Raw genomic sequence first — 56,197 nt, forward strand, 5'->3', positions numbered from 1 at the left:
TCAGCACGTCCGGCCGGGCCCGCACCACCCGCACGGATTCGGTGAGGATCAGCTCGACGAGGCGCGGGTCCTTGCGCACCTCGCCGGCCAGCGCCACCGCCCGCTCGGACGGCACCACGTCGGCGAGGCGGACCAGCCGCCCCTCGGCCTTCGACACCACCTTCTGCGCCAGCACCACCACGTCGTGCGGCGCCAGCGCCAGCCCCAGCCGCGCCACTCCGTCGAGCACCAGCCCGGCGAGGTCGTCGCCGGCCTCCACCATCGGGAAGTCCGGCAGCGCGCGAATGTCGAGGTACGGGGCCGTCGAGGTCATGGTTCAGCCGAAGCGGGCGCGCAGGCGCGGCAGCACCTGCTCGGCATAGAGTTCGAGGAAGCGCTTCTGATCCTCGCCCGGCGCGTGGAACACCAGATGGTCGAAGCCGAGAGCCACATAGCCGGCGATCTTCTCGACATGCTCGTCCGGATCGGTGGAGACGATCCAGCGCGACGCCGCTCGCTCGATCGGCAGCGCGTCGGCGAGCTTCTCCATCTCCAGCGGATCCTCCACCGAGTGCTTCTCCTCCGGGGAGAGCGCCAGCGCCGCCCAGTGCCGCGTATCGGCCATGGCCCGCGCCCGGTCGGTGTCGAACGAGACCTTCATCTCGATCAGCCGCTCATAGGGCCGGCCCGGCGCGTCGGAGGCCTCCAGCCCGGCCGCGACGTTGGGCAGCAGCGTCTCGGTGTAGAGTTCCCACTTCTTGCCGGAGGTGCAGATGAAGCCGTCGCCCACCCGGCCGGCGAACTTCGCCACCTGCGGCCCGGCACCGGCGATGTAGATCGGCACCGGCTCGGCCGGCTTGTCGTAGATCGTCGCGTTCTCGGTGCGGTAGAACTCGCCCTCGAAGCTCACCCGGTCCTCGGTCCACAGCGTGCGGATGAGGCGCACCGCCTCGCGCAGCCGGGCGAAGCGCTCCTTCAGCTCCGGCCAGGGCGCGCCGGTGGCCGGCACCTCGTTGAGCCCCTCGCCGGAGCCGACGCCGAGAATCACCCGGCCGGGAAACAGCTGGCCGAGCGTGCCAAAGGCCTGCGCCACCATCGAGGGATGGTGCCGGAAGGTCGGGGTGAGCACGCTGGTACCCATCGCGATCCGCGAGGTCGCCGAGCCGAGCGCGCCGAGAAAGGCGATGGCGGCCGGCGCATGGCCGCCGGTGTGGCGCCAGGGCTGGAAATGGTCGCTGATGAAGACGGAATCGAATCCCTTCCGTTCCGCGAGCACCGAGAAATCGACGAGCTGGCGCGCGTCGAACTGCTCCGCGGAGGCCTTGTAGCCGAGCTTCAGCACCTTACCACTCCCTCTGGCCGGCAATTCTAATGTTCCTATTGTCCAGCACATTATTACAAATAATCATGCAATCACAATAGGCTGATTTTTCCGCAATTCGACGCAGCGGAAGGGCCGTGACGCCGGAATCGCAACGCCCTTGTCGCCGGCCGGGCGAGGCTTTATCCGGCATGGGACAGCTTTTGGCGAGTGGGACATGAACGGGCGCGGTATTCTCATCCTTCTCGGCATCATCGCCGGGATCCTTCTATGTGCCGCGGCCTATCTCGCCGCCTCCATCGTCGCGCCGGTCGCCTTCGCGCTGTTCTTCATCGCGCTGGTCTGGCCGCTGCAGAAGGCGCTCGCGACGCGGCTGCCGCAGCTCGCGGCGCTGTTCATCAGCCTGGCGGTGAGCCTCGTCGTCATCCTCGCCTTGACCTCGATGACGGTGTGGGGCTTCGGCCGGGCGGCGCAGTGGCTGATCGCCAACGCCAACCGCTTCCAGACCCTCTACCTCTCCGGCGCCGAATGGCTGGACGGCCACGGCCTCTACGCCGCCGGCACCTTCATGGAGACCTTCAACGTCTCCTGGCTGATCCGCTTCTTCCAGGGCGTGGCGGCGCGGCTCAACGGCATGGTCGGCTTCGCCGTCGTCACCTTCATCTTCGTGCTGCTCGGCCTGCTGGAGGTCGATGTCGTCCGGCGCAAGCTCGCCGCCGGCGAGGCGGGCGAGCCCGGCCGCATCCTGCTCGCCGCCGCCGCCGACATCGCCGGGAAGTTCCGCCGCTACATGGCGGTGCGCACGGCGATGAGCGTCGCCACCGGCTTCGCGGTCTGGGCCTTCGCCGCCTTCGCCGGGCTCGACCTCGCCTTCGCCTGGGGCGTGATCGCCTTCGCGCTCAACTACATTCCGTTCATCGGCCCGCTGGTGGCGACGCTGCTGCCCACTTTGTTCGCCGTCGCGCAGTTCGAGAGCTGGCAGATGGCGGTGGCGGTGTTCGCCGGCATGAACGTCATCCAGTTCATCCTCGGTTCCTATGTCGAGCCGCGCATCGCCGGCAAGGCGCTCGCCATGTCGCCCTTCCTGGTGCTGCTGGCGGTGTTCTTCTTCGCTTTCCTCTGGGGCCTCGCCGGCGCCTTCATCGGCGTACCGCTGACCATCGCGGCGCTCACCTTCTGCGCCCACACCACTTCCGCCCGCTGGGTCGCCCGGCTGCTCTCCGGCCGCGCGCCGGAGGCGTGACGCCCGAAGCCTGATACCCCGACGCCGTCCGACATCGAAGGAAAGGGCCTCGCATGGCCATTCGCCGCCTCAAGCGCCTCACCCTTTGGCTCTGCGTCACGCTCGCGCTGATGCTGGCGACCTTCCTCGGCAGCCGCATCTGGTTCTCCCAGTCGGGGGCGCCGCTGGAGCCCTGGCACACCTATGCGCCGCGCGAGCTCTCCGTCGCCGAGATGGACCGCACCGACTGGGGCGGCTTCCTCGCCGCCGAGAACAGCGCCTTCGACGAGGTGTGGGAGAACGTCGTGCAGACGCTGCCCGAGGACCAGCGCGTTCCGTCGAACCGCTATTTCTCCGGCAGCCTCGTCTACCCGCCGCGCCTCACCCGCGACTTCAACCGCTCCTACGAGATCGTGCCGCAGGGCGAGGCCAAGGGCGCGGTGGTGCTGCTGCACGGCCTCACCGATTCGCCCTACAGCCTGCGCCATGTCGCCCGGCTCTATGCCGAGGCCGGCTGGGCGGTGGTCGCCATCCGCATGCCCGGCCACGGCACCGTGCCGGCCGGCCTCGCCGAGGCGAGCTGGGAGGACTGGCTCGCCGCCACCCGCCTCGCGGTGCGCGAGGCCCACCGCCTCGCTCCCACCCAGCCGCTGCACCTGGTCGGCTTCTCCAATGGCGGCGCGCTGGCGCTGAAATACGCCCTCGACGCGCTGGACGACCCGGCGCTGGCCCGGCCGGACCGGCTGGTGCTGCTGTCGCCGATGATCGGCATCACCCGCTTCGCCCGTTTCGCCGGCCTCGCCGGGGTGCCGGCCTTCCTGCCGCGCTTCGCCAAGGCGGCGTGGCTCTCCATCCTGCCGGAGTTCAACCCGTTCAAGTACAACTCCTTCCCGGTGAACGGCGCCCGCCAGTCCTACCTGCTCACCGCGGCGCTGCAGGATTCCATCGCCCGCCGGGCGCGGGCAGGCGGGCTGAAGGATCTGCCGCCGGCGCTCACCTTCCAGTCGGCGCTGGACTTCACCGTCTCCACCCGCGCGGTGGTCACCGCCTTCTACGGCCTGCTGCCGGACAATGGCAGCGAGCTGGTGCTGTTCGATCTCAACCGCAACACCAAGCTCGGCCCGCTGCTGCGCGGCTGGACCTCGGCCGCCGCGCTCGGCCGCCAGGTGCCGCCGGCGCCGCGCCGTTTCGCGCTGTCGATGATCACCAATGTCAGCCCGGACACCGGCGAGGTATTGGAGCGCACCACCCCGGCCGGCGCCACCGAGAGCACCGAGCGCCCGCTCGGCCTGTTCTATCCGCTGGACGTGTTCTCGCTCTCCCATGTCGCCCTGCCCTTCCCGGACAGCGACAATCTCTATGGCGCGCAGCCGGACGGCACCGAGGATTTCGGCCTGCATCTCGGGGCGATGGCGGTGCGCGGCGAGCGCGGAGCGCTGATCATCAGCGTCGATGCGCTGACCCGCATGTCGTCGAACCCGTTCTTCCCCTACATCGCCGAGCGCGTCGAAGGCCTGATCGCCCAGCCGCGCCGCTGAGCCTCGACGGCGGACGGCGGAAACAAAACGGCCGCGCCTCCCACGAGGCGCGGCCGTTTGCATGTAGAGCCGGCAGGATCGGTCAGTTCGCGGTCGCCGCACCGATCACAGCACCGGTGCCGGCGCCGACGGCCGCGCCCACCGCCGCACCCGTGCCGCCGCCGGCGATGCCGCCGATGATGGCGCCGGCGCCGCCGCCGATCAGGGCGCCGGTGCCGGCCCGCTTCTCGGTGGTGGTGCAGGCGGCGAGCGAAAGCGCGACGAGAGAAATGGCGGCAACGCGGATCATGTAGGGTCCCCCAGGGTGAATCGACAGCACCTTCATACCGCCGGCAGATTCCGCCAACAATAGGCGCACTCCCGAAGGACGCTGCGCCGTCGCGACGCGGCAAGGCCTCTCGCGACGGCGTGTTTCGTCAGGTTGCCCGCGCTAGGACGCGGCGCCGGCATCCGCCGGCTTGTCCCGCATCACCGCCACATAGAGCGCCGGCAGGAAGATCAGCGTCAGCACGGTGGCAACCAGCAGGCCGCCCATGATGGCGAACGCCATCGGCCCCCAGAACACCGTCGGCGCGATCGGGATCATGCCGAGCACCGTCGACACGGCGGTGAGCATGATCGGCCGGAAGCGGGCGCTGGAGGCATCCAGCACCGCCTCGCGCACCTTCTTGCCGGCCGCCCGCTCGGCTTCGATCTGGCCGATCAGGATCACCGCGTTCTTGATGATCATGCCGAGCAAGGCGAGCACGCCGAGAATGGCGACGAAGCCGAGCGGCCGGTTGGACAGCAGCAGCGCCGCCACCACGCCGATCAGCCCCAGCGGCGCCACCGACAGCACGATGAACATCAGCGAGAAGCGCCGCAGCTGGAACATCAGCACGGTGAGCATGATGAACAGCATCAGCGGCACCACCGCCACCACCGAGGCCTGCGACTTGGCGCTCTCTTCCACCGTGCCGCCGGTCTCGATGCGGTAGCCGCGCGGCAGCTCGGCGTTCAGCGACGCGATCTTGGGGGCGAGCGCGCCCACCACCTCGTCGGGCAGCGTGCCCGGCGCCACGTCCGCCTGCACGGTCAGGCTCGGCACCCGGTCGCGCCGCCACACCAGCGGGTAGGACTGCGCGTAGTCGAAGGTGGCGAACTGCGACAGCGGCACGGTGCGCCCGCCGGGGATCGGCATTTGCAGCGTGCGCAGGCTGTCGAGCGACAGCCGCTGCTCGTCGGTGGCGCGCAGCACCACGTTGACGAGGTAGATGTCGTCGCGCAGCTGCGTCACCGGCGCGCCGGAGATCACCGTGTTCAGCACGCTGGCGATGGTCTCGGTGGAGAGCCCGAGCCGGCGCGCCTCGTCCTGGTCGACGGTGATCCGCACCTCGCGGGACGGCTCGATCCAGTCATAATTGACCTGCACCGCCTGCGGATTGGAGGCCACCACCTGCGCCAGCTTGAAGGCGATGTCGCGCACCTGCGCGAGGTCGGGGCCGAGCACGCGGTACTGCACCGGCCAGCCGACCGGCGGGCCGAGCTCCAGCGGCGAGACGCGGGCCACCACGCCGGGGAACTGCTCGGCCAGCAGCTTCTCCAGCTTCGCCTGCAGGCGGATGCGTGCCGGCGTGTCCTTGGCCACCACCACCGCCTGGCCGAAGAAGTCGTTGGGCAGCTGGGCGTTGAGCGGCAGGTAGAAGCGGATGGCGCCCTGCCCGACATAGCCGCTCCAGCGCTCCACGTCGGGATCGGTTTTCAGCGCCGCGTCGAGCCGCTCCATGGCGGTCTCGGTGGCGTGGATGGAGGCGTTCTGCTGCAGGGTCATGTCGACCAGCAGCTCCGGCCGGTCGGAGGACGGGAAGAACTGGCTGGGGATCAGCGGCAGCAGCAGCACCGCCAGCACGAACAGCGCCACCGTCACGCCGAGCGTCACCCAGCGCGCCGCCAGCGCCGCGGAGAGGAAGCCGCGATAGAGCTTCATCACCCGTCCGGGTTCGCCGCTGCCGGCGTTCTTCGGCGGCTTCAGGAGCGCCATGCCGATCAGCGGCGCGAACAGCACCGCCACCAGCCAGGACACGATGAGCGCGATCGACACCACCGCGAACAGCGAGAAGGTGTACTCGCCGGCCGAGGAGGCGGCGAAGCCGATCGGCACGAAGCCGGCAATGGTCACCAGCGTGCCGGCCAGCATGGCGAAGGCGTAGGTCTTGAAGGCATAGGTCGCCGCCACCTCCGGCTTCTCGCCGATGGCGAGCCGGTTGATGGTGGCGTCCGTGGTCGTCATCGCGTCGTCGACCATCAAGGCGAGGGCGATGATCAGCGCGCCGAGCGAGATGCGCTGCATGTCGATGCCGGTCAGCTCCATGACGGAGAACACCGCCGCCAGCGTCAGCGGGATCGACAGCGCCACCACCAGGCCCGGCCGCACGCCGAGCGCGATGAAGCTCACCACCAGGATGATGGCGATCGCCTGCCATAGCGATTCCATGAACTCGGCGATGGCGTGCTGCACCGTCACCGCCTGGTCGGCGACCAGGCTGACATTGACGCCGACCGGCAGGTCGGCGGTGATGTCGGTGATCGCGGTCTTGATGTTGGCGCCGAGCCGCAGGATGTCGCCGCCGTCGCGCATGGCGATGGCGAGGCCGATGGCCGGCTCGCCATTAACGCGGAACATCGGCTGCGGCGGGTCGGCATAGCCGCGCCGCACCGTGGCGATGTCGGAGAGCCGCAGCATGCGGCCGTCGACGGCGAAGTTGATGTTGGCGATGTCGCGCTCGCTGTCGAAGGCGCCGGACACCTGCAGGGCCAGCGTCTCGTCGCCGGTCTGGATGGTGCCGGAAGGCTGCACCACGTTCTGCGCGCGCAGCGCCGCCACCAGTGCCTGCCGGTTGATGCCGAGATTGGCGAGCTCCTCCATCGAGAACTCGACGAAGATGCGCTCGTCCTGCGCGCCGAGGATGTCGATCTTGGAGACGTCCGGCACCTGCAGCAGCTTGGAGCGCACCTCCTCGACATAGTCGCGCAGCTCGCGATGGGTGAAACCGTCGGCGGTGAAGCCGTAGATCAGCCCGAACGTGTCGCCGAACTCGTCATTGAAGCCCGGCCCGACCACGCCCTGCGGCAGCGAGCCGCGCATGTCGGCGATGCTCTTGCGCACATGATACCAGACGTCCGGCACCTCGGCCGCCGTCGTCGCCCCTTCGAGGTCGACGAAGATGGTGGTGACGCCGGGCCGCGTATAGGAGCGCAGCCGGTCGAGATGCGGCGTCTCCTGCAGCGTGCGCTCCAGCCGCTCGGTCACCTGCTTGAGCATGTCCTCGGTGGAGGCGCCCGGCCACCCCGCCTGCACCACCATGGTCTTGATGACGAAGGTGGGATCCTCCGCCCGCCCGAGGCGGAAATAGGAGCCGATGCCGGCGACGATCACCACCAGCATGAAGAACACGACCAGCGAGCGCTCGCGGATTGCCCATTCCGACAGGTTGAAGCGCATCACGAACCCGAAGCCCCCGAGGCGGACGCCGACGCGGCGCCGAGCAGGCGCACCTTCTGGCCGGGATACAGCGCCTGCACGCCGGCGGTGACCACGACGTCACCGACCGCGAGGCCGGAGCCGATGGTCACCGTCGCCGGGTTGAACCGCGCCACCTCGACATTGCGCAGCGCCACCGTGGCGGTGGAGGGATCGACCACCCACACCGCCGGCTGGTTGTTGGCGGCGGTCAGCGCCGAGGCCGGCACCTCCATGCCCGCGCCGCTCTCGATCTCGACGCGGCCGGTCACGCTGGAGCCGAGCCGCATCGCCTCCGGCGGATTGTCGAGCCCGACCCGCACCCGGAAGGTGCGCGTCACCGGATCGGCCTGCGGCGCCACCTCGCGCACCCGTCCGGTCGCGGTCACCGCCGGATTGTCGGAGAGCGCGACGGCGATCACCGGCTCGGCCGGCACCTGCCGCAGGATCTGCGCGGAGACGTCGAACACCGCGTCGCGCCCGCCCTGCCGGGCCAGCTGCACGATCATCTGCCCGGCCTGCACCACCTCGCCCGGCTCGGCGCCGCGCGCCGTCACCACGCCGGGGGCGTCGGCCTTCAATTCGGTGTAGCCGACATTGTCCTCGGCGATCTTCAGCTGCGCCTGCGCGTCGTCGACCTGCGCCTGCGCGGCGAGGCGGCCCTGGCGTGCCTCGTCATAGATGGCGCGGGTGGTGAAGCCGCTCTGCAGCAGCCGTTCCTGCCGGTCGAAATGGTTGGAGGCCTGCACCAGCCGGCCTTCCGCCGCCGTCAGCCCCGCCTGCGCCGAGCGCAGCGTGTTGAGCGCGTTTTGCGGGTCGAGCCGCGCGACCGTCTGCCCGGCCTTCACCTGATCACCGACATTGACCAGCCGCTCGATCATCCGCCCACCGATGCGGAACGCCAGCGACGCTTCGTCCTGCGCCTGGACGGTGCCGGAGATCGACACCGACTGGCTCGCCGGCGCTTCCGTGACCGTCACCACCCGCACCGGACGCACCTGCGGCGGCGCCGCCGCCTCCTCCTGCGAGCAGGCCGCCGTCGCCAGCGCCAGGGCAAGCGCGAGGCTCATGCCGGGCCAAGAGACGCGGGAGGGCACGCGGCAGGATATCCGGCCGGAAGTGCGGTTCGACATGATGCTCGGTTCCTCTTGCACGCACGGCTGATTCGAAGCGCGGACCGCTGGGGCCGGCGCGGTGGGATGGTGCACGCTTTTGCGGCGCGGGCCTATACCGGGGAAAACCCTATGGTAGATCAGCACCATAAGCCATAAGCCGTTCGCAGTTGCACCATCAAGTGCATCATGATGATGTGACGGCCATACGCTTCTGGGGAGGCAACATGCACAGCCGCCTGCGCCGCCCCGTCGCGGAAGCGACCGCCCGTCCGGCCGGCAAAGGGCGGCGCCCCGGATTTGCGGGCCTTTTCGGATGGGTGGCGAGCGTGTCCGGCAAACGGCACGCCGCAAGCATCAGGCCCGGCGCCCCGCACCATCTGGTCGCGAGGCGGACCTCCCGCCCGGCCGACAGCGCACGACGCCTCTGCGTCGGCCGTCTCTGCGGCGGAACACGGGACGTGCCCGGCAACCGGCGAAGCGCAAGCGACATGCCCAGCGTCTCGCACCGCCTTGTCGCCGAGCCCGCCTTCCGGCCAGCCGGCGCTACGCCACGCCCGGCCTCCGGCGACTTTTCCGTTTGGGCCAGGCGCATATCCGGCAATGAGCGGAACGCCAATGCGCGGCACGACAGCCCTCCCCGTGCCGCCACAGAGCCCACCTCCCGTCCGACGAGTGACGCACGACGCCCCCGCGTCAGCCGTCTCTGCGGCGGAACACGGGACATGCCCGGCACCCGGCGAAATGCAAGCGACATGCCCAGCGTCTCGCACCGCTTTGTCGCGGAGCCCGCCTTCCGGCCGGCCGGCGCTACGCCGCGCCCGGATTTCGACGACTTTTCCGGCGGGGCGTGGCGCGCAACCAGCAAGCGGCATCCCGGCTTCGGCGACCTCTCCGGCAAGGCCTGGGGCACGCTCGGCAACAGGTGGAGCGCCAGCATGGGGCGCCGCGTCGTGGAGCCGGCCTCCCGCCCTGCCGACGACGTGAGGCACGCCGGCTTCAGCCGCCTCAGCGGCGGAACACGGAATGTGCCCGACGAGCGGCATGCCGCAAGCGACATGCCCCACATCTCACACCGCCCCGTCGCGGAGCCGGCCTGCCGGCCGGCACGCAGCACGGGGCATCCCGGCTTCAGCGCCCGCGCCCTCCGCGCGCCGCGCGTGGCCGGCACGGTGCGGAGCCTCAGTTGATGATCCGTCGCCCTCCTCCCGACCGGAGCCGCCGCCGACATGCGGGCGCCGTTCCCTTTGCTATGCGGACGGCCGGCTTCCTGCTGCTCTGGCTGGTACTGACCGACGGCGACGCCGCGAAGCTGCCTGTTGGCCTGCTCGCCGCCGGCGCCGCCGCCTGGATCAGCCTGCACCTGCTGCCACCGGGCGACCGATGGCCCGATCTGGCGCTCCTGCTGCGCCTCGTTCTCCGGCTGGCCGCCACCACCGTGGCCGGCGGCATCGACGTAGCGCGCCGCGCCTTTTCGCCGTCGCTGCCGCTGGCGCCCGGCCTCATCCGCTACCGCCCCGCGCTGCCGCCCAGCCCGGCGCGCGACGGCTTCCGCGCCGCCATGGGGCTGCAACCCGGCGCCCTGCCGTTCGAGGCCGAGGACGGCGACGGCTGGCTGGTGCATTGCCTCGACACCGAGGCTCCTATCGCCGCCACCCTTGCCGAGGACGAGACGCGCTGGCGTCGCGCACTGCGGTCGGAGGCGACATCTTGAACGGTGCGCCCACCACCCGCGACCACCACCCCGCCAGCCCGCGCGCGACCGAACACCGCGCCGCCAACCACCGCACGACCATGACAGCCGGGTACGGCGTGCCGGCGCCTTGCCATTTCCAGCCGGCTCGGCTTGCGGGCCCCGCCCACCGCGCGACCTCGCCAAGCGTACGCCCGGCAGCGGCCCACTGCTCTCCCGGAGCAGCAGCATGAGCGCCTTCCTCACCGCTGCCTTCCTCCTCAACACCGCCCGCCTAGGTCTCTTCCGGCTGCTGCACGGGCCGGCGGCCGCGGAGTGCCGGCGCCTCCAGCTCTCCGGTTCGCTTCGGCTCCGGGTGCCGCCGGCACCCCGCTCGCCCTCGCCAAGCGAGCGCCCGGCAGTGCCTCGCCCTCATCCCGGAGCCGCGGCATGAGCGCCTTCCTCACTGCGGCCGCCGCCTTCGTCGCCGCCACCGCCGGGCTCGGCCTGCTCCGGCTGCTGCGCGGGCCGGCCGCCGTCGACCGCATGATGGCGGTGCAGCTCGCCGGCACCGCTGGCGCCGCCGTCTGCCTGCTGCTGGCGACCGGGAACGACAGCCCAGCGCTGGTCGATGTCGCCCTCACCCTCGCCGTGCTGGCGGCGCTCGGTACCGCCGCCATGAGCCGGAAAGGCCGGGACGACCTCCCGGCGGATGCGACGCCCGGCCGCCCGGCCACCCCGCTCTTCCCGCCTGCGCCAGGAGAGAAGCGATGATCGCCGATCTCCTCACCATCGTACTGGTGAGTGCCGGCGCGGTGTTCTTCCTTGCCGGCACGGTGGGGCTGCTGCGCTTTCCCGATCCGCTGTCGCGGCTGCACGCGCTCACCAAGGCGGATTCGCTAGGTCTCGGGCTGATCGCGCTCGGTCTCGTCCCGCAAGCCGGCAGCGTCTGGATGGCGCTGAAGCTGCTGCTGGTCTGGCTGCTGGTGCTCGCCGGCAGCACCGCCGCCGGGCAGATGCTGGCCCGCCTCCACCGCGCGGAGGCCGCCGATGACTGAGCTTCTGGCGCTCACTCTGGCCCTGCCGCTGCTCGCCGGCGCGCTGTTCATCGTCGCCACGGCGTCGACCCGTGCGGCGCTGTTCGGCTTCTTCGCCTTCGGCCTGTTCCTCGCCCTCGCCTGGGTGGCGCTCGACGCCGTCGACGTCGCCCTCACCGAGGCGGCCATCGGCGGCGGCGCCACCGGGCTGCTGCTGCTGCGCCTGAACGGGCGCATGCGCCATCCGGTGTCGCTCGGCGAGCCGGCGGGCCCGCGCCTGAAGATCGCCGCCGGTCTCCTCGCCGCCCTCGTCACCCTGGCGCTCGGCGCGCTGCTGCTCGCCTTGCCGGAGCCGGCACCGAGCCTCGCCGCCGCGACCGTCGAGCCGCTGCCGGCGCTCGGCATCGGCAACCCGGTCACCGCCGTGCTCATCGCCTATCGGGCCCTCGACACGCTGCTGGAAATCGTCGTGCTGCTGATCGCCGTGGTCGGCCTGCGCGCGCTGGGCACGGATCGCGGCTGGGGCGGCCGGCCGGTGCCGTGGCCGGAAGGCGAGCCCTCGCCCGCCCTCGTCTTCCTCGCCCGCCTGCTGATCCCGGCCGGGCTCGTCTTCGCCGTCTACCTGTTCTGGGTCGGGGCCGACGCGCCGGGCGGCAAGTTCCAGGCGAGCACCCTCGTCGCCGCTCTCTGGCTGCTCGCCATCATGGCCGGGCTGGCGCCGGCACCGTGCAGCGGCGGACGGTGGACCGGCCGCGCCCTCGCCATCGGCCCGCTCGCCTTCATCGTCGCCGGCACCATCGGCATCGCCGCCGCCGGCAGCTTCCTCGCCTGGCCCGAGCCGGTCGCCAAGCCGATGATCATCGCCGTCGAACTGGCGCTCGCCGTCTCGATCGTCGTCGCGCTGGTCCTGCTGGTCGCCGGCCCGCCGGAGAGGGAGACCGGCCGATGAGTACCACCCTGTTCGGCCTCACCGGCGCCGCGCTGGTCGGCATCGGTCTTTTCGGCCTGATCGTCCACCCCACTGCCCTGCGCAAGCTGCTCGCCTTCAACCTTGTCGGTGCCGGCGTGTTCCTCGTCTTCGGCGTGCTGGCGCGACGGGCGGCGGCGGCCGGGCTGGCGGGCGATCCTGTCCCGCAAGCCATTGTGATCACAGGCATTGTCGTCGCCTTCGCCGCCACGGCGCTGGCCGCCACGCTGCTGGCGCGGCTGTCCGGGCCGGAGGAGGAGCCATGACGGTCAGCCTCCTGCCGGTCTGGGCGGTGCTGACGCCGGTGCTCGGCCTGTGCGCCCTCCTCCTCTGCGAGCGGTGGATGCGGCCGGAACGGGTGGCCGCCCCCTTTGTCGGCCTCTCATTATATCTTTCATTGTCAATGACTTATGAGGTCATGACGAGCCAGGCGCCGCTCGTCTACGCCCTTGGCGGCTGGCTGCCGCCGCTCGGCCTCACCCTGCGCGCCGACGGCGTCGGCGTCCTGCTCATGGCATTGACCGCCCTCGTCATGACGGGCGTGGCCATCTGCGCCTGGACGCCGCCCGGCGACGCGACCGCGCGCAGCCGCTTCAGCTTCTGGGCGCTGCTGCTGGCGCTGTGGTCGGCGCTCAACCTCGCCTTCACCGCGCAGGACCTGTTCAATTTTTTCGTGGCGTTGGAGATGCTTAGCTTCGCCGCCGTGGCGCTCGTCGCCCTCGACGGCACGCGCGGCGCGCTCATCGCGGCGCTGCGCTACCTGCTGTTCGCCCTCGCTGGCTCGATCCTCTATCTGCTCGGCGTCGGCTTGATCTATGGCCGCTACGCGGTGCTCGACCTCGCCGGCCTGCGCGAGATCGCCCAGCCGGATACCGTCACTCTCGCCGCCCTGGCTCTGATGACGGCAGGGCTGATGGCCAAGACGGCACTGTTCCCGCTGCATCTCTGGCTTCCCCCCGCCCATGCCGGCGCCCCGGCCCCGGCGAGCGCCGTGCTCTCCGCGCTGGTGGTGAAGGCGCCGTTCCTGATCATCCTCAGGCTCTGGGTGGACCTGCTGCCGCTCCCGGCCGCCGCTCCGCAGCAGATCATGGCCGGTCTCGGCGCCGCCGCCATCCTGGTGTGCAGCGTGATAGCGCTGCGCCAGCAACGGCTTAAGCTGATGATCGCCTATTCGACGCTGGCGCAGGTCGGCTATCTCTTTCTGATGTTCCCGCTGATGCCCGGCCCGGCTCCCTGGCAGGATATCGGCTGGACCGGCGGCCTGCTCCAGCTCGCCTCGCACGGGTTCGCCAAGGCGGCTATGTTCCTCGCCGCCGGGCTGATCTACGAGGCGCTCGGCCATGACCGGGTCGCCGAGCTGGGAGGCCTCGCCCGCCGCCAGCCGGTGACGCTCGCCGCCTTCGCCATTGCCGGCCTGTCGCTGATGGGCCTGCCACCGAGCGGGGGCTTCATCGCCAAGCTGCTGCTGCTCACCGCCGCCGTCGAGACCGGCGCGTGGTGGATCGCGGCGGTCATCCTCGCCGGCGGCATCCTCGCCGCTTTCTATGTGTTCCGCGCGCTCGGCCATGCCCTGGCCGATGGCGATCCGCCGATGGCGCCGGTGGCGCTCTACCGGCAGGGCGCCGTGCTGGCGCTGGCGCTGTGCGCGCTGGCGCTCGGTTTCGTGCCGCTGCGCCCCTTCGCGCTGCTGGCGATCGGCCGGCCGCTCGAGGCACTGGAGGCGATGCCATGAGCGGCCTCCTGCTGGCGGCGAGCTTCGCCCTGCCGCTCCTCCTCGCCGTCACGGCGCTGTGGCCACCGATGCGCCGGCACCTGCTCGCCGCGCTGCCCGCCGCCCCGCTGCCGGCGCTGGCGGCGGCGCTGCTGGCACCCGGCGGCTCGCTGATGCTGGCGCCCGATCCGCTACGCCTGACGCTGGCGCTCGACGAGCCCGGCGCCATGCTGCTCGGCGGCAGCGCCCTGCTGTGGTGCGCCGCCGGCGCCTATGCGGCGTATTATCTCGCCGCCTCGACGCGACGCACCGCCTTCGCGGTGTGGTGGCTGCTCACCATGGCCGGCAGCCTCGGGCTTTGCCTGGTGGCGGATATGACCAGCTTCTACCTGTTCTTCACCGTCGCCAGCCTCGCCGCCTACGGCCTCGTCGCCCATGAGGCGACGCCGGCAGCCGGGCGCGCCAGCCTCGTCTATATGGGGCTGGCGCTACTGGGAGAAGCCTTCCTGCTGCTGGCTTTCGTCATGCTGGCCATCGGCGCGCCGGGCATCGGCAACCCGGCCATCGCCGAGGCGGTGGCGCACCTCGCCGCCTCGCCGTTCCGCGACGCCATCCTCGTGCTGCTGGTGCTCGGCTTCGGGCTGAAGATGGGGCTGGTGCCGCTGCATGTCTGGATGCCGCTCGCCCATCCGGTGGCGCCGATGCCGGCCTCCGCCGTGCTCTCGGGCATCATCGTCAAGGCCGGCGTCATCGGCCTCATCCGCTTCCTGCCCTTCGGTGGGGAAATTGAGGGCTGGGGCGTGGCGCTGGTCGGTCTCGGCCTGTTCACCGCCTTCTACGCTGTCGCCATCGGCCTCACCCAGCCGCATCCCAAGGTGGTGCTCGCCTATTCGACGGTGAGCCAGATGGGCGTGGTCGCGGCCGTCGCCGGCGCCGGCCTCGCCTCTGGCAGCGAGGCGACGCCGGTGCTCGCCGCCTTCTATGCCCTGCACCACATGCTGGTGAAGGGCGCGCTGTTCCTCGGCGTCGGGGTGACCGGCAAGGCCGGCGGACGCAGCACCGGGCCGATCCTCGCCGTGATGACGGTAATGGCGCTGTCGCTGGCGGGACTGCCCTTCACCTCCGGCGCCCTGGCCAAATATGCGGTGAAGGATCTGTTCGGCGATGGCGCCGCCGCGCTCGCCGCCACCCTCTCGGCAACCGGCAGCACCCTGCTGATGCTGCATTTCCTGCGCCGCCTCGCCACACTTGTCCCTGCCGATGCCGATGCCGAGGCGCGGCCGCCGGCCGGGCTGCTGCTGCCCTTCCTCGCCATGGCCGGCGCCTCCTTCCTCGTCGTCGGGCTGCTGCTGCCCGCGACCGGCGCCAGCTATGCGGCAGCCTTCGCCCCGGAGGCGCTGTGGAAGGCCTTCTGGCCGATGCTGCTCGGTGGCGCGCTGGCCCTGCTGCTGCACCGCTTCGCGCCCCGCTCGCCGGCGATCCCGCCGGGCGACCTCATCGTCCTCGCCGAGCGCGGATGGCCGGCGATGCTCCGGCTGGCCGACCGGCTGGAACGCGCCGACGAGACACTGCGCCGCTGGCCGGTCGCCGGCGCGCTGCTGCTCCTGCTGCTGCTCGGCCTTGGTGCCGCGATGCAACTATCAGCGGGATTCCACATCCCCCGCGGTTGAGGGATACCGCCCGCGCTTGAGCGCCGCCCCCGCCTTCGATATCGATGGCCCTCCTGGATCGACGCGTTGGCGGATCGTCCCGCCGGCGAACGGGGCAGCGTTACGAGTATGCAGGTCGGACGAGCCAGAACCATGCGGCAGGCGGCGGGGATGACCGCCAAGCTGCTTGCCGTCGCCGTCGCCGGTCTGCTGCTCGCCGGCTGCGCCAGCCGGCCGGTCGGCGTGCTCGCCCCGGTCGTGGAGACCGCGCCGGACGCCACCAAGGTCGACATGCTGGTCGCCACCACCCGCGCACCTTCCGACAATCCGGCCATTCTGTTCACCGGCGAGCGCGGCCGCCAGGTAGCGCTGACCTCCTTCGTGGTGTCGATCCCGCCGGACCAGAACCGCCAGGTCGGCGAAGTGCAATGGCCGCGCCGGCTGCCGCCCAACCCGCAAACCGACTTCGCCACCCTCGAGGCGAAGCCGCTGGAAGGGGTCAAGGCGTCGCGCAGCTGGCTGCATCAGCATTTGTCGCCCAGCCGGCGGGTGCTGATCTTCGTGCACGGCTTCAACAACCGCTTCGAGGACGCGATCTACCGCTTCGCGCAGATCTCCCACGATTCCAAGGCTGACGCGACGCCCGTGCTGTTCACCTGGCCCTCGCGCGCCCGGGTGTTCGACTATCTGTTCGACCGCGAGAGCACCATCTTCTCGCGCGACGCCTTCGAGGAGACGGTTTGGGAGATCGCCAACGACCCGGAGGTGAAGGACGTCACCATCATGGCGCATTCCATGGGAGCCTGGCTCGCCATGGAGGGCCTGCGGCAGATGTCGATCCGCCGTGGCAAGCTGCCGCCGAAGATCACCGACGTGATCCTCGCTTCACCGGATGTCGATGTCGACGTGTTCGCCTCGCAATGGCGCGCGCTGCACCACCCGACGGCGCGGTTCACCGTCTTCACCTCGCAGGACGACCGCGCGCTGCAGGTGTCGCGGCGCATCGCCGGCAGCGTCGACCGGCTCGGCCAGATCAATCCGAGCGACTATTACGCCGAGCTGGAAAAGGCCGGCATCACCGTGGTGGACCTCACGGCGATGCGCTCCGGCGACGTGCTCAACCACGGCCGGTTCGCCGAGTCGCCGGAAGTGGTGCGGCTGATCGGCACCCGCCTCGTCGCCGGCCAGACGGTGACGGATTCGAAGGTGAGCCTCGGCGACCGCATCGGTGCCGCCGCCATGGGCGTCGGCCAGACGGTGGGTAGCGCCGCCAGCGTCGCCATCAGCGCGCCGATCGCCATCTTCGATCCGGAAACCCGCCGCACCTATGAGGCGCAGGTCGACCAGTTCGGCCAGGTGATCAAGAACACCGGCGGCAATCCGGCCCGGCAATAGGCCGTGCGGAGCAGCCGGGCACCCACAAGCGCCCGGCCAGAGACAAGTCTCAATAGAGCGGACGGCTCACCAGCTGCGCACCCAGCGGCCTGGCTCGTAGACCCAGGTGCCGCGACGCAGCACCCAGCGCGGGCCGACATAGGTGAAGCCGCGCCGGTTCGGCTCCCAATAGCCCGACTGCCACACCCAGCCCGGGCCGCGACGCCAGTTCCAGTGCCCCGGCACCCAGGTATAGCCGCGACGCGGAGGCGGCCGCCGCTCGCGGCGCGGCGGGGGCGGCGGCGCCATCGGGCGGGCCTGCGCCTCGGCCTCGCTCGCGGTGCCCAGCGCCAGCGGCGCCAGCGCAGCGGCCGAGAACAGGCCGGCGAGAAGCGAACGTCGATTGATCATCATGTCATCCCTGCATCGAGGCCCCCAGCCCGCCATGGCGGATCGGGAACGAAAGCCCATCGCCCGCCACTGGCGGGTTATGGAGCGAAAGCCTGTCGCCCGCGCGCGGCGGGCGATACGGCGAAGATACGCGGCCCGGTGTCAGCGGGCCATGAAGCCGATGACGACAGCATTGATGATATCGATGAAGAAGGCGGAAACGAGCGGCAGCACGATGAAGGCACGCGTCGCCGGCCCGTGCGCCTTGGTCACCGCCGTCATGTTGGCGATGGCGGTCGGGGTGGCACCGAGGCTGATGCCGGTGAAGCCGGAGGAGATCACCGCCGCCTCGTAATTCTTCCCCATGGCCGGGAAGACGACGAAGATGATGTAGGCGACCGCCGCCAGCGTCTGCACCGCGAGCACGATGACGAGGCTGAAGCCGAGCCCGTCCAGCGTCCATAGCTGCATGCTCATCAGCGACATCGCCAGGAAGATGTTCAGCGACAGGTCGGAGATCAGCGCCAGCGCGCGGGTGCGCGTCGGCCAGGCGACATGCGGCACGACGCGGGGCACGATGTTGGTGAGCAGGATGCCGACCAGCAGGCAGACGACGAACAGCGGCAGCTTGAGCGCCACCTCCTCCATCAGTTCATCGACGGCGAAGCCGATGAGGATGGCAACGTTCATCACCAGGATGGTGCGCAGCAGGCTGACATGGGTCACCTCGTCGCGCGGGGTCCCCGCGTCCTTCTGCGGCACGCCGATCAGCAGTTCCTCCGTCGGCGGGCCGTGCAGCTTGTAGCGGCCGATCAGATACTTGGCGATCGGGCCGCCGGCGAGGCTCGCCACCACCAACCCGAGCGTCGCCACCGCGATGCCGATTTCCATCGCATTGGCGAGGCCGAAGCGCTGGGCGATCAGCGGCGCCCAGGCGATGGTGGTGCCGTGGCCGCCAATCAGCGAGGCCGAGCCGAGGAACACCGAGATTCCATCGGGTAGGCCGAGCACGGCGGCGCTGCCGACGGCGATCAGGTTCTGGAGGACGAGATAGGACACGGTGAGCGCCAGCAGGATCAGCAGCGGCCGCCCGCCGGAGATCAGATCGTCGAGCCGCGCATTGAGGCCGATGCCGGTGAAGAAATACAGCAGCAGCATGTCGCGCGCCGCCAGCGAGAACACGATCTCGGTGTCGAAGAAGCTGTGGGCGATCAGCGTCACCAGCGCCGCGAGCAGCCCGCCGGTCACCGCTTCGGGAATGTTGAAGCGGCGCAGCGGCTCGAACGCCTTGTTGATGCCGGAGCCGGCGAAGAACACCAGGATGGAGATGGTGAAGGTGAGCAGGCCGGAAATCTGGATCGTCGACATCAGTCCTCACACGCTGACGGCACTCTCGCCGGATCAGAACGACCCGACGGCCGAGCCCAGCACGATCACCGCGACCAGCGCCACGACGGCGCCGACGATGCCGACCATCACGATATCGAGATAGCTCTCGCGATGAGTCGTTCCGCAGACCGCCAGCAACGTTACCACCGCACCATTATGCGGCAAACTGTCCAACGTGCCCGAGCCGATCACCGCCACGCGGTGCATCAGCGCCGGGTCCAGCCCGGTCTGGCCGGCGATCTGCATGAAGGTCGGACCGAGCGCGTCGAGCGCGATGGTGAGGCCGCCGGAGGCCGAGCCGGTCAGCGCGGCGAGGATGTTGGTCGCCACCGCCAGCGACACCAGCGGGCCTCCCTCGATGCCGAGCACCCATTCGCGTACCAGTTCGAAGGCCGGCAGCGCCGCGACCACGGCGCCGAAGCCGACTAGGCTGGCCACGCTGAATACCGGCAGCACCGAGGCGTTGGCACCGGCATCGATGGTCGCCCGCAGCCCCGGCAGCCGCCGCCAGTTGATGGCGAGCGCGGTGAGGATGGCGGCGGTCAGCGCCACCGCCACCGACCACACGCCGCCGACCGCCGCCAGCGAGGTCTCGCCCCAGCGCGGCTCGGCGAGATAGGCGGTGTCGAGATTGGGCAGCACCGCCATCGACATGATCAGGTTGACCACGACGACCACGATCAGCGGCAGCGCCGCCAGCGCGATCGGCGGATTGGCATAGGCATGCACGCCATTATGGATCTCGGCGGGATCGAACTCCCGCGCGGTGGTAGCGCGCTCGCGCACCAGCGGGTCCTCGGCGGCGGCATCGACCGGAGCCGGCTCGTCGGTGCCGAAGCCTTCGCCGGCCAGGCGCGCCTTGGCCTCGGCCCGCCGCAGCCACCACAGGCCGAAGCCGAGCATGATCACCGACGCGAGAATGCCGAGCCCCGGTGCCGCGAAGGGCGTGGTGCCGAAGAACGGCATGGGAATCGCGTTCTGGATCGAGGGGGTGCCGGGCAGCGCCGACATGGTGAAGGTGGAGGTGCCGAGCGCGATGGCCGCCGGCATCAGCCGGCGCGGCACCCCGGCGGCGCGGAACAGCGCGAGGCCCATCGGCGCCAGCACGAAGAAGGCGACGAACAGGCTGACGCCGCCATAGGTGACGAAGGCGCCGGCCAGCACCACGGCGAGCACCGCCCGTTCGGCGCCCAGCTTCTCGGTCATGAAATTGGCGATGGCGGTGACGGAACCGCTGTCGTCCATGATCTTGCCGAACAGCGCGCCGAGCAGGAACAGCGGGAAGAACTGCGCCACGAAGCGCGCCGCGCTGCCCATGAAGGTCTGCGTCCAGTGGGCGAGCAGCGGCTCGCCGGCGAAGGCGGCGGCGACCAGCGCGGCGATCGGCGCCAGCAGCAGCACCGACCAGCCGCGGAAGGCCAGCGCGATCAGCAGGCCGAGGCCGACGAGAATTCCGAGCAGCCCCATCGCTCACACCCCTTCGATCAGCTGGTCGATGTCGAGCGTGGAACGCTTGCCGATGTCATCGCCATGGGTGTCGAGGAAGGTCTGGGCCGCCTGGCGCCCCTCCTCCCGCAACAGATCGAGGAATTCCCGCTCGGCATTGAGCTTGGAAGAATAGCCGAGCGTCGCCATCACCGGATTGGGCACCATGTGGATGCGCATCTTCGCCCATTGCGCGCCCTCGGAATTGCCGGGATCGGCGACCTTGCGCATCAGCGCCATCATGCGCAGCTCCTTCAGCAGCACGGCGTTGAACGACACCTCGTTCAGCCGGCTGAGGATGTCGCGGGCATTGTCCGGCGTGCCCTCGCGCTCGACCGGGTTGATCGGCACCAGGATGGTGTCGTCGGAATCGAGCTCGCGCACCAGCGGCGTCATGGTCGGGTTGCCGGAATAGCCGCCGTCCCAATAGGCCTCGCCGTCGATCTCCACCGCCTGGAACATGGTCGGCAGGCAGGCGGAGGCCAGCAGCACTTCCGGGGTGATCTCGCCGTTGCGGAACACCCGGCCGCGCCCGGTGCGCACGTTGGTGGCGGTGATGAACAGCTTGATCGGCGAGGTCTTCAGCAGCTCGAAGTCGATCAGCTGTTCGAGAATGCCGCGCAGCGGGTTGCTGCCGCCGGGATTGAGGTCGTAGGGCGAGACCAGCCGCGACATCAGGTCCATGGCGATGAACACCGGCGAGCTGTCCAGCGTCCAGCGGCCGAGCAGGCGGTCGAGCGGACCACGCTGGAACGGGCTGAACCGCGCCGCCTTGGAGACCTCACCCCAGAAATGCGCCAGCGCCTCGCGGGCCCCCTCGGCCCCGCCTTTGGCATAGCCATAGGCCAGCACGGCGGCGTTCATCGCGCCGGCGGAGGTGCCGGAAATGCCGTCGATGGTAAGCCAGCGCTCCTCGAGCAGCCGGTCGAGCACCCCCCAGGTGAAGGCGCCGTGCGAACCGCCGCCCTGCAGGGCGAGATCGACGAGCAGCGGCGCGCGCTCTGTGGTGCCGGTAGCTTCCCCGGTCGGTTCCGCCTCGGTCATGTCCCGTCTCCCCGACGTGCCGGAGCCCTGAGCGGCCTCCATCGCGACCGACCATATTCTACCGTCGACGACCGCAACATGATCCGTCGCAAATTTCCACCGCATCGCAGCAAAAATATCGCACCGCAGGGGAACACCCTCCGGCGAGCGGACGTTAGCCCCCACTAACGCGGAGGGGATGCATGCTGACGATACGGCGTCTGGCGAACGAGATCGAGAGCACGCTCTATTGGGCTCCCGACTGGCTGATCAGCCTGCTCTTCTTCGCCATCGCCCTGTGCGTCGGCGTCATCGTCCACCGCATCGCCTTCCGGCTGATCACCCGGCTGGTGCGCGACATGGACCTGTTCTGGCGCTCGCTGGTGTCGCGCACGGAAGGGCCGACCCGCCTCGCCGCCATCGTGATCTTCCTCGGCATCGCCGCCCCGGTGGCGCCGCTCAGCCTGCCGCAGACCTTCTATGTCCGCCACATACTGGTGCTGTGCTTCATCGTGCTCGTCGCCTGGCTGGCGCATACGGCCCTGCACATCTGGGTGACGGTCTATCTGCGGCGCTTCAAGCTCGATGCCGAGGACAACCTGCTGGCCCGCAAGCACGTCACCCAGACCCGCATCCTGCGCCGGGTGGCGGCGACCGTGATCTTCACCATCGCGCTCTCCGCCGCGCTGATGACCTTCGAGAGCGTGCAGCAATATGGCGTCTCGCTGCTGGCCTCCGCCGGCGCCGCCGGCCTGGTGATCGGCCTCGCCCTGCAACCCGTGCTGAAGAACCTCATCGCCGGCATCCAGCTCGCCGTCACCCAGCCGATCCGCATCGACGACGCGCTGCTGGTCGAAGGCGAATGGGGAAATGTGGAAGAAATCACCTCGACTTACGTGGTGATCCGCATCTGGGACTGGCGCCGCCTCATCCTGCCGCTCAGCTATTTCATCGAGCAGCCGTTCCAGAACTGGACGCGCGAAGGCTCGGCGCTGATCGGCACGGTGATGATCTATCTCGACTACGGCGTACCGGTCGATGCGGTGCGCGCGAAGGTCGAGGAGATCGTCCGCGCCTCGCCGCTCTGGGACCGCAAGGTGGTGAACGTCCAGGTCACCGACTTCAAGGAGAGCGTGATGGAAGTGCGCATCCTGGTCAGCGCCAGCACCTCCGGCCGCACCTTCGACATACGCTGCGAGGTGCGCGAGAAGCTGATCGCCTTCCTGCGGGAAAGCTACCCGGCCGCGCTCCCGCGCCTGCGCGCCGAGATCGCCGGGCCGCCGCCTCTCGCCGGGGATCGCGCGGCTCTCGCCCCTTTGGCCTCTTGACCGCAGCAGCCGACGAAAACGGATTTCCCTTCTCCCGCTCGCCGTCTATGCCCTCCGGCAGAGACAGGAGATCGGAATGTTCAGCCTCGATGAACTGGAAGCCGCCGCCGCACAGCTCCATGCGGTGTTCGCGCCGACGCCGGCCTATGCCTGGCCGCTGCTCGCGGCGCGCACCGGCGCGCAACTATGGGTGAAGCACGAGAACCTCACGCCCACCGGCGCCTTCAAGGTGCGCGGCGGCCTCATCCATGTCGAGCGGCTGGCACGGGAAAGCCTCGCGCCGCACGGCCTCATCTCGGCGACGCGCGGCAATCACGGCCAGTCGCTCGCCTTCGCCGGGCGCCGCTACGGCGTGCCGGTCACCATCGTGGTGCCGGAGGGCAATAGCATCGAGAAGAACGCCGCCATGCGCGCCCTCGGGGCGAGGCTGATCGAGCACGGCGCCGATTTCGACGCGGCGCGCGTCGAGGCGATGCGGCTGGCGCGGCAGGACGGGCTTTATTTCGCGCCGTCCTTCCACGCCGACCTCGTGCGCGGGGTCGCGACCTGGGCGCTGGAACTGTTCCGCCATGCCGGGCCGCTCGATACGCTCTACGTGCCGATCGGCCTCGGCTCCTCGATCTGCGGGGCAATCCTGGTGCGCGACCTGCTCGGCCTCGATACCGAGATCGTCGGCGTGCAAAGCGCCGGCGCGCCGGCCTATGCGCTCTCGCTCGCCGCCGGGCGTCCAGTGGAGACGGAACGCGCGGACACCTTCGCCGACGGCCTCGCCGTGCGCATTCCCGATCCCGCCGCGCTCGCCATCATCGCAAAGGGCGCCGCCCGCATCGTCACCGTGAGCGACGACGAGATCGCCGCCGCCATCCGCGCCTACTGGACCGACACGCATCAGCTGGCGGAAGGCGCCGGCGCCGCCCCGCTGGCCGCGCTGCTCAAGGAGCGCGACGCCATGGCCGGCCGGCGTGTGGGGATGCCGCTCAGCGGCGGCAACATCGACCTCGCGCTGTTCCGCGACCGCGTGCTCGCCGGCACCTGACGCTCAGGAGAGCGCCAGCGTCGGCCGGCCGCGACCGAACAGGCCGAGCACCAGCGCGCAGCCGCACACTACCGTCGCCGCGCCGATCATCTGCGGCACGGAGAGCGGCTCGCCCAGCAGGCCGGCGCCGATCGCCACCGCGACCAGCGTGACGGCGAACTCGACGCTGACCGCCCGGGTGGCGCCGATGCGCCCGACCAGCCAGAAATACAGCAGGTAAGTCAGCCCGCTCATCAGCGCGCCGGCGATGAACAGCAGGAGGTAGTCGAGCGGCAGCGGCGAACCGGGGACCGGCACCAGCGCCAGCAGCGGCAGCAGCATGGCGCCGCCGGTGAGGAAGGAGCCGATGGTCACCTCCCAGGCGCCGACATGCCGAAGCTGGTGGCCGACATAGTTCGATCCCAGCGCCGCGAAAAAGGCGGAGGCCAGCGAGCAGAGGCAGCCGATGACGAACGAGGCCGTCGGCGGCACGGCCGGAAAGCCGACCAGCAGCATCACCCCGGCAAAGCCGAGCACCAGCCCCGCCTTGCGCGGCGCGCTCAACCGCTCGACACCGGCGACCTGCGCGATCAGCATGGAGAACAGCGGAATGGTCGCGACCAGGATCGCCGACATCGCGGTGCCGATCGTCGGCATGGCGTAGTTCAGGCCCGCGAGTTGCAGGGCGACGGTCGTCGCGCCCACCACCGCCAGCCGCAGCCAGCCGACCGAGAAATCCAGGCGCCGGCCGGTCAGGGCGGCAATGATCAGCAGCGTGCCGGCCGCGACGAAGGCGCGGAACGTCACCGCCCCTACCCAGCCGAAGGCCTGCACCACCCTCAGCACGACCACGAAGGACAGCCCCCAGATCACCGCGAGGGCGATGTAGGCGGTGAGATCCTTCGACTTCATGGAGAGGCTCGCTGATCGCAGGCGCGGGACAGGCGCCGGTTCGCCTTCAGGCCGGCGCTAAGGCGCTAGGGCCTCGCCCGCCGGCTGTCAACTCTCCCGATCAGCGCATCCGCACGCCGTGACCGTACTCGCCGGGCGGCAACAGCACCACCCCGGCTTCCTGCAGGGTACGGATCAGCAATGTCTCGGTACCGCGGTGCAACATATGGCGGTGCCGCTCGAAATCGCGCACGGTGGAACGCGACACCCCGGCGCGGGTGGCGAGACACTCCTGCGTCCAGTCGAGCAGGCCGCGTGCGGCGCGACATTGTTCAGGCGATAAATCCATCGTTTCCGCCTTGCCTAGGACCGCGCAAATCAACCATAATGGACGAAATCGCGCAAGATCGAGGGTTTCCCGGCCGGGCGAGGAGGCGGCTCAACCATGTCCAACGGCCAGCTTCTCCTCCTCGCGCTGCTGCTGCCATTCGCGGGGAGTGCGCTCGCCGCCTTCCTTCCCACCCATGCCCGCAATGCCGCGGGTTTCATGGCCGGCGCCATCGCCGTCGCCGGCTGCGCCCTCATCGTCCTGATGTACGGATCGGTGGCGCACGGCGAGCCGGTGCGGCTGGTCCTCGAATGGCTGCCGATGCTCGGCATCAATGTCAGCCTCCGGCTGGACGGCCTCGCCTGGCTGTTCGCGCTGCTCATCTTCGGCATCGGCGCGCTGGTGGTGCTCTACGCCCGCTACTACATGTCGGCCGAGGACCCGGTTCCGCGCTTCTTTTCCTTCCTGCTCGCCTTCATGGGCGCGATGCTCGGCGTGGTCCTGTCGGGCAACCTCGTGCAGATCGTGTTCTTCTGGGAGCTGACCAGCCTCTTCTCCTTCCTGCTGATCGGCTACTGGCACCACACCGCCGCAGCGCGTGACGGCGCGCGCATGGCGCTCACCGTCACCGGCGCCGGCGGGCTCTGCCTGCTGGTCGGCGTGCTGCTGCTCGGCCGCATCGTCGGCAGCTACGAGCTGGACGAGGTGCTGAATGCCGGCGGCCTCATCCGCTCCAGCCCGCTCTATGTGCCGGTGGTGGTGCTGGTGCTGCTCGGCGCCTTCACCAAGAGCGCCCAGTTCCCCTTCCATTTCTGGCTGCCGCACGCCATGGCGGCGCCGACCCCGGTCTCCGCCTATCTGCATTCGGCGACCATGGTGAAGGCCGGCATCTTCCTGATGACCCGCCTCTGGCCGGTACTCGCCGGCACCGACACCTGGTTCTATCTCGTCGTGCCCGCCGGCCTCGTCACCCTGCTGCTCGGCGCCTATGCGGCGATCTTCCAGCAGGACCTCAAGGGCCTGCTCGCCTATTCCACCATCAGCCATCTCGGGCTGATCACCCTGCTGCTCGGCCTCGGCAGCCCGCTCTCGGCGGTGGCGGCGATCTTCCACACCGTGAACCACGCCATCTTCAAGGCGTCGTTGTTCATGGCCGCCGGCATCATCGACCACGAGACCGGCACCCGCGACCTGCGCAAGCTGTCCGGCCTGTTCCGCTACATGCCGTTCACCGCGACGCTCGCCATGGTCGCGGCGGCGGCGATGGCCGGCACACCGCTGCTCAACGGCTTCCTGTCGAAGGAAATGTTCTTCGCCGAGGCGGTGGAGAACCATACCGGCTCGCTGCTCGACGACAGCCTGCCCTATTGGGCGACGCTGGCCGGTATCTTCAGCGTCACCTATTCGCTGCGCTTCATCACCGGCGTGTTCTTCGGCCCACCGCCGACCGACCTGCCGCGCATGCCGCACGAGCCGCCGCACTGGATGCGCTTTCCCATCGAGTTCCTGGTGCTGATCTGCCTGCTGATCGGCATCGTGCCGAGCTACACGGTCGGGCCGCTGCTGGCCAATGCCGCGCGGGCCGTGATCGGCCCGGACCTGCCCTATTACAGCCTCGCCATCTGGCACGGCGTCACCTGGGCACTGGTCATGAGCATTATCGCCATGATCGGCGGTGCCGTGCTGTTCCTGGCGCTGCGGCCCTATCTCGACAGCGGCGTCGAGGGTCCGCCACTGGTGCGCGAATTGAAGGGCCAGCGCATCTTCGAACGCATGCTGGTCGTGATCTCCTGGCAGCTTGCCCGGACGCTGGAGCGCGCGCTCGGCAGCCGGCGGCTGCAACCACAACTGCGTATCGTCGTGGTGGTGGCGCTCGCCGCTGCCGTTTCGCCGTTCTGGCTGCGCGGCATGGTCGCGGAAGGCCCGCTGCCGCTCACCGCCTTCGACGCGGCCTTCGCGCTGCTCTGGGCCGTCGGCGCCGGTTGCGCCATCGCTGCCGCCTGGCAGGCCAAGTTCCACCGCTTCGCGGCCCTAGTGCTGCTCGGCGGCGCCGGGCTGGTGAGCTCCATCACCTTCGCCTGGCTGTCGGCGCCGGACCTCGCACTCACCCAGTTGCTGGTCGAGATCGTCACCACGGTGCTGCTGCTGCTCGGCCTGCGCTGGCTGCCCAAGCGCATCGAGGAGCCCTACCCCACCAGCCCCCCGCCCTCGGTGCTGCTGCGCCGCTACGCCGATCTCGCCATCGCCATCGGGGTCGGCATCGGCATCGCCATTATCTCCTATGCGATGATGACGCGCCCGCTCGGCGAAAGCGTCTCGCGCTATTTCGTCGAGCGCGCCTATGTCGGCGGCGGCGGCACCAATGTCGTCAACGTCATACTGGTCGATTTCCGCGGCTTCGACACGCTGGGCGAGGTGGTGGTGCTCTGCCTGGTCGGCCTCACCGTCTACGCGTTGCTGCGCCGCTTCCGTCCGGCGCAGGAGAGCATCGAGGCGCCCGAACAGCAGCGCCTGCAAGACGAGTTCGACGAGGCCGCTCCCGACCGCTCACCCGGCGACACGGTGGCGGACTATCTGCGGATCCCGCGCCTCGTCATGCAGTGGCTGTTCCCGGTGATCGCCACCTTCGCGGTCTATCTTTTCATGCGCGGCCACGATCTGCCGGGAGGCGGATTTGCCGCCGGCGTTACCCTCTCCATCGCCTTCATCGTGCAATACATGGCCGCCGGTACCCGCTGGGTGGAAGATCACCTGCGTGTGCTGCCGCTGCGCTGGATGGGCTTCGGCCTGCTCATCGCGAGCGCCACCGGCGCCGGCTCCTGGTGGTTCGGCTATCCCTTCCTCACCACCCATGCGCGCTATCTCGACTGGCCGATCGTCGGCAAGTTCCCAGTGGCGAGCGCCTTGATGTTCGATCTCGGCATCTTCGCGGTGGTGGTCGGCGCCACGGTGCTCATGCTGGTAGCCCTGGCCCACCAGTCGCTGCGGCGTACGCGGCCCCGGCGGACGGCGGAGGGAGACTAGATGGAAATCATACTCGCCATCGGCATCGGCGTGTTCGCCGGCTCGGGCGTGTGGCTGCTTCTGCGCCCGCGCACCTACCAGGTCATCATCGGCCTGTCGCTGGTCTCCTACGCGGTGAACCTGTTCATCTTCAGCATGGGCCGCATCAAGGTCGGCGCCCCGCCGATCCTGCCCGGCCCGGGCGTCGGCGATCCCGCCACCATGGCCGATCCCACCCCGCAGGCTCTGGTGCTCACTGCCATCGTCATCGGCTTCGCCATGACCGCGCTGTTCCTGGTGCTGTTGCTGGCGGCGCGCGGCCTCACCGGCACCGACCACGTCAACGGGCGGGAGGATTGATGATCCATTCCCTCGCCGACCATCTGGTGATCGCGCCGATCCTGCTGCCGCTGGCGGTGGGCGCGGCGATGCTGCTGTTCGACGAGCGGCGGCGCCGGCTCAAGATGACGCTGAGCCTCGCCACCGCGACCGCGCTGCTGGTCATCGCGGTGACGCTGCTGATCCGCGCCGCGACCATCGACACCGATGGCGACGCCACCATTACGGTCTACCCGCTCGGCAATTGGCCGGCCCCGTTCGGCATTGTGCTGGTGGCGGACCGGCTCTCGGCGCTCATGCTGGTGCTGACGGCGGTGCTCGGCCTGTGTTGCCTGCTCTACGCCCTCGCCCGCTGGCACAAGGCCGGGCCACGCTTCCACACGCTGTTCCTGCTGCTGCTCGCCGGGCTCAACGGCGCCTTCCTGACCGGCGACCTGTTCAACCTGTTCGTGTTCTTCGAAGTGCTGCTCGCCGCCTCCTACGGGCTGGTGCTGCACGGCTCGGGCACCGCTCGGGTCAAGGCCGGGCTGCACTATATCCCGGTGAACCTCGTCGCTTCCTCGCTGTTCCTCATCGGGGTGGCGATCATCTACGGCGTCACCGGCACGCTGAACATGGCCGACCTCGCCCGGCTGGTCCCCTCGCTGAACATCGACGAGCGGGCGCTGTTCGAGACCGGTGCGGCCATCCTCGGCGTCGCCTTTCTCATCAAGGCGGGCATGTGGCCGCTGTGCTTCTGGCTGCCCACCACCTACGCCGCCGCCTGCGCGCCGATCGCGGCGATGTTCGCCATCATGACCAAGGTGGGCGTCTATGTGATCCTGCGGCTGTTCCTGCTCTGCTTCGGCGGCGAGGCGGGCAACTCTGCCGGCTTCGGTGCCGACTGGCTGTATTTCGGCGGCATGGCGACCATCGCCTTCGGCGGCATCGGCGTGCTGGCCTCGCAATCGATGCTGCGCCTGGCCGGCTACAGCGTGCTGGTGTCGTCCGGCACCATCCTCGCCGCGATCGGCACCACCAACAGCGCCGTCATCTCCGGCGCGCTGTTCTACCTCATCACCTCGACCCTCTCGATCTCCGCCTTCTTCCTGCTGATCGAACTGATCGAGCGCGGCCGCGACGCCGGCGCCGACGTGCTAGCCGTGACCATGGAGGCCTATGGCGACGGCGAGAGCGACGAGGAGGAGGACGACGAGGACGGCGAGGTCGGCGTGGCGATCCCGGCCACCATCGCGCTGCTGGGCGGCGCCTTCGTCGCCTGCACCGCGCTGCTCGCCGGCCTGCCGCCCCTGTCCGGCTTCGTCGGCAAGGTCGCGATGCTCTCCGCGCTGATCAACGAGGCCGGGTCGATCTCGGTCTCCCACTGGCTTTTGATCACGCTGCTGATGCTCACCGGCTTTGCGACGCTGATCGCCATGACCCGGACCGGCATCCGCACGCTGTGGATGCCGGGCGAAGGCGCCATCCCGCGCGTGCGGGCGGTGGAAGCGGCGCCGGTCGGCGCGCTGCTGGCGGTCTGCGTGCTGCTCACCGTGTTCGGCGGTCCGGCGATGCGCTACATGGATGCCACCGCGCAGATGCTGTACTGGCCGCAGGAATACGCGCGCGATATCCTTGGCATCGCGCCCGCCGGTACAGTGCCGCTGCGGCCCACTATCGGCACGGGAGGCAAGCCATGAACCGCCCGTCCGGCCTGCTGCGCCGGGTTGTTCCGTTCCCGCTGCTGTTCCTGGCGCTGCTCGCCATGTGGCTGCTGCTGCAGCAGTCGCTGGCGCCCGGCCATATCGTGCTCGGTTCCTTCGTCGCCCTCGGCGCCACCTGGGTGATGACGGCGCTGGATCCCCAACCGGTGCGGCTCCGGCGACCGGTGGCGATGCTCCGCCTCGCGCTGCGGGTCCTGGTCGACGTGTTCCGCTCCAATCTCGCGGTCGGCACCATCATCCTGCGCGGCAACCGGCGCAGCGACCATGCCGGCTTCATGACCGTGCAGCTCGACCTGCGCAACGAATATGGCCTTGCCGTGCTGGCGATCATCCTCACCTGCACGCCGGGCACGCTGTGGGTCAATCACGACCCGACGCGCGGCACGCTGCTGCTGCATGTGCTCGATCTCGTCGACGAGCAGAGCTGGATCGACCTCATCAAGCATCGTTACGAGCGCCTCCTGATGGAGATCTTCGAATGACCCCGCCGCTCGAGGTGCTCATTCTCGGCTGGTCTCTCACGCTGGCGCAGGTTCTCATCGGCATCGCCATGGCCTGCGCCGCAGGCCGCATCCTGATCGGCCCGCGTGCGCAGGACCGCATCCTCGGGCTCGACACCTTCTATGTGAACGCGATGCTGCTGCTGCTCACCATCGGCATCCGTTCCGGCACCACGCTCTATTTCGAGGCGGCGCTGGCGATCGGGCTGCTCGGCTTCTCCGGCACGGTGGCGCTCGCCAAATTCCTCATGCGCGGCGAGGTGATCGAATGAGCAGTGCTCCACTGCTGCCGCTCTGGGCCGCGATCCTCGTCGGCGCCCTCGTGGTTCTCGGTGCCGCGATCGCGCTGATCGGCTCCATCGGCCTGCTGCGCCTGAACAGCTTCTATGCCCGCGTCCACGCTCCCACCCTGGGCGCGACCCTTGGCGTCGGCGGCATATTGATCGGCTCGATGGTGTGCTTCAGCGTGCTGCAGAGCCGGCCGCTGATCCACGAGGTGCTGATTGCCCTCTTCGTCACCATCACCACCCCGGTGACGCTGATGCTGCTGGCCCGCGCGGCCCTTCATCGTGACCGCGTCGAAGGCAGCTCCGACGTGCCGCAAAGCGACCTTGCCTCGCTGGAGCGCCGCGACGGCTGAGGCTCAGTGCGTGCTGAGCAGCCGTCGATAGAGCGTCGAGCGATTGATGCCGAGCGCCCGCGCCGCCTTGGAAACATTACCGCCATGGGCGTCCAGCGCACGCCGCATCGCCGCAAGCTCGATGGCGTCGAGATCGGCCGGCTCGGGTCCGGCCGCGGGCGCCGGGCCCGGCGGCGGCCGCATGCCCGCGGCCACTTCCTCGGGCAGCAGATCGAGGCCGACCGGCTGCCCCGGCTCGGCCAGGGCGGCGAGCATCCGGAGCGTGCCGGCGAGCTGGCGGAAATTGCCCGGCCAGTCATAGGCAGCCAGCCGCTCCTCGCAGCCGGCAGCAAGGGTAAGCCGTTCGTCCCGCGCCACCCGCCGCCAGAGGGCACGCACCGTGGACAGCCGATCCGGCAGATCGCGCACGGCCGACAACTCGATCGTGTAATGGGCGATGCGGAAATACAGGTCGGAACGGAACGCCCCGCTGTCGACAAGGCTCCTGAGATTGCGGTGGGTGGCGCAGACCAGCGCGAAATCGACGCCTACCGGCCGGCCGCCCCCCAAAGGCAGCACTTCGTGATCCTGCAGGACCCGCAGGAGACGGGACTGCAAGGCGACGGGCATGTCGCCGATCTCGTCGAGGAACAGCACACCGCCCTCTGCTTCGCGCAGCAGGCCCTTGCGACCATGGCGGCGGGCACCGGTGAAGGCGCCCTCCTCATAGCCGAATAGCTCGGCCTCGATCAGCGTTTCCGGGATGGCCGCACAATTGACCGCGACGAAGGGGCCGGCCGCGCGCGGTCCCCTGCGATGCACCTCGCGCGCCGCCATTTCCTTGCCGGTGCCGGTCTCGCCCTGGATCAGGACCGGCACGCCGGCATCGATCATCTTCACCGCTCGCAGCAGCGCGCGCTCGTCCGCCTCGCGCAGCAGGAGCTCGCCGAACTGCGGCAGGCCGCGCCCAACCGGCTTCTCCTTCGCCGGGCTCCGGGACGGGATCGTCGTCTCGCCATCGAGCCGACCGAATAGCACGTCCCCGCTCCTCGCCTCCAGCCGCGCAATGCCCGCCTCCTGCGGCAGCCGCTCGATCAGTTCGTCGATCTTGCGGCTGCCGAGCGCCGTCCAGTCGATGCCGAACAGGCCGAGGCCGTGCCGGTTGGCCGCCACCAGCCGTTCGCCGTCGAACACCAGCACGCCCTCGCGCGCGGTGCCGAGCAACGCCCGGTCGGCGCCGAGCCGCAGCACCCTCAGGCCGGAAAACCCTTCATCGAAGAAGCGGTGCTCGATCTGCTCGGCGGCGAGGCGCACCAGCCCGAGCGCGTGGCGATGGTCCACCGCCGCCGGCCCGGAAAGATCGAGCACGCCCACCGCGCGACCGAAGGGGTCCATGATCGGCGCGGCCGAGCAGCTCAATATGCCGTGCGGGTCGAAATAGTGCTCGCCGCCATGCACGGCGATTGGCCGTCCCTCCAGCAACGCCGTGCCCACCGCATTGGTGCCGGTCGCCGTCTCGCTCCAGTCCACTCCCGGCCGGAGCGCCACCTGCGCCGCGCGCGAGGCGAAGGCGGTATGGCCCCGCGATTCCAGGATCAGCCCGGACGCGTCGGTAAGAATGACGACGCAGCCGGTCTGCATCGCCTCGGCATGGAGGCTCTCGATCTCCGGCCGGCTCAGCCGCCGCAGTCGCTCGTTGCGCTCGCCGGCCTGGCGCAGTTCTCCCGCCGTCAGCGGCACCAGCGAGGGCAGCACCTGGTTGTCGAGGCCGAGATCGGCGCAGCGCCGCCATGAGCGCAGGATCGGTTCGGCGACCAGCGATTGCGGTGGCCGCCCCTCGTCGAAGAATTGCCGGCGGGCGGTGGAAACCGCTCGGGAAGCCGTGTCGGCTCGCATACGTTCCTCCCGGGGTGTCGCATTGTGCAACACATGTTCTTAGTTATTGTCGTTCTCTCCGACAGTTGTGGCAAAGTTCCGGCCCGCGGTCCACACCCTTTGTTTTGAAACCAATGTGAACTGAATTCTTAGACCAATGGTTTCAATATTTTGCTGTGCCGCGTCAACGATTTTGTGCGCCGCGACAAAGCTCTGGCACGGGCGGTGCAAACAAGGGTCCACCCAACCCGGGAGGAATCCAAAATGAACAAGCCTGAAATCGCCATTACCCGCCAGTCGCCCTTCAAGGCTCGTTACGGCAACTATATCGGCGGCCGGTTCGTCGAACCGGTGAACGGCCGCTATTTCGACAACACCTCGCCGATCACCGGCGGCAAGATTTGCGAGATTCCGCGCTCCGACAAGGACGACATCGAGCTCGCCCTCGACGCCGCCCACAAGGCGAAGGACGCCTGGGGCAAGACCTCGGCCGCCGAGCGCGCCCGCATCCTCAACCTGATCGCCGACCGGATGGAGGAGAACCTCGACACCATCGCGCTCGCCGAGACCTGGGACAACGGCAAGCCGATCCGCGAGACCACCGCGGCCGACATCCCGCTCGCCATCGACCATTTCCGCTACTTCGCCGCCTGCGTGCGTGCGCAGGAAGGCGCGCTCTCCGAGATCGACCACGACACCGTCGCCTACCATTATCACGAGCCGCTCGGCGTGGTCGGCCAGATCATCCCGTGGAACTTCCCGATCCTGATGGCGGTGTGGAAGCTCGCCCCCGCCCTCGCGGCCGGCAATTGCGTGGTGCTGAAGCCCGCTGAGCAGACCCCCGCCAGCATCCTGCTGCTGCTGGAGCTGGTCGGCGACCTGCTCCCGCCCGGCGTCCTCAATGTCGTCAACGGCTTCGGCCTAGAGGCCGGCAAGCCGCTCGCCTCCAACCCGCGCATCGCCAAGATCGCCTTCACCGGCGAGACCACGACGGGCCGGCTGATCATGCAGTATGCCAGCCAGAACCTCATTCCGGTGACGCTGGAGCTTGGCGGCAAGTCGCCCAACATCTTCCACAAGGACGTCACCGCCGAGGACGACGACTTCTTCGACAAGGCGATCGAAGGCTTCGTGATGTTCGCGCTGAACCAGGGCGAGGTCTGCACCTGTCCCTCGCGCGCGATCATCCACGAGAGCATCTATGACCGCTTCATGGAAAAGGCGCTGAAGCGCGTCGAAGCCATCGTGCAGGGCTCGCCGCTCGACCCGGCGACGATGATCGGCGCCCAGGCCTCCTCCGAGCAGTTGGAGAAGATCCTCTCCTATATCGACATCGGCAAGCAGGAGGGCGCTGAGGTGCTCACCGGCGGCGGGCGCAACGAGCTCGGCGGCGACCTGGCCGGCGGCTACTATGTGAAGCCGACGGTGTTCAAGGGCCACAACAAGATGCGCATCTTCCAGGAGGAGATCTTCGGGCCGGTCGTGTCGGTGACCACCTTCAAGGACGAGGACGAGGCGCTCTCCATCGCCAACGACACGCTCTACGGCCTCGGCGCCGGCGTGTGGAGCCGCGACGGCAACCGCGCCTATCGCTTCGGCCGCGCCATCCAGGCGGGCCGCGTGTGGACCAACTGCTACCACGCCTACCCCGCCCACGCGGCCTTCGGCGGCTACAAGCAGTCCGGCATCGGGCGAGAAACCCACAAGATGATGCTCGATCACTACCAGCAGACCAAGAACCTGCTGGTCAGCTACTCGCCGAAGAAGCTCGGCTTCTTCTGAGCCCGACTTTCTGCCCCCCGTCACGCGGGGTCAGATCAAGGATCAGCGGGATGGAATGCGCTTCCATCCCGCCGCGACCATGGTGGCCGGCGCATCCGGTGCCGGCGCGAACGGAGGTGAGAGCGTTCATGGCAAAGACGATGAAAGCGGCGGTGGTCCGCGCATTCGGCAAGCCCCTCGTCATCGAGGAAGTGCTGGTTCCCGAGCCCGGCCCGGGCCAGATCCAGGTCCGCATCCAGGCGTCGGGCGTGTGCCACACCGATCTTCATGCCGCCGAGGGCGACTGGCCGGTGAAGCCGAACCCGCCCTTCATTCCCGGCCATGAGGGCGTTGGCTACGTCTCCGGCGTCGGTGCCGGCGTCAAGCATGTGAAGGAAGGCGACCGCGTCGGCGTGCCCTGGCTCTACACCGCCTGCGGCCACTGCCCCCACTGCCTCGGCGGCTGGGAGACGCTGTGCGAGGAGCAGCAGAACACCGGCTATTCGGTGAATGGCGGCTTCGCCGACTATGTGATCGCCGATCCCAATTATGTCGGCCATCTGCCGGCCAATGTCGGCTTCGTCGACATCGCCCCGGTGCTGTGCGCCGGCGTCACCGTCTATAAGGGCCTGAAGATGACCGACACCAAGCCGGGCGACTGGGTGGTGATCTCCGGCGTCGGCGGGCTCGGCCACATGGCGGTGCAATATGCCCGGGCCATGGGCCTCAACGTCGCGGCGGTCGATATCGCCGACGACAAGCTCGACCTCGCCCGCAAGCTCGGCGCCGCTGTCACCGTCAACGTGCGGGAACAGGATCCGGTCGCGGTGCTGAAGAAGGAGATCGGCGGCGCCCATGGCGTGCTGGTCACCGCCGTCTCGCCCAAGGCGTTCAGCCAGGCGCTCGGCATGATGCGTCGCGGCGGCACGCTGGTGGCGAACGGGCTGCCGCCCGGCGCCTTCGACCTGCCGATCTTCGACATGGTGCTGAACGGCACCACGGTGCGCGGCTCCATCGTCGGTACCCGGCTCGACCTGCAGGAATCGCTCGAATTCGCCGCCGAGGGCAAGGTGAAGGCGACGGTGGAGCGGGGCAAGCTCGAGGACATCAACGACATCTTCGCCCGCATGCATGCCGGCAAGATCGATGGCCGCATCGTGCTCGACATCGCCGCTTGAGCGACCGGGACGCCGGGCGGCATTCCGCCGCCCGGCGTCCCGCAGCGATGACTTCCCCCGACCTCGCGCTTGTCGGCGGATCGTTCGAGGCCCATCTTCGAAACACCGATAGCCGCGCCACACCGACAAAACGAGCGCGGCGACGACACGGGAGGAGCCCATGACCGATACCCTCGCCGCCGATCCACTTGCCGCCGACATCGTTCCGCGCGTTCTCGCCACCGATGCGGCACTGGCGCTCATCGCCGAACTGCGCGGGGAATACGGGCCGGTGCTGTTCCACCAGTCCGGCGGCTGCTGCGACGGCTCTTCGCCCATGTGCTACCCGCAGGGCGACTACATCGTCGGCGACGAGGATGTGCGGCTCGGCGCCATCGGCGGCGCGCCCTTCTATATGAGCCCGTCGCAATTCGACTATTGGCAGCACACCCAGCTGATCATCGACGTCGTGCCGGGGCGCGGCGGCATGTTCAGCCTGGAGAATGGACGCGGCGTGCGCTTCCTCACCCGCTCCCGCCTGTTCACCGACGCCGACCTCGACCACCTCGCCCCCCTCGGCCGCGGCGCCGCGGCGTAACCGGCGCAGACCTCGCCGATCCCTCAGCGCGGCGTGAGCGCGGTGACCGCCAGCGCCGTCGCCGCCGCGCGGTTCTCAACGCCGATCTTCGAATAGATCTGCTCCAGATGTTTGTTCACCGTGCGCGGCGACAGGCCGAGGATCTCGCCTATGTCGCGGTTCGCCTTGCCGCGTGCCAGCCACATCAGCACCTCCGCCTCGCGCAGGGTGAGGTTGAGCCTGGCCTTGAGCACCTGCTCGGGTGCCAGCCCCTCGTCCTCGACGATGCGCAGCAATAATTCGTCCGGCCCGATCTGCCCGACATAGGACAGGCGCAGCCGCCGTGCCGCCCCCTCCACCGGCAGATCGATCGCCTCGCGGCCGGGTCCCGGCGCGCCATCGCTGCGCCGGTTGGCCAGCCAGCGGCGCACGGCTTCCGGCAGCAGGAAGGCGTCGCCGGGCGGCGAGACGGTGATGGCGGTGAGCAGCGCGGTCGCCTGCGGCGTGCTCCACAGCACCCGCCCCTGCGCGGTCGACGACATGAGGAAGCGGCCGGACGCGTCGAGCGCCGCCCGCGCGCTGTGCGTCTGCCGCGCATTGGCGAGATGCACGCGGATGCGGGCGATCAGCTCGAAGGGCGAGATCGGCTTGGTGACGTAGTCGACGCCACCGGCCTCCAGCCCCTTCACGATCTGCTCGGTTTCCGACAGGCCCGTCATGAAGATCACCGGCACATGGGCGATCGCCTTGTTGGCCTTCAGCCGGCGACAGGTCTCGAAGCCGTCCATGCCCGGCATCATCGCGTCCATCAGGATGACGTCGGGGGTGATGCGCTCGACGAGGGCGAGCGCATTGGCGCCCTCCACCGCCACCAGCACGGTGGCGCCGGCGGCTTCGAGCGCATCGGTCAACAGGCTCAGAGTTTCGGGCGAATCGTCCACCACCAGGACGATGTCGCGGCGCTCCACGCTATGCATCATCGCTGCGCAACGCCTCCAGTACGGCCATGTATTGCTTGAGGTCGAACGTGTCCATGAGGTCCCGCATATGCGAGACGAAGGCGCCATTTTCCGGCGAGTCCGCCTCGATCTCGGCGAGCTTGGCCTGGATGCCGCGCACATAGCCGATCTCGCCGAGCTTCATCAGCTCCTCGATATGCCCGCCCGCCGGCGGGCGCAGCGAGGCCGGAGCCACCGGCGCCGGCGGCACGACCTGGCCTTCGACGATCCATGTGAGCTCCAGCAGCTTCTCCAGTTTCTCCAGCAAGACGGCGAGCTGCACCGGCTTGGCCATCTGGTCGTCATGGCGCCGCGCGTCGAGCCCCTCGCCAATGATCTCGCCGGCATTGGCGGAGATCATCAGGACGCGCAGCCGCACGAAGCCTTCATCGCGCAGCTGACGCACCACCTCCCAGCCGTTCAGGCCCGGCATGGAAATGTCCAGCAGCACGAGGTCCGGTTCCCACTGCCGGACCATCTGCAGCGCCGCCACGCCGTCGGCGGCGGCGAGCACGGTGAAGCCGAGCGGCACCAGCACCTCGTGCATCAGGTCGCGATGCGCGCTGTCGTCGTCGGCCACCAGCACGGTGCGGCGCCGTCCGGCATAGCCGGCGATCCGCCGGTGCGGGATGGCGGTGTTCCGGCTCGGCCGCGGCACCTCCGACAGCATCAGCTTCACCCGGAAGGTGCTGCCGGCCCCCGGCACCGAGGTCAGCGAGATCTCGCCGCCCATGATCTCGGTGAGCAGCTTGGTGATGGTCAGGCCGAGACCGATGCCGGCGGTGGAATAGGTGCCGGCCCGCTCACCGCGCTCGAAGGGCTCGAAGATGCGCTTGTGATCGGCCTCGGGAATGCCGATGCCGGTATCCTCGACCTCGAACTCCGCCACCTGGTTGCGATAGGTGATGCGCAGCGCCACCCGGCCGGAGTGGGTGAACTTGATGGCGTTGGACAAGAGGTTGATGAGGATCTGCCGCAGCCGCTTCTCGTCGGTGTAGACCACCATCGGCAGCCGCTCCGGCCGGACATAGACGAAGTCGATGCCCTTGGCGGTCGCCTGCAGGCGGAACATGTCGACCAGTTGGTCGAGGAAATCGCCGATGCGCACCTCGTCGCGGGTGAGGTGCAGCCGCCCGGCCTCGATCTTGGAAATGTCGAGCAGCCCGTCGATGAGCCCCGAGAGATGCTCGGCCGAGCGCCGCATCACCCGGATCGAGTCGCGCCGGTGTTGCGGGATAGCCGCGTCGCGCTCCAGCAGCTGCGCATAGCCGAGAATGGCGTTGAGCGGCGTGCGCAACTCATGGCTGATGCCGACGACATAGCGGCTCTTGGCGAGGTTCGCCGCCTCGGCCACCTCCTTAGCCTTCTGCAACTTGGCGTCGGTGCGCTTGTGCGCCTCGATCTCGCGCATCAGCAGGGCGGTCTGCCGGTTGCTCTCCTCCTGCGCGACACGCCGGCTCTCCTGCGCCAGCACGAACAGCCAGGCGGCGACGCCGGCGATGATCAGCAGGATGAAATAGAGGGTGAACAGCATACCGCCGATCGCGTCGCGCTCGGCGGGCGGCGACAGCGCGGCCTGGAAATAAATCACCCCGAGAATGGCGCCGATCACTACCGCCAGCAGCGACAGCACGCCGATATAGTGGCCGAGCCGCGAATTGATGCGCGCCACCGCCCAGACCGGCAGCGTCGCCCGCAGCATGGCGAGGATCTGGTCTGGGAAGCGCGCCTCCTCCTTGCAGCGGTCGTGGCAGCGCGCGTCGAGCGAGCAGCACAGCGAGCAGATCGGCCCGGCATAGACCGGGCAATGCGCCATGTCCTCCGGCTCGAATTTGTGCTCGCAGATGCAGCACTTCAGCGTGCTGCGCCCCTCCCACTTCTTGGAGGCCTGGCGGGCGAGGTAGTAGCGCCCGCCGGTGCCCCAGGCGACGCCGCAGGCGGTGACGAAGGACACCACCAGCGCGACGAAGGGGGCGAAGGCCTGCAGCGCCGCGCCGAACAGGCCGGCGAAGGCGAGCACCGCGATGCCGGTGCCGGCCATCACCGCCGCGACGCCGACCGGGTTGATGTCGTAGAGATGCGCCCGCTTGAACTCGATGCCGGGCGGGCTCCAGCCCATCGGCTTGTTGACGACGAGATCCGCCACCAGCGCCGCCACCCACGCCACCGCGACGATGGCGTAGAGGCCGAGGATCTGCTCCAGCACCTTGTAGATACCGAGCGCCATCAGCATCAGCGCGATGGTGACGTTGAACACCAGCCACACCACCCGGCCGGGATGGCTGTGGGTCAGCCGCGAGAAGAAGTTCGACCAGGCGATCGAGCCCGCATAAGAGTTCGTCACATTGATCTTGAGCTGGGCGAGGATGACGAACAGCCCGGTGGCCACCAGCGCCGCCTGCGGCGACAGCCCGATCTCGAAGGCAACGAGATACATCTGCGTCGGCTCGGCCGCGTGGACGAAGGGCACGCCATGTGTCAGCGCGAAATAGGCGAGGAAGGAGCCCGCCAGCATCTTCAGCCCGCCGACGACGATCCAGCCCGGACCGGCCGACAGCAGCGCGAGCCACCACACCATGTTACGGGCCGCCGCGCTACGCCCGGGCGCCCGCCGGGGCAGGAAGCGCAGGAAATCCACCTGCTCGCCGATCTGCGCCACCAGCGCGAAGATCACCGTCGCCGCCCCGCCGAACAGCAGCGGATCGAAGGAACCGTCCGGAGCGCCGAGACGGCCGGCATAGCGCGTCCATTCACCCAGCGAATCCCCGCCGGCATAGATGACGAAGGCGAGCGGCACGATGTTGAGCAGCACCCAGGCCGGCTGGGTCCAGAGCTGGAAGCGGCTGATGAAGGTGATGCCGTGCGTCACCAGCGGAATGACCGCCAGCGCGCTGACGAAATAGCCGACCATCAGCGGCACGCCGAAGCACATCTCCAGCGCCAGCGCCATGATCGCCGCCTCGATGGCGAAGAACAGATAGGTGAAGGAGGCGTAGATCAGCGAGGTCAGCGTCGAGCCGATATAGCCGAAGCCGGCGCCGCGGGTCAGCAGGTCGATGTCGACGCCATATTTCGCCGCGTAGTAGCTGATGGGCAGGCCGGTGGCGAAGATCAGCGCGCAGACAACCAGGATGGCCGCCACGGCATTGTGGAAGCCGTAGGTGAGCGTCACCGCCCCGCCGATCGCCTCCAGCGCCAGGAACGACACCGCCCCGAGCGCGGTGTTGGCGACACGCAGCGCCGACCAGCGCCGCGCGCTCTTGGCGGTGAAGCGCAGCGCGTAGTCTTCCAGCGTCTCGTTGACGACCCACTGGTTGTAGCGGCGTCGCACGCGCACGATCTTCTGCTCGGCCGCCATGGTTTCCCGCCTCGCCGCCTCGACGCCCGACATACCTCCTGCTTCCTCCCACGCTTCGTTCTGCCGCCGGCCTCATCCGGGCCGGTCGCACGCCAGCAAGAAACGCACCACGCACGCATGGATTGCATCGCGCGCTCACGCACTCCGCGAAGGCGATCCATGAACTCGTGCCGAAATGGAAAATGAAAACGCCGGCAGGCCATGCCGACATCTGCCTTTTTCCACCATCCGAAAAGTAGAACCTCCACACCTCCCGCGCGCACTCCTGCACGCGCGCGTAAAAAAGAACGTCCGGCTCGTCGGAACCTGTTTCGCCAAGCTCGCAGACATGGTGAGGCTGGTGCCCGCAAACCCCTATACGTCAATCGACGTATTGCTGCCGCAGCTGATCACTCCCCACGATCAGGCCAACACAAGCACATCGGGAAGCTTGTTAAGGCCACGTCAAACCCGTGGAGGGGATCGCATGTCTTCGCATAACGACGGATCGGATAATTTTTCTTCGACGCGCCGTAGACTTCTGAAAGGTCTCGCGGCCCTTCCCGCCGCGCCTCTTCTTTCATCGACGGCGCTGTTTTCTTCCTCCGCCTTCGCTCAGGCGCCGGCGACCTCGGCGGTCAACACGACCGGTCTTGCCGTGACCGACACGGAAGTCACCGTCGGCATCCTGCACTCCGTCACCGGCACCATGGCGATCTCGGAGACCGGCTCGGTGCAGGCCGAGAAGCTCGCCATCGAGCAGATCAACGCCATGGGCGGCGTGCTCGGCCGCAAGATCAAGTTCATCCAGGAGGACGGCGCCTCCGACTGGCCCACCTTCGCCGAAAAGGCCAAGAAGCTGCTGGTCAACGACAAGGTCGCCGCCGTCATGGGCTGCTGGACCTCGGCCTCGCGCAAGGCGGTGCTGCCGGTGTTTGAGCAGTATAACGGCATGCTCTATTACCCGACCTTCTATGAAGGCCTGGAGCAGTCGAAGAACGTCATCTACACTGGCCAGGAAGCCACCCAGCAGATCCTTGCCGGCCTCGACTGGGTCAACAAGACCAAGGGCGCCAAGAGCTTCTACCTCATCGGCTCGGACTATATCTGGCCGCGCACCTCGATGAAGATCGCCCGCAAGCACATCGAGGCGCATCTCGGCGGCAAGGTGGCGGGCGAGGAATATTTCCCGCTCGGCCACACCCAGTTCAACTCGGTGATCAACAAGATCAAGCTGACCAAGCCGGACGTGATCTACTGCGCGGTGGTCGGCGGCTCCAACGTCGCCTTCTACAAGCAGCTCAAGGCCGCCGGCATCGACCTCAGCAAGCAGACGCTGCTCACCATCTCCGTCACCGAGGACGAGATCGACGGCATCGGCGGCGACAACATCGCCGGCGCCTATAGCTGCATGAAGTATTTCCAGTCGCTCGACAATCCGAACAACAAAGACTTCGTCGCCGCCTTCAAGAAGATGTGGGGCGAGAAGACCGTGATCGGCGACGTGACGCAGGCCGCCTATCTCGGCCCGTGGCTGTGGAAAATGACCGTCGAGAAGGCCGGCTCCTTCGACGTCGACAAGATCGCCGAGGCCTCGCCCGGCATCGAGTTCACCAAGGCGCCGGAAGGCTACGTCAAGATCCACCCGAACCACCATCTGTGGTCGAAGACCCGCGTCGGCCAGGCGCAGCTCGACGGCCAGTTCAAGGTGGTGTTCGAGACGCCCGACCTCATCGAGCCGGATCCGTTCCCCAAGGGCTACCAGTGATCGGCTGATGCTCCCGCCCGGAGAGGGTTCGCCCTCTCCGGGGCTCTTTCGGTTGTCGAGGACCGCGCCATCGGGCGCACGCCGGGGGATTTCTGATGTTTTCCGACTATTCGCTGGCCGAGCTCAGCTCCATCTTCATGATGCAGGGTTTCGCCGGGCTGATCCTGTTCTCGGTCTTCGTGCTCATGGCACTCGGCCTCGCCATCATCTTCGGGCAGATGGGCGTCATCAACATGGCGCATGGCGAGTTCATGATCCTCGGCGCCTATGTCACCTATTTCACCTCGCAATTTTTCCTGAACTACCTGCCATCGCTGTTCGGCATCTACTTTTTCGTCGCGATGATCCTCGCCTTCCTCGCCGCCGGCGCGCTCGGCATGGCGACGGAGTGGCTGATGATCCGCCATCTCTACAAGCGACCGCTCGACACGTTGCTGGCCACCTGGGGCCTCAGCCTCATCCTGCAGCAGGTCTACCGCTCTGTGTTCGGCCCGCGCGAGGTCGGCGTCGAGCTGCCGAGTTGGATGATGGGTTCGCTGCCCGTCACCGAGGTCGTCGAGGTGCAGATCAACGGCCTGTTCGTCATGGGCCTGACCATCGCCATCACCGTCGCGGTCGCCCTGCTGATGTACAAGTCGAGCTGGGGCAAGCAGGTGCGCGCGGTGGTGCAGAACCGCGTCATGGCCGGCGCGGTAGGCATCAACACCGAGAAGGTCGACCGCTACACCTTCGGCCTCGGCTGCGGCATCGCCGGCGTCGCCGGCTCGGCCTTCACCATGATCGGCTCGACCGGCCCGACCTCCGGCCAGCTCTACATCGTCGACACCTTCCTGGTGGTGGTGTTCGGCGGCGCGCAGAGCCTGCTCGGCACCATCGCCTCCGCCTTCACCATCTCGCAGGCGCAATCGACCATGGAATTCTTCCTGTCCGGCTCGATGGCCAAGGTCCTCACGCTGCTCGGCGTGGTCGTCATCCTGATGCTGCGGCCGCAGGGCCTGTTCGTCATCAAGGTCCGTCGTTGAGGAGATGCCCGTGACCACATCCGCTCCGACATCCGGCCGCACCTTCTTCCTGCGCCCGCAGGACATGATCGGGATCGCGATCCTCGCGATCCTGCTGGTGGTGGTCCTGCCGCTGACGCTGGACAATTTCCGCCTGCAATTCGTCGGCAAGTACCTCACCTATGCCTTCGTCGCGCTCGGCCTGGTGCTGTGCTGGGGCTATGCCGGCATCCTCTCGCTCGGCCAGGGCGTGTTCTTCGGCCTTGGTGGCTACTGCATGGCGATGTTCCTCAAGCTGGAAGCCTCCAGCGTCGAGAACACCAAGATCCAGACCACGCCGGGCATCCCCGACTTCATGGACTGGAACCAGATCACCGAACTGCCGCTGATGTGGCAGCCCTTCAACAATCTCGGGCTGACGATCGTGGCCGTCATCCTGGTGCCGGCGCTGTTCGCCTTCATCGTCGGCTTCGCGATGTTCAAGCGGCGGGTCGGCGGCGTCTATTTCGCCATCATCACCCAGGCGCTCGCCGCGATCCTGACCATCCTGATCGTCGGCCAGCAGGGTTATACCGGCGGTATCAACGGCATCACCGATCTGCGCACCCTGCACGGCTGGGACATCCGCACCGATGCCGCCAAGACCATCCTCTACTTCGTCTGCGTCGGCCTGCTCATCGCCTGCATCCTGCTCGCCTATTACGTGAAGTCGTCCAAGCTCGGCCGCATCCTCGTCGCCATGCGCGACAAGGAGGACCGCGTCCGCTTCTCCGGCTACGATGTCGCCAGCTTCAAGGTGTTCGTGTTCTGCCTCGCCGCGTCGCTCTCGGCGATCGGCGGCGCCATGTTCACCCTGCAGGTCGGGTTCATGTCGCCCTCCTTCGTCGGCATCGTGCCGTCGATCGAGATGGTGATCTACACCGCGGTCGGCGGGCGCCTGTCCATCCTCGGCGCGATCTACGGCACGCTGCTGGTCAACTGGGCGAAGACCTCGTTCTCCGAGAGCTTTCCGGAGCTGTGGCTGTTCGGCCTCGGCGGCCTGTTCATCGCCGTGGTGCTGATCTTCCCGAATGGCCTCGCCGGCCTTTGGCAGACCTATGTCGCCCCGCGCCTCGGACCGCTGTTCGGCGGGTCGGCGAAGCGCGCCGCCGCCCCTGCCGTTGCGGAATAGGAGCCGGAACCATGAACGCCAATGTCATCAGCGACCAGATGAACAAGGACTTCGTGCTGGCGGTGGAGGGGCTCACCGTCTCCTTCGACGGCTTCAAGGCGGTCAACGACCTGTCCTTCTATGTCGACGAGAACGAGATCCGGGTGATCATCGGCCCCAACGGCGCCGGCAAGACCACGGTGCTCGATCTCATCTGCGGCCGCACCAAGGCGACCGCCGGCTCGATCCGCTTCAAGGAGCGCGAGCTGACCAGGATGAAGGAGCACGAGATCGTCCGCGCCGGCGTCGGCCGCAAGTTCCAGAACCCGTCGATCTACGAGGACCTCACCGTCTTCGAGAACCTGGAAATCTCCTACCCGAAGGGCCGCACCGTCAGGGGCGCCCTCACCTTCCGCCGCGACGCGGCGGTGAAGGAGCGGGTGCAGGAGGTCGCCGAGACCATCTTCCTCGCCGACCAACTCGACCAGCGCGCCGAATATCTCTCGCACGGCCAGAAGCAGTGGCTGGAGATCGGCATGCTGCTGATCCAGGACCCCGAGCTGCTGATGCTCGACGAGCCGGTGGCCGGCATGAGCGTCTCCGAGCGCAAGAAGACCGCCGAGCTGCTCAACCGCATCATCAAGGATCGCTCGGTGATCGTCATCGAGCACGACATGAAGTTCGTCGAGGACATCGCCCACAAGGTGACGGTGCTGCACCAGGGCAAGATCCTGTCGGAAGGCTCGATGGCCAAGGTCCAGGCGGACCCCAAGGTCATCGAAGTCTATCTCGGTCACTGAGGAGGCACGCCATGCTCGATATCGCCGACCTCCACGTCTCCTACGGCCAGAGCGAGGTGCTGCACGGCCTCGACATCAAGGTGGCGCCGAACGAGATCGTCGCCATCATGGGCCGCAACGGCATGGGCAAGACCACGCTGATGAAGTCGCTCATGGGCATCGTGCCGACCAAGAGCGGCTCGGTCACTCTCGGCGCCACCGACATCACCAAGCTCAAGAGCTATGAGCGGGTCGCCAACGGCATCGCCTATGTGCCGCAGGGCCGCATGATCTTCTCCACCATGACGGTGCAGGAGAACATCGAGACCGGCCTGATCCCGCGCGGCGAGATCAAGGTGCCGCCGGACCTCTACGAGCTGTTCCCGGTGCTCTTGGAGATGAAGGGCCGTCGCGGCGGCAACCTCTCCGGCGGCCAGCAGCAGCAGCTCGCCATCGCCCGCGCGCTCGCCACCCAGCCGAAGGTGCTGCTGCTCGACGAACCGACCGAGGGCATCCAGCCCTCGATCATCCGCGAGATGGCGCGCACGCTGAAGCGCATCCGCGACGAGCGCGGCCTGTCCATCGTGGTGTCGGAGCAGGTGCTGTCCTTCGCCCTCGATATCGCGGACCGGGTGCTGGTGATCGAGAACGGCGAGATCGTCCATGAGGACAAGCGCGCCGATGTCGACGAGGCCAAGGTCGCGCGCTTCCTCTCCGTCTGAGGCCCGGCACCGGCCCGCGGGCCGGCGCCCCATTTCCAAACCTTCCGCATGCAGTCCAAGGGGAACGGAGTTCGCCATGCCTGAAACACTGATCTCGGTCGACCTGTCGAAGCCGGCCACGGAGAACGAATACCTGCACAATCGCTGGCATCCGGACATTCCGATCGCCACCTGGGTCGAACCCGGCGCCGACTTCCTCGTCGAGACCGTCGACTGGACCGGCGGCGCCATCGCCAACAATGATTCCGCCGACGACATCCGCGACGTCGACCTGTCGACCGTGCACTATCTCTCCGGCCCGATCGGGGTGAAGGGCGCCAAGCCCGGCGACCTGCTCGTCGTCGACATCCTCGACGCCGGCACGCTGAAGGGCCATGAATGGGGCTTCAACGGCTTCTTCTCCAAGAAGAACGGCGGCGGCTTCCTCACCGATCATTTCCCGTTCGCCCAGAAGTCGATCTGGCACTATGAGGGCATGTTCACCCGCTCGCGCCACGTGCCGGGCGTCGGCTTCGCCGGCCTCATCCATCCCGGCCTGATCGGCACCCTGCCCTCGCAGAAGCTGCTCGACACCTGGAACGCCCGCGAGCAGGCGCTGATCGACACCAACCCGACCCGCGTGCCGCCGCTCGCCAACCCGCCGGCGCCCAAGACCGCGCATCTCGGCAAGCTCGGCAAGGGCGACGCCTGGGACAAGGTGGCCGCCGAAGGCGCCCGCACCGTGCCGCCGCGCGAGCATGGCGGCAATTGCGACATCAAGGACCTGTCGCGCGGCTCCAAGATCTATTTCCCGGTCTATGTCGACGGCGCCGGCCTCTCCATGGGCGACATGCATTTCTCCCAGGGCGACGGCGAGATCACCTTCTGCGGCGCCATCGAGATGTTCGGCGCCTGGCTGCACATCAAGGTCGACCTGATCAAGAACGGCATGGAGATGTACGGGATCAAGAATCCCATCTTCAAGCCGTCGCCGATCACGCCGAACTACAAGGACTACTTGATCTTCGAGGGCATCTCGGTCGACGAAAGCGGCACGCAGCACTATCTCGACGCCAATGTCGCCTATCGGCAGGCCTGCCTCAACGCCATCGAGTACCTGAAGAAGTTCGGCTATTCCGGCGCGCAGGCGCACTCGATCCTCGGCGTCGCGCCGGTGCAGGGCCATCTGTCCGGCGTGGTCGACATCCCGAATTCCTGCGCCACGCTGTGGCTGCCGACCGAGATCTTCGATTTCGACATCAAGCCCTCCTCGGCCGGTCCGACCAAGTTCATCGACGGCTCGGTCGACATGCCGATCTCGCCGGACCTCTGACCCCCTTTTTGGTCCGGTGGGCGGGACGGTGGCGACGCCGTCCCGCTCTCTCATCGAGGAAACGCCCCCAAAGGAAACGCCCGAGGAGAAGGCACATGCCCGTCTATGAATATCTCTGCGACGACTGCGGCGACTTCACCGCCCTGCGCCCGATGAGCGAATACCAGTCCCCGCAGCCCTGCCCCGATTGCGGCACGATGGCCCCGCGCGTGCTGCTCACCGCCCCGCACTTCACCTCGATGTCGCGGGCGAGCCTGACCGCCCACGCGGGCAACGAGCAGGCGCGCCACGCGCCGATGAGCGTCGACGGCTACCGGGAAAAGCAGGAGCGCGCGAAGCATGCCGCCGGCTGCTCCTGCTGCTCGGGCGGCATGAAGAGCCGCACCAAGAAGAACCGTACCGCCACCTCGGCGAGCGGCGCCAAGAGCTTCCCCTCGGCGCGCCCGTGGATGATCAGCCACTAAAGCGTTTCCGTGAAATCCGGTTCACCGGAAACGCTCCAGCTCTTTGTTTCTGCGCAATTCCTTTCGCAAAACCGCTGCGCACTTTTGCGGGAATTGCTCTAGGGGCAGGTACCGCTTTCCGGCGGCACGCTCACTCGCCGATCACCGCTCCTTCGCGGCGCGGATCGGCGGCGCCGGTCAGCCCGTCCGGGCCGATCAGCACCGCCTGGACGCCGGAGGTCATCGGCGCCGTCTTCACCTTGTAGCCGAGCGCCGTGAGCTTCGGCGCCAGCGCCTCGGCCGGCGTGCCCTGCTCGACCTCCACCTCGTTGAAGCGTGCCAGCACGTTCGGCGCGGCGATGGCGGCGGGCAGGTCCATGCCCCAGTCGAGATGGGCGATCAGCGTCTTCGCCACATAGCCGATGATCTGGCTGCCGCCGGGCGAGCCCAGCGCCAGCAGCGGCTTGCCGTCCTTCATCACGATGGTCGGCGCCATGGAGGAGCGCGGCCGCTTGCCGGGCTCGACGCGGTTGGCGATCGGCACCCCGTCGCGCTGCGAGCGGAAGGAGAAGTCGGTCAGCTCATTGTTGAGCAGGAAGCCCCGCACCATCAGCCGCGAGCCGAAGCCGGCCTCGATGCTGGAGGTCATCGAGGCGACGTTGCCGGCCTTGTCGACGATGGTGATCTGCGTCGTCGAGGGCAGCTCGATGGATTCGTCATTGGCGCGCTTCGGCGCCAGCATGGCGTGGCTCCAGGTCGGCGTGCCCGGCGCCACTTCCGGCAGCGCGTCGTCGCCGCGCAGCAGCTCGGCGCGGCTCTTGAGATAGTCCGGCGCCAGCAGCCCCTTGGTCGGCATCGGCACATAGTCCTGATCGGCCATGTAGCGGTCGCGGTCGGCGAAGGCGAGCCGCGAGGCATCGGCGATCAGCCGCCAGGATTCCGGCGAATCCGGCCCCAGAGCCTTGAGGTCGTAGGAGTTCAGCATGCCGAGGATCTGGCCGACCGTGAGCGCGCCCGAGCTCGGCGGCCCCATGCCGCACACATCGAGGCCGCGATAGTCACCGCACACCGGCGCGCGTTCCTTCACCCGGTAGGCGCGCAGATCCTCCAGCGTCAGCACGCCGGGATTGCCCGACGCCCCGCGCACCGTGCGCACGATGTCGCGAGCGACCGGGCCGCGATAGAAAGCGGCCGAGCCGTAACGCGCCATCTGGCGCAGCGTGTCGCCATAGGCCGGGTTCTTCAGCGTCGTCCCGGCGGCGAGTGGGGCGCCCTTGTCGTCGAAGAAATAGGCGGCGGTGACCGGGTTGGCCTTCAGCGTCTCGGCGTCTTCGGCGATCAGCTTGGAGAGGCGCGGCGACACCGGGAAACCGTCCTCGGCGAGCCGGACCGCCGGGCGGAACAGATGCGCCCAGGCGATATGGCCGTAGCGCCGGTGCACGAAATCGAGCAAGCGCGGCAAACCGGGCGTGCCGACCGAGCGCCCGCCCACCACCGCCGACATGAATTTCAGCGGCTCGCCCTTGGCGTCCTGAAACAGCGTCGGCGTCGCCGCGCGGGGAGCCGTCTCGCGACCGTCGAAGGTGGTCAGCTTGCCGGCCGCCGCGTCCCAATAGACCAGGAAAGCGCCGCCGCCGAGGCCGGAGGATTGCGGCTCGACCAGCCCGAGCACCGCCTGCGCCGCCACCAGCGCGTCGATGGCGTTGCCGCCATTGCGCAGCGCCGCCGCGCCAGCGCGGGTGGCGAACGGATTGGCCGTCGCCACCATCCAGTTCTTGGCGGTCACCGACTTGGCCTCCGCCGCGATGGCGCTCGGCGCTTCCGGTGCCTGGGCGTCCGAGGCCTGCTGCGCAAGGCCGGGGGTCGCCATCAGGGACAGCGCCAGCAGCCATCCAAGGGGCCTGTTCAGGACGTTGCCAAAGGCACTGCGCATCTTCACCTCCCGCGTCGAACCGCTCACCGAACATGTCACACCGCAACCCGATGTGAACAGTCGTGCCGTAAGGGAGGATGACGTCGGCGCGAATCACGTTAAGCTCACATCGTCGTCAACAATCGAAAGGAGGTGATCCAGTGTCTGATCGTCTTGATCCGCGGTCGTCGGTATCTGTGACCTGGACGCTTGCCTCTTGCGAGGTCCGTGCCGCGTGATGCGACACATCGCACCGTCCTTCGGACGGTTACCGGACCGGACCGCGGTCTGACATGGGAAGGGCTGCCCCTGGGGCAGCCCTTCTTTCTTTCCACGACCTTTTCATCCGCACAGAATACCTTGACGAGACCCATCATCATCTATGTCGACGCCGACGCCTGCCCGGTGAAGGACGAGACCTATCGTGTCGCCGAGCGCCACCAGCTCAAGGTGTTCGTCGTCGCCAACAGCTTCGTCAACGTGCCGCGTGCCGACTGGATCGAGCGGGTGATCGTGCCGGCCGGCGCCGACGTCGCCGACGACTGGATCGTCGAGCGGGTGGAGCCCGGCGACGTCGTCGTCACCGCCGACGTACCGCTCGCCGCACGGGTGGTGGCCAAAGGCGCCGAAGCCTTGGCGCCGGGCGGCAAGGCGTTCACCGCCTCGTCCATCGGCCTGCAACTCGCCACCCGCAACCTGATGCAGGACCTGCGCGAAGCCGGCGCGGTCACCGGTGGCCCCCGCCCGTTTTCGCCGCGCGACCGCTCGGAATTTCTCCAAGCGCTGGAGAGAACCGTCTCCCGCTTGAAACGAATGGGCTTCCAAGCGGGTTAAGGAGTAGGCTTCACTCATCGAAAGGGACGCCGCTCATGCTTCAGGCCTGCCTCAACGGTTCGCGCGACAAGGCCTTCCATCGGGACACTCCCTTCACCCCCACCGAGCTCGCCTTTCAGGCGGAAACGGTGGTCGCGGCCGGCGCCGGCGAACTGCACCTGCACCCGCGCGACGACAGCGGCGCCGAAACGCTCGATCCCGCCCATATCGCCGAGGCCTTGCTCGCCATCCGCAAGCGGGTGCCGGGCGTGCCGGTCGGACTGTCCACCCATGCCGGCATCGCCCCCGGCGGCGCGGGACGGCTCGCCGCCGTCGCCGCCTGGACCGAGCGGCCGGACTATGTGTCGGTGAACCTCGTCGAGGCGGACGCCCCGGAAATGATCGCGCTCGCCCTCGCGCGCGGCATCGGCGTCGAGGCCGGCCTGTGGTCGGTCGAGGACGCCGAGCGCTTCGTCAAGCTCGACACCGCGCCGAAATGCCTGCGCATACTCCTCGAAATCAACGAACAGGACGAGGCGGAGGCGCTGGCGGTGGCCGCCGGCATCCGCACTGTGCTCGCCCGCGCCAGCCTCGATGTGCCGATCCTCCAGCACGGCTACGACGCCAGTGTCTGGCCGCTCTATCGCGACGCGCTGATGCGCGGCCTCGACGGGCGCATTGGGCTGGAGGACGGCAAGCACCTGCCGGACGGCGAGATCGCCGCCGGCAATGCCGACCTCATCAAGGCGGCGTTCCTGATGGCGCGGGTGCCGCCGAACCTCGCTCCCGAGGCGACGCCGGCACCGCCCGCCTGACGCTCAACCCGAATTGCGCAACCCGGCCGAGATGCCGTTGATCGTCAGCTGGATGCCCTGCAGCACCTTCTCGTCGGTATCGTTGGCGCGATACTTCCGGAGCAGTTCGACCTGTACATGGTTGAGCGGGTCGATATAGGGGAAGCGGGCGCGGATCGAGCGGTCCAGTGCCGGGTTGGATCCCAGCAGCTTCGACTGCTCGGAGATCGACAGCAGCGCATCGATCGCCGCCTGGTGCTCGGCGCGGATACGCCCGAAGATGCTCTCGCGCAGCTCCGCATCCTCCACCAGCTTGGCGTAGCGCGAGGCGATGGCGATCGAGCTCTTCGACAGCACCATGTCCATGTTGGACAGCTGCGTGCGGAAGAACGGCCATTCGCGGTACATCTCCTGCAGCAGCGGCAGGCCGTCGGGGTTCTTGGCCAGCCATTCGCGGATGGCGGTGCCAAAGCCGTACCAGCCCGGCAGCATCAGCCGGCACTGCGCCCAGGAGAACACCCACGGAATGGCGCGCAGATCCTCGATCCGCCGCGTCTTCTTGCGCGAGGCGGGACGCGAGCCGATGTTCAGCGTCGCGATCTCGTTGATGACGGTGGATTCCCAGAAATAGTCCTCGAATCGCGGGGTCTCGTAGACGAGGCCGCGATAGGCCTTGAAGGCGGAATCCGACAGCGCCTCCATCACCGTGAGATATTCCTCGCGCGGCGCCTTGGCATCGCCGGAGAGCAGCGTCGCCTCCAGCGTCGCGGCGGCGAGGGTTTCCAGATTGCCGCGCCCGACCTGCGGGTGCGAGTACTTGGAGGAGATGATCTCGCCCTGCTCGGTGATGCGGATCAGCCCCTGCACCGCCCCGCCCGGCTGGGCGAGGATGGCGTCGTAGCTCGGCCCGCCGCCGCGGCCGACCGAGCCGCCGCGACCGTGGAACAGCCGCAGCCGCACGCCATGGCGCTTGAACACCTCGATCAGCTCGATCTCGGCCTTGTAGAGCTCCCAGCCGGAGGTGACGAAGCCGCCGTCCTTGTTCGAGTCGGAATAGCCGAGCATCACTTCCTGCATGCCGCCGCGGCTGTCGACCAGCTTGCGGTATTCCGGCAGGCGGAACATCTGCTCCATCACGCGGGCGGAGTTGCGCAGGTCTTCGATGGTCTCGAACAGCGGCACGATGTTCACCGCCGCCGAGCCCGCCGGATCGACGAGCCCGACCTCCTTCAGCAGCAGCGCCAGCTCCAGCATGTCCGAGACGCCCTCGGCCTTGGAGATGATGCAGGTCTGGATCGCCTCGGGCCCGTAGACCTTGTGAATGCGGGCGCAGGTGCGCAGCATCTCCATCTCGCCGACGGTCTCGTCGGAATAGCTGGCGAAGGGCGAGGTCAGCGGCCGCGCCGTCGCCAGTTCGCGCAGCAGCAGCGCGACGCGCGTGCCTTCCGGCAGGCTCTTATAGCCGGTGCCCGGCGCCGCCACCTCGAACAGTTCGGCGACGCAGCGCTCGTGCACGTCGGAATTCTGGCGCGAATCCAGGATGGCGAGGTGGAATCCGAAGCAGTCCACCGCGCGGCGCAGCTCGCGCAGCTTGCCGCGGGCGATGGCGCCGGACTTGTGGGTCTTGAGCGAACCGTCGATCACGTCGAGATCGGCGCGCAGCTCCGCCGCCGAGGCGTAGGGGCGCACATTCGGCTTGTCGGAGATGCCGGCGAGGTCGGCGACCTCGAGGCGGAACGCCGTGGCCTTGAGCCGCCCGATGATGGCGGTGACGGCGAGGCGGTATGGCTCGTTGCGCCGGTGCGGCGACAAATCGGGGGAGGAATCCACCAGCTCCAGCAGTTCCTCGGACACCGCGACCCGAATGGTGCTGATCGACAGCTCGGCGCCGAGCTCGTCGAGTTCCTGCAGATAGAAGCGCACCGCCAGCGCGCCCTGCATGCGCATGGTCTCGCGGGTGACGTCGGCGGTCACGAAGGGGTTGCCGTCGCGGTCGCCGCCGATCCAGCTGCCCATGCGCAGGAACGAGCCGACCTCCGGAGCGTCGGTCCCGGCGCCCTCGATACCGGCGAGCCGATCCTCCAGCGACGCATAAAGCCGCGGCAATTGCCTCAGGAATGTGTAGTCGTAATAGGCGAGGCCGTTGGCCACCTCGTCGAGCACGGTCAACTTGGTCTTGCGGAGCAGGTTGGTCTGCCACAGCGTCAGCACCCGCCGGCGCAGCTCGTCGTCGATCAGCGCGAACTCTTCCGGCGTCGGCTCGATGGTGCGCTCACGCTCGGCGAGCAGCTCGGCGATGCGCATCTCATGCGTCATGGTGCTGCGCCGGCGCACCTCGGTCGGGTGCGCGGTCAGCACCGGGCTGGCCAGCGCGGTGTCGAAGAACTTGCGCAGCCCTTCCGTCGAGACGCCCTCCTCCATCGCCCGCTCGATGGCATTCGCCAATGTCCCGGGGCGCGGCCCCTGGCCGGCGGCGGCCTGCGCACGGCCACGGCGGATCACGTGCTGGTCCTCGGCGATGTTGGCGAGGTGGGAGAAGTAGCTGAAGGCGCGGACGATCGAGATGGTCTCGTCAGGGTCGAGGCCGAGCAGGATGTCCTCCAGCTCGCGGCGCGCGCCCTGGTCGTCCTCGCGATGGAAGCGGGTCGAGACCCGGCGGATGGTCTCCACCAGGTCGAAGGTCGGCTCGCCCTCCTGGTCGCGCAACGTGTCGCCGAGCACGCGGCCCAGCATGCGGATATCGTCGCGCAGGGACTGATCGATGCCGGCGTCGACCTCGGGTTCGGAATCCGGCTGGGCGAGGGTGAGGGCAAAGGACATCGCTTTTTCGCTCCCGTGATCGACACAACATAGCAATTAGCATGCCGGGGTGTGGCCATTTGGCCTCAGCATTCCCAAATCCACAGGGGTTAGGCTGCTGCCGTTGAGTTACCTGCTAATTGCCCAGAACCCGCCGTGATTCTGAACGAAACAGCGGCTCTCATGAACGGACCGGTCAGTCCTCATTCAGGAATGCGGGTCTATAAAGGTGCCGTGCCTACCATTGAAAGATGTCGCATCGCCTAACCGCGTATCGCGTATCAAAGAGGATAGAGTTATGTCCGCCGTCAGGAATCGCGCCGAGGAACGAGTTCCCGCCGCGCTCCGCCAGCCCGCCGCCGCCCTCAAGACGGTCTCGCGCGCTACCGAATCCCCCGTCGAGAAGCAGGCCCCGCACGTAGCCCCCGCGCCGGTCGGCTCCATCGCCGCCATCGAGACCCAGCTCGGCTTCTGAGCTTCGGTCCCTCCTCCCACAGGCTTGATCGCCCGGGGAGGTGACAAACGGTCATGGCCTCCCCATATGCTGACGCAGCGTCACGTCGTGACCCCCGTGTCAGCTCCGAGAGAGGCCATGCGCATAACGTCCCTGTTTCGACTGCCTACCCTGGCCACCGCCGCGCGCGTCAGCGCGGCGGCCCTGATCGTGGCCGGCAGCCTGATCGCCGTCGTTCCCGATGCCGATGCCCGCGTGGGCGGCGGCAGGAGCATGGGAAGCCGCGGCGCGCGTACATGGTCGGCCCCGGCGCCGACACCGACCTCCCCCTCGGCCCAGACCATGCAGCGTTCCGCCGCCCAGCCGGGCGCGACGGCGACCAATCCCGGCATGGCGGCTCCCGCGCGTCAGGGCGGCTTCTTCAACCGTCCCGGCTTCATGGGCGGGTTGATGGGCGGCCTGCTCGGCGCCGGCCTGTTCGGCCTGTTGATGGGCGGCGGCTTCTTCTCCGGCCTCGGCAGCCTTGCCGGCATTCTCGGCCTGATCCTGCAGGTCGCGCTGATCTTCATCGTCGTCCGGCTGGCGATGCGCTGGTTCGCCTCGCGCAACGCGCCGGCTGCCGCGCAGGGCCCGCAGCCCGGCGCCCCGCTGGCGCGCGACATGCTCGGCGGCGGCTCCGCTCCGGCGTCGAGCGGCGCGGCCACCGGCCGCTCCGGCTTCGCCAGCCGGCCGCGCGGTCGGCCGCTCCAGCTGCAGGGCACCGATTTCGACGCCTTCGAGCGCAGGCTCGGCGAGGTGCAGGAAGCCTATGGCCGCGACGACCGCGCGGCCCTGTCGCAGCTGATGACCCCGGAAATGGCGGGCTATGTCGGCGAGGAGCTCGACGGCTACGCGCGGGACGGCCTGCAGAACCGCCTCAGCGACGTGAAGCTGCTGCAAGGCGACCTCTCCGAGGCCTGGACCGAGGACGGTCGCGACTTCGCCACCGTCGCCATGCGCTACCAGCTCAAGGACACGGTGATCGAACGCGACACCGGCCGCCTGGTGCAGGGTGACCCGGACCGCCTCGAATCCGTGGTGGAGTTCTGGACCTTCACCCGTCCCGCCAATGGCGGCGAGTGGACCGTGAGCGCCATCCAGCAGGGCGGCTAGCCCACCTCCGGCACATGCCGGGGCCAAGGCAGAACGTCGATGGCCTCCATGACGGGCAACCCGTCATGGAGGCTTTTTCTTGCGCGCGCCTCAGAAGCGGGACAGCGGATCCGGCCCGAAGCGGTTCGGCCCCTCGGTTCCCTTGAAGAGGAACCAGATCGTCACGATCAGCGCGCCGATGCCGGTCAGCCCGAGCAGCAGCCACCAGCCGGTACGGTCCATGTCGTGGAAGCGGCGCACGCTCAGCGCTATCGACGGCAGGATCAGCGCGATGCCGACAATCGTGGTGAGCGGCGTGA

50 protein-coding genes (2 of these 50 cut by a window edge) are annotated in these 56,197 nt (G+C 68.5%); 33 read left to right on the plus strand and 17 right to left on the minus strand.

The genetic code is table 11. The features are described 5' to 3' along the window. Together cofE and fgd are read right to left on the minus strand one after the other, a co-directional pair. Window positions 1-313 carry the start of a coenzyme F420-0:L-glutamate ligase gene (gene cofE / locus LGR54_RS11930; RefSeq protein WP_230362189.1) on the minus strand. It extends 461 nt beyond the left edge of the window, so the window shows 313 of its 774 coding nt (coding positions 1-313); its start codon is at window positions 311-313; its stop codon lies beyond the left edge, outside the window. Between the two features lie 3 nt (window positions 314-316). Next, window positions 317-1,321 (minus strand): glucose-6-phosphate dehydrogenase (coenzyme-F420), encoded by a 1,005-nt coding sequence (gene fgd / locus LGR54_RS11935; protein WP_230362190.1) that lies wholly within the window; start codon window positions 1,319-1,321, stop codon window positions 317-319. A 196-nt stretch (window positions 1,322-1,517) separates the two neighbouring features. Between fgd and LGR54_RS11940 the strand changes: the two genes are divergently transcribed. Both LGR54_RS11940 and LGR54_RS11945 read left to right on the plus strand, forming a co-directional pair. Continuing rightward, entirely contained in the window at window positions 1,518-2,543 is a 1,026-nt protein-coding gene (locus tag LGR54_RS11940; RefSeq protein ID WP_230362191.1) for an AI-2E family transporter, read from the plus strand. A 53-nt stretch (window positions 2,544-2,596) separates the two neighbouring features. Then, a complete protein-coding gene (locus LGR54_RS11945) occupies window positions 2,597-4,060 on the plus strand; it encodes a carboxylesterase (RefSeq protein ID WP_230362192.1) in 1,464 nt (487 codons plus the stop codon). Window positions 4,061-4,142: 82 nt separating this feature from the next. Here the strand turns inward: LGR54_RS11945 and LGR54_RS11950 are convergent, their stop codons facing one another. The 3 genes from LGR54_RS11950 to LGR54_RS11960 all read right to left on the minus strand — a co-directional run bounded on the left by LGR54_RS11950 (window position 4,143) and on the right by LGR54_RS11960 (window position 8,629). Next, a complete protein-coding gene (locus LGR54_RS11950) occupies window positions 4,143-4,385 on the minus strand; it encodes a hypothetical protein (RefSeq protein ID WP_230362193.1) in 243 nt (80 codons plus the stop codon). A gap of 105 nt (window positions 4,386-4,490) precedes the next feature. Further along, on the minus strand, window positions 4,491-7,541 hold the full coding sequence (locus LGR54_RS11955; protein WP_230362491.1) for an efflux RND transporter permease subunit: 3,051 nt from the start codon (window positions 7,539-7,541) through the stop codon (window positions 4,491-4,493). Further along, entirely contained in the window at window positions 7,541-8,629 is a 1,089-nt protein-coding gene (locus tag LGR54_RS11960) for an efflux RND transporter periplasmic adaptor subunit (protein WP_370638199.1), read from the minus strand. Before LGR54_RS11960 ends, LGR54_RS11955 begins: the two co-directional genes overlap by 1 nt. Window positions 8,630-9,396: 767 nt before the next feature. On the opposite strand from LGR54_RS11960, the gene LGR54_RS11965 reads away from it, so the two are divergent. The 9 genes from LGR54_RS11965 to LGR54_RS12005 all read left to right on the plus strand — a co-directional run bounded on the left by LGR54_RS11965 (window position 9,397) and on the right by LGR54_RS12005 (window position 17,102). Then, on the plus strand, window positions 9,397-9,861 hold the full coding sequence (locus LGR54_RS11965; RefSeq protein WP_230362194.1) for a hypothetical protein: 465 nt from the start codon (window positions 9,397-9,399) through the stop codon (window positions 9,859-9,861). Between the two features lie 62 nt (window positions 9,862-9,923). After that, window positions 9,924-10,385: a Na+/H+ antiporter subunit E gene (locus tag LGR54_RS11970; RefSeq protein WP_230362195.1), complete on the plus strand. Its 462-nt coding sequence runs from the start codon at window positions 9,924-9,926 to the stop codon at window positions 10,383-10,385. Between the two features lie 408 nt (window positions 10,386-10,793). Beyond that, window positions 10,794-11,117: a monovalent cation/H+ antiporter complex subunit F gene (locus LGR54_RS11975; RefSeq protein WP_230362196.1), complete on the plus strand. Its 324-nt coding sequence runs from the start codon at window positions 10,794-10,796 to the stop codon at window positions 11,115-11,117. Next, window positions 11,114-11,401 carry a monovalent cation/H(+) antiporter subunit G gene (locus LGR54_RS11980; protein WP_230362197.1) on the plus strand — a complete coding sequence of 96 codons (288 nt, stop codon included), beginning with the start codon at window positions 11,114-11,116 and terminating at the stop codon, window positions 11,399-11,401. Before LGR54_RS11975 ends, LGR54_RS11980 begins: the two co-directional genes overlap by 4 nt. Beyond that, window positions 11,394-12,329 carry a hydrogenase subunit MbhD domain-containing protein gene (locus LGR54_RS11985; protein WP_230362198.1) on the plus strand — a complete coding sequence of 312 codons (936 nt, stop codon included), beginning with the start codon at window positions 11,394-11,396 and terminating at the stop codon, window positions 12,327-12,329. The genes LGR54_RS11980 and LGR54_RS11985 overlap by 8 nt, the downstream gene beginning before the upstream one ends. Beyond that, window positions 12,326-12,613, plus strand: a complete 288-nt coding sequence (locus tag LGR54_RS11990; RefSeq protein ID WP_230362199.1) for an NADH-quinone oxidoreductase subunit K — start codon at window positions 12,326-12,328, stop codon at window positions 12,611-12,613. The genes LGR54_RS11985 and LGR54_RS11990 overlap by 4 nt, the downstream gene beginning before the upstream one ends. Next, window positions 12,610-14,079: a complex I subunit 5 family protein gene (locus LGR54_RS11995; RefSeq protein ID WP_230362200.1), complete on the plus strand. Its 1,470-nt coding sequence runs from the start codon at window positions 12,610-12,612 to the stop codon at window positions 14,077-14,079. The genes LGR54_RS11990 and LGR54_RS11995 overlap by 4 nt, the downstream gene beginning before the upstream one ends. Beyond that, window positions 14,076-15,728 carry a complex I subunit 5 family protein gene (locus LGR54_RS12000; protein WP_230362201.1) on the plus strand — a complete coding sequence of 551 codons (1,653 nt, stop codon included), beginning with the start codon at window positions 14,076-14,078 and terminating at the stop codon, window positions 15,726-15,728. Before LGR54_RS11995 ends, LGR54_RS12000 begins: the two co-directional genes overlap by 4 nt. Before the next feature lie 132 nt (window positions 15,729-15,860). After that, complete coding sequence (locus LGR54_RS12005; RefSeq protein ID WP_370638190.1) at window positions 15,861-17,102, plus strand: alpha/beta hydrolase; 1,242 nt, start codon at window positions 15,861-15,863, stop codon at window positions 17,100-17,102. 66 nt (window positions 17,103-17,168) lie between these two features. Here LGR54_RS12005 and LGR54_RS12010 read toward each other — a convergent pair whose 3' ends face one another. The 4 genes from LGR54_RS12010 to LGR54_RS12025 all read right to left on the minus strand — a co-directional run bounded on the left by LGR54_RS12010 (window position 17,169) and on the right by LGR54_RS12025 (window position 21,389). Beyond that, window positions 17,169-17,492 carry a hypothetical protein gene (locus LGR54_RS12010; protein ID WP_230362203.1) on the minus strand — a complete coding sequence of 108 codons (324 nt, stop codon included), beginning with the start codon at window positions 17,490-17,492 and terminating at the stop codon, window positions 17,169-17,171. A gap of 141 nt (window positions 17,493-17,633) precedes the next feature. After that, window positions 17,634-18,839: a sodium/glutamate symporter gene (gene gltS, locus LGR54_RS12015; protein WP_230362204.1), complete on the minus strand. Its 1,206-nt coding sequence runs from the start codon at window positions 18,837-18,839 to the stop codon at window positions 17,634-17,636. 33 nt (window positions 18,840-18,872) lie between these two features. After that, window positions 18,873-20,327, minus strand: a complete 1,455-nt coding sequence (locus tag LGR54_RS12020; RefSeq protein WP_230362205.1) for a GntP family permease — start codon at window positions 20,325-20,327, stop codon at window positions 18,873-18,875. Between the two features lie 3 nt (window positions 20,328-20,330). Further along, window positions 20,331-21,389, minus strand: coding sequence for a patatin-like phospholipase family protein (locus LGR54_RS12025; RefSeq protein WP_230362206.1), 1,059 nt, complete (start codon window positions 21,387-21,389; stop codon window positions 20,331-20,333). Between the two features lie 182 nt (window positions 21,390-21,571). Between LGR54_RS12025 and LGR54_RS12030 the strand changes: the two genes are divergently transcribed. Together LGR54_RS12030 and LGR54_RS12035 are read left to right on the plus strand one after the other, a co-directional pair. Further along, window positions 21,572-22,696, plus strand: a complete 1,125-nt coding sequence (locus tag LGR54_RS12030; RefSeq protein WP_230362207.1) for a mechanosensitive ion channel family protein — start codon at window positions 21,572-21,574, stop codon at window positions 22,694-22,696. A gap of 76 nt (window positions 22,697-22,772) precedes the next feature. Beyond that, complete coding sequence (locus tag LGR54_RS12035; RefSeq protein WP_230362208.1) at window positions 22,773-23,732, plus strand: threonine dehydratase; 960 nt, start codon at window positions 22,773-22,775, stop codon at window positions 23,730-23,732. 3 nt (window positions 23,733-23,735) lie between these two features. Here the strand turns inward: LGR54_RS12035 and LGR54_RS12040 are convergent, their stop codons facing one another. Both LGR54_RS12040 and LGR54_RS12045 read right to left on the minus strand, forming a co-directional pair. Next, window positions 23,736-24,623 carry a DMT family transporter gene (locus LGR54_RS12040; protein WP_230362209.1) on the minus strand — a complete coding sequence of 296 codons (888 nt, stop codon included), beginning with the start codon at window positions 24,621-24,623 and terminating at the stop codon, window positions 23,736-23,738. A 100-nt stretch (window positions 24,624-24,723) separates the two neighbouring features. Then, window positions 24,724-24,951 carry a DNA-binding transcriptional regulator gene (locus tag LGR54_RS12045; RefSeq protein ID WP_230362210.1) on the minus strand — a complete coding sequence of 76 codons (228 nt, stop codon included), beginning with the start codon at window positions 24,949-24,951 and terminating at the stop codon, window positions 24,724-24,726. A 96-nt stretch (window positions 24,952-25,047) separates the two neighbouring features. Between LGR54_RS12045 and LGR54_RS12050 the strand changes: the two genes are divergently transcribed. The 6 genes from LGR54_RS12050 to mnhG are packed head-to-tail and all read left to right on the plus strand — an operon-like array spanning window position 25,048 to window position 31,115. Further along, on the plus strand, window positions 25,048-27,954 hold the full coding sequence (locus LGR54_RS12050) for a monovalent cation/H+ antiporter subunit A (protein ID WP_230362211.1): 2,907 nt from the start codon (window positions 25,048-25,050) through the stop codon (window positions 27,952-27,954). Beyond that, complete coding sequence (locus LGR54_RS12055; protein WP_230362212.1) at window positions 27,955-28,293, plus strand: Na+/H+ antiporter subunit C; 339 nt, start codon at window positions 27,955-27,957, stop codon at window positions 28,291-28,293. It begins immediately after the preceding gene. Beyond that, window positions 28,293-29,951 (plus strand): monovalent cation/H+ antiporter subunit D, encoded by a 1,659-nt coding sequence (locus LGR54_RS12060; protein ID WP_230362213.1) that lies wholly within the window; start codon window positions 28,293-28,295, stop codon window positions 29,949-29,951. Before LGR54_RS12055 ends, LGR54_RS12060 begins: the two co-directional genes overlap by 1 nt. Beyond that, the gene (locus LGR54_RS12065; protein ID WP_230362214.1) at window positions 29,948-30,457 is read left to right on the plus strand and encodes a Na+/H+ antiporter subunit E; all 510 of its coding nucleotides are present in this window, start codon (window positions 29,948-29,950) and stop codon (window positions 30,455-30,457) included. Before LGR54_RS12060 ends, LGR54_RS12065 begins: the two co-directional genes overlap by 4 nt. Further along, window positions 30,454-30,747 carry a K+/H+ antiporter subunit F gene (locus tag LGR54_RS12070; protein ID WP_230362215.1) on the plus strand — a complete coding sequence of 98 codons (294 nt, stop codon included), beginning with the start codon at window positions 30,454-30,456 and terminating at the stop codon, window positions 30,745-30,747. The genes LGR54_RS12065 and LGR54_RS12070 overlap by 4 nt, the downstream gene beginning before the upstream one ends. After that, the gene (gene mnhG / locus LGR54_RS12075) at window positions 30,744-31,115 is read left to right on the plus strand and encodes a monovalent cation/H(+) antiporter subunit G (protein WP_230362216.1); all 372 of its coding nucleotides are present in this window, start codon (window positions 30,744-30,746) and stop codon (window positions 31,113-31,115) included. Before LGR54_RS12070 ends, mnhG begins: the two co-directional genes overlap by 4 nt. A gap of 3 nt (window positions 31,116-31,118) precedes the next feature. Here mnhG and LGR54_RS12080 read toward each other — a convergent pair whose 3' ends face one another. After that, complete coding sequence (locus LGR54_RS12080; protein ID WP_230362217.1) at window positions 31,119-32,990, minus strand: sigma-54-dependent Fis family transcriptional regulator; 1,872 nt, start codon at window positions 32,988-32,990, stop codon at window positions 31,119-31,121. 243 nt (window positions 32,991-33,233) lie between these two features. Between LGR54_RS12080 and adh the strand changes: the two genes are divergently transcribed. The 3 genes from adh (at window position 33,234) to LGR54_RS12095 (ending at window position 36,485) form a co-directional block, all read left to right on the plus strand. Then, complete coding sequence (adh, locus tag LGR54_RS12085) at window positions 33,234-34,751, plus strand: aldehyde dehydrogenase (protein ID WP_230362218.1); 1,518 nt, start codon at window positions 33,234-33,236, stop codon at window positions 34,749-34,751. Window positions 34,752-34,879: 128 nt separating this feature from the next. Next, window positions 34,880-35,908, plus strand: coding sequence for an alcohol dehydrogenase AdhP (gene adhP, locus LGR54_RS12090; protein ID WP_230362219.1), 1,029 nt, complete (start codon window positions 34,880-34,882; stop codon window positions 35,906-35,908). A 160-nt stretch (window positions 35,909-36,068) separates the two neighbouring features. Continuing rightward, window positions 36,069-36,485 (plus strand): DUF779 domain-containing protein, encoded by a 417-nt coding sequence (locus tag LGR54_RS12095; RefSeq protein WP_230362220.1) that lies wholly within the window; start codon window positions 36,069-36,071, stop codon window positions 36,483-36,485. Window positions 36,486-36,508: 23 nt separating this feature from the next. On the opposite strand, the gene LGR54_RS12100 is transcribed toward LGR54_RS12095, so the two are convergent. Together LGR54_RS12100 and LGR54_RS12105 are read right to left on the minus strand one after the other, a co-directional pair. Further along, the gene (locus LGR54_RS12100; RefSeq protein ID WP_230362221.1) at window positions 36,509-37,444 is read right to left on the minus strand and encodes a response regulator transcription factor; all 936 of its coding nucleotides are present in this window, start codon (window positions 37,442-37,444) and stop codon (window positions 36,509-36,511) included. Beyond that, a complete protein-coding gene (locus LGR54_RS12105; protein WP_230362493.1) occupies window positions 37,434-40,820 on the minus strand; it encodes an ATP-binding protein in 3,387 nt (1,128 codons plus the stop codon). The genes LGR54_RS12100 and LGR54_RS12105 overlap by 11 nt, the downstream gene beginning before the upstream one ends. Window positions 40,821-41,286: 466 nt before the next feature. Here LGR54_RS12105 and urtA point away from each other — a divergent pair, with 466 nt between their 5' ends. From urtA to LGR54_RS12140, 7 genes are all read left to right on the plus strand, one after another. Beyond that, entirely contained in the window at window positions 41,287-42,567 is a 1,281-nt protein-coding gene (gene urtA / locus LGR54_RS12110) for an urea ABC transporter substrate-binding protein (protein ID WP_230362222.1), read from the plus strand. Window positions 42,568-42,662: 95 nt separating this feature from the next. Next, entirely contained in the window at window positions 42,663-43,589 is a 927-nt protein-coding gene (gene urtB / locus LGR54_RS12115) for an urea ABC transporter permease subunit UrtB (RefSeq protein WP_230362223.1), read from the plus strand. A gap of 64 nt (window positions 43,590-43,653) precedes the next feature. After that, the gene (gene urtC / locus LGR54_RS12120) at window positions 43,654-44,739 is read left to right on the plus strand and encodes an urea ABC transporter permease subunit UrtC (protein WP_230362494.1); all 1,086 of its coding nucleotides are present in this window, start codon (window positions 43,654-43,656) and stop codon (window positions 44,737-44,739) included. A gap of 11 nt (window positions 44,740-44,750) precedes the next feature. Beyond that, window positions 44,751-45,518, plus strand: coding sequence for an urea ABC transporter ATP-binding protein UrtD (gene urtD, locus LGR54_RS12125; protein WP_230362224.1), 768 nt, complete (start codon window positions 44,751-44,753; stop codon window positions 45,516-45,518). Window positions 45,519-45,529: 11 nt separating this feature from the next. Beyond that, window positions 45,530-46,219 (plus strand): urea ABC transporter ATP-binding subunit UrtE, encoded by a 690-nt coding sequence (urtE, locus tag LGR54_RS12130; RefSeq protein WP_230362225.1) that lies wholly within the window; start codon window positions 45,530-45,532, stop codon window positions 46,217-46,219. 76 nt (window positions 46,220-46,295) lie between these two features. Next, window positions 46,296-47,531, plus strand: a complete 1,236-nt coding sequence (gene fmdA, locus LGR54_RS12135) for a formamidase (RefSeq protein ID WP_230362226.1) — start codon at window positions 46,296-46,298, stop codon at window positions 47,529-47,531. A gap of 95 nt (window positions 47,532-47,626) precedes the next feature. Then, on the plus strand, window positions 47,627-47,995 hold the full coding sequence (locus LGR54_RS12140; RefSeq protein WP_230362227.1) for a zinc ribbon domain-containing protein: 369 nt from the start codon (window positions 47,627-47,629) through the stop codon (window positions 47,993-47,995). A 130-nt stretch (window positions 47,996-48,125) separates the two neighbouring features. Here the strand turns inward: LGR54_RS12140 and ggt are convergent, their stop codons facing one another. Beyond that, window positions 48,126-49,907: a gamma-glutamyltransferase gene (gene ggt / locus LGR54_RS12145; RefSeq protein ID WP_370638191.1), complete on the minus strand. Its 1,782-nt coding sequence runs from the start codon at window positions 49,905-49,907 to the stop codon at window positions 48,126-48,128. Window positions 49,908-50,246: 339 nt separating this feature from the next. Between ggt and LGR54_RS12150 the strand changes: the two genes are divergently transcribed. Both LGR54_RS12150 and LGR54_RS12155 read left to right on the plus strand, forming a co-directional pair. Next, window positions 50,247-50,720 (plus strand): YaiI/YqxD family protein, encoded by a 474-nt coding sequence (locus LGR54_RS12150; RefSeq protein WP_230362228.1) that lies wholly within the window; start codon window positions 50,247-50,249, stop codon window positions 50,718-50,720. Between the two features lie 35 nt (window positions 50,721-50,755). Continuing rightward, window positions 50,756-51,514: a 3-keto-5-aminohexanoate cleavage protein gene (locus tag LGR54_RS12155; protein WP_230362229.1), complete on the plus strand. Its 759-nt coding sequence runs from the start codon at window positions 50,756-50,758 to the stop codon at window positions 51,512-51,514. 3 nt (window positions 51,515-51,517) lie between these two features. On the opposite strand, the gene ppc is transcribed toward LGR54_RS12155, so the two are convergent. Then, window positions 51,518-54,313, minus strand: coding sequence for a phosphoenolpyruvate carboxylase (gene ppc / locus LGR54_RS12160; protein WP_230362230.1), 2,796 nt, complete (start codon window positions 54,311-54,313; stop codon window positions 51,518-51,520). 277 nt (window positions 54,314-54,590) lie between these two features. On the opposite strand from ppc, the gene LGR54_RS12165 reads away from it, so the two are divergent. Further along, entirely contained in the window at window positions 54,591-54,767 is a 177-nt protein-coding gene (locus tag LGR54_RS12165; protein ID WP_230362231.1) for a hypothetical protein, read from the plus strand. A 117-nt stretch (window positions 54,768-54,884) separates the two neighbouring features. After that, window positions 54,885-55,898 (plus strand): TIM44-like domain-containing protein, encoded by a 1,014-nt coding sequence (locus tag LGR54_RS12170; protein WP_230362232.1) that lies wholly within the window; start codon window positions 54,885-54,887, stop codon window positions 55,896-55,898. Window positions 55,899-55,988: 90 nt separating this feature from the next. Here the strand turns inward: LGR54_RS12170 and LGR54_RS12175 are convergent, their stop codons facing one another. After that, on the minus strand, window positions 55,989-56,197 hold the 3' portion of the coding sequence (locus LGR54_RS12175) for a DUF805 domain-containing protein (protein WP_230362233.1). The gene runs 184 nt beyond the window's last position; 209 of the gene's 393 nt are visible here — the last part of the coding sequence; its start codon lies off the right edge, out of view — the gene reads right to left on this strand; the stop codon is at window positions 55,989-55,991.

Origin of the sequence: Ancylobacter sp. Lp-2 (assembly GCF_020523795.1) — a bacterium.
GTDB lineage: Bacteria > Pseudomonadota > Alphaproteobacteria > Rhizobiales > Xanthobacteraceae > Ancylobacter.

Coding starts and splice junctions, on each gene's coding strand:
- LGR54_RS12055 (WP_230362212.1), top strand. CDS start 27,955: ATGGAAATCATACTCGCCATCGGCATCGGCGTGTTCGCCGGCTCGGGC.
- LGR54_RS12170 (WP_230362232.1), top strand. CDS start 54,885: ATGCGCATAACGTCCCTGTTTCGACTGCCTACCCTGGCCACCGCCGCG.
- LGR54_RS12000 (WP_230362201.1), top strand. CDS start 14,076: ATGAGCGGCCTCCTGCTGGCGGCGAGCTTCGCCCTGCCGCTCCTCCTC.
- LGR54_RS12100 (WP_230362221.1), bottom strand. CDS start 37,444: ATGATGCATAGCGTGGAGCGCCGCGACATCGTCCTGGTGGTGGACGAT.
- LGR54_RS12030 (WP_230362207.1), top strand. CDS start 21,572: ATGCTGACGATACGGCGTCTGGCGAACGAGATCGAGAGCACGCTCTAT.
- LGR54_RS11980 (WP_230362197.1), top strand. CDS start 11,114: ATGATCGCCGATCTCCTCACCATCGTACTGGTGAGTGCCGGCGCGGTG.
- urtC (WP_230362494.1), top strand. CDS start 43,654: ATGATCGGGATCGCGATCCTCGCGATCCTGCTGGTGGTGGTCCTGCCG.
- LGR54_RS11945 (WP_230362192.1), top strand. CDS start 2,597: ATGGCCATTCGCCGCCTCAAGCGCCTCACCCTTTGGCTCTGCGTCACG.
- LGR54_RS11960 (WP_370638199.1), bottom strand. CDS start 8,629: ATGAGCCTCGCGCTTGCCCTGGCGCTGGCGACGGCGGCCTGCTCGCAG.
- LGR54_RS12140 (WP_230362227.1), top strand. CDS start 47,627: ATGCCCGTCTATGAATATCTCTGCGACGACTGCGGCGACTTCACCGCC.
- LGR54_RS11990 (WP_230362199.1), top strand. CDS start 12,326: ATGAGTACCACCCTGTTCGGCCTCACCGGCGCCGCGCTGGTCGGCATC.
- LGR54_RS11955 (WP_230362491.1), bottom strand. CDS start 7,541: ATGCGCTTCAACCTGTCGGAATGGGCAATCCGCGAGCGCTCGCTGGTC.
- LGR54_RS12005 (WP_370638190.1), top strand. CDS start 15,861: ATGCGGCAGGCGGCGGGGATGACCGCCAAGCTGCTTGCCGTCGCCGTC.
- LGR54_RS11995 (WP_230362200.1), top strand. CDS start 12,610: ATGACGGTCAGCCTCCTGCCGGTCTGGGCGGTGCTGACGCCGGTGCTC.
- LGR54_RS12070 (WP_230362215.1), top strand. CDS start 30,454: ATGACCCCGCCGCTCGAGGTGCTCATTCTCGGCTGGTCTCTCACGCTG.
- urtB (WP_230362223.1), top strand. CDS start 42,663: ATGTTTTCCGACTATTCGCTGGCCGAGCTCAGCTCCATCTTCATGATG.
- adhP (WP_230362219.1), top strand. CDS start 34,880: ATGGCAAAGACGATGAAAGCGGCGGTGGTCCGCGCATTCGGCAAGCCC.
- LGR54_RS12080 (WP_230362217.1), bottom strand. CDS start 32,990: ATGCGAGCCGACACGGCTTCCCGAGCGGTTTCCACCGCCCGCCGGCAA.
- urtA (WP_230362222.1), top strand. CDS start 41,287: ATGTCTTCGCATAACGACGGATCGGATAATTTTTCTTCGACGCGCCGT.
- fmdA (WP_230362226.1), top strand. CDS start 46,296: ATGCCTGAAACACTGATCTCGGTCGACCTGTCGAAGCCGGCCACGGAG.
- LGR54_RS12050 (WP_230362211.1), top strand. CDS start 25,048: ATGTCCAACGGCCAGCTTCTCCTCCTCGCGCTGCTGCTGCCATTCGCG.
- LGR54_RS11965 (WP_230362194.1), top strand. CDS start 9,397: ATGCCCGGCACCCGGCGAAATGCAAGCGACATGCCCAGCGTCTCGCAC.
- ppc (WP_230362230.1), bottom strand. CDS start 54,313: ATGTCCTTTGCCCTCACCCTCGCCCAGCCGGATTCCGAACCCGAGGTC.
- LGR54_RS12060 (WP_230362213.1), top strand. CDS start 28,293: ATGATCCATTCCCTCGCCGACCATCTGGTGATCGCGCCGATCCTGCTG.
- LGR54_RS11940 (WP_230362191.1), top strand. CDS start 1,518: ATGAACGGGCGCGGTATTCTCATCCTTCTCGGCATCATCGCCGGGATC.
- gltS (WP_230362204.1), bottom strand. CDS start 18,839: ATGTCGACGATCCAGATTTCCGGCCTGCTCACCTTCACCATCTCCATC.
- LGR54_RS12010 (WP_230362203.1), bottom strand. CDS start 17,492: ATGATCAATCGACGTTCGCTTCTCGCCGGCCTGTTCTCGGCCGCTGCG.
- LGR54_RS12040 (WP_230362209.1), bottom strand. CDS start 24,623: ATGAAGTCGAAGGATCTCACCGCCTACATCGCCCTCGCGGTGATCTGG.
- ggt (WP_370638191.1), bottom strand. CDS start 49,907: ATGCGCAGTGCCTTTGGCAACGTCCTGAACAGGCCCCTTGGATGGCTG.
- LGR54_RS11970 (WP_230362195.1), top strand. CDS start 9,924: ATGCGGACGGCCGGCTTCCTGCTGCTCTGGCTGGTACTGACCGACGGC.
- LGR54_RS11975 (WP_230362196.1), top strand. CDS start 10,794: ATGAGCGCCTTCCTCACTGCGGCCGCCGCCTTCGTCGCCGCCACCGCC.
- LGR54_RS12155 (WP_230362229.1), top strand. CDS start 50,756: ATGCTTCAGGCCTGCCTCAACGGTTCGCGCGACAAGGCCTTCCATCGG.
- LGR54_RS11950 (WP_230362193.1), bottom strand. CDS start 4,385: ATGAAGGTGCTGTCGATTCACCCTGGGGGACCCTACATGATCCGCGTT.
- LGR54_RS12045 (WP_230362210.1), bottom strand. CDS start 24,951: ATGGATTTATCGCCTGAACAATGTCGCGCCGCACGCGGCCTGCTCGAC.
- LGR54_RS12105 (WP_230362493.1), bottom strand. CDS start 40,820: ATGGCGGCCGAGCAGAAGATCGTGCGCGTGCGACGCCGCTACAACCAG.
- LGR54_RS12020 (WP_230362205.1), bottom strand. CDS start 20,327: ATGGGGCTGCTCGGAATTCTCGTCGGCCTCGGCCTGCTGATCGCGCTG.
- LGR54_RS12095 (WP_230362220.1), top strand. CDS start 36,069: ATGACCGATACCCTCGCCGCCGATCCACTTGCCGCCGACATCGTTCCG.
- mnhG (WP_230362216.1), top strand. CDS start 30,744: ATGAGCAGTGCTCCACTGCTGCCGCTCTGGGCCGCGATCCTCGTCGGC.
- urtE (WP_230362225.1), top strand. CDS start 45,530: ATGCTCGATATCGCCGACCTCCACGTCTCCTACGGCCAGAGCGAGGTG.
- LGR54_RS12165 (WP_230362231.1), top strand. CDS start 54,591: ATGTCCGCCGTCAGGAATCGCGCCGAGGAACGAGTTCCCGCCGCGCTC.
- urtD (WP_230362224.1), top strand. CDS start 44,751: ATGAACGCCAATGTCATCAGCGACCAGATGAACAAGGACTTCGTGCTG.
- adh (WP_230362218.1), top strand. CDS start 33,234: ATGAACAAGCCTGAAATCGCCATTACCCGCCAGTCGCCCTTCAAGGCT.
- LGR54_RS12065 (WP_230362214.1), top strand. CDS start 29,948: ATGAACCGCCCGTCCGGCCTGCTGCGCCGGGTTGTTCCGTTCCCGCTG.
- LGR54_RS12025 (WP_230362206.1), bottom strand. CDS start 21,389: ATGACCGAGGCGGAACCGACCGGGGAAGCTACCGGCACCACAGAGCGC.
- LGR54_RS12035 (WP_230362208.1), top strand. CDS start 22,773: ATGTTCAGCCTCGATGAACTGGAAGCCGCCGCCGCACAGCTCCATGCG.
- LGR54_RS11985 (WP_230362198.1), top strand. CDS start 11,394: ATGACTGAGCTTCTGGCGCTCACTCTGGCCCTGCCGCTGCTCGCCGGC.